At 28.3% G+C, this 57,671-nt stretch carries 56 protein-coding genes (1 of these 56 running past the window's edge); 15 read left to right on the top strand and 41 right to left on the bottom strand.

What is annotated here, in order from left to right; genetic code table 11:
• The 8 genes from cas3 to U8307_RS04520 all read right to left on the bottom strand — a co-directional run.
• Nucleotides 1–1,144: the 5' portion of a CRISPR-associated helicase Cas3' gene (gene cas3, locus U8307_RS04485; RefSeq protein WP_326910558.1), read on the bottom strand. 1,439 nt of this gene lie to the left of the window's left edge; the window shows 1,144 of its 2,583 coding nt (coding positions 1–1,144); it begins with the start codon at nucleotides 1,142–1,144; its stop codon lies beyond the left edge, outside the window.
• A gap of 19 nt (nucleotides 1,145–1,163) precedes the next feature.
• Entirely contained in the window at nucleotides 1,164–1,925 is a 762-nt protein-coding gene (gene cas5b, locus U8307_RS04490) for a type I-B CRISPR-associated protein Cas5b (RefSeq protein ID WP_326910560.1), read from the bottom strand.
• 2 nt (nucleotides 1,926–1,927) lie between these two features.
• On the bottom strand, nucleotides 1,928–2,893 hold the full coding sequence (locus U8307_RS04495; RefSeq protein WP_326911540.1) for a type I CRISPR-associated protein Cas7: 966 nt from the start codon (nucleotides 2,891–2,893) through the stop codon (nucleotides 1,928–1,930).
• Between the two features lie 7 nt (nucleotides 2,894–2,900).
• A complete protein-coding gene (locus U8307_RS04500; protein ID WP_326910562.1) occupies nucleotides 2,901–4,595 on the bottom strand; it encodes a type I-B CRISPR-associated protein Cas8b/Csh1 in 1,695 nt (564 codons plus the stop codon).
• Nucleotides 4,596–4,611: 16 nt separating this feature from the next.
• The gene (locus U8307_RS04505; RefSeq protein ID WP_326910564.1) at nucleotides 4,612–5,301 is read right to left on the bottom strand and encodes a CRISPR-associated endoribonuclease Cas6; all 690 of its coding nucleotides are present in this window, start codon (nucleotides 5,299–5,301) and stop codon (nucleotides 4,612–4,614) included.
• Between the two features lie 229 nt (nucleotides 5,302–5,530).
• On the bottom strand, nucleotides 5,531–6,190 hold the full coding sequence (locus tag U8307_RS04510; protein WP_326910566.1) for an HD domain-containing protein: 660 nt from the start codon (nucleotides 6,188–6,190) through the stop codon (nucleotides 5,531–5,533).
• A 19-nt stretch (nucleotides 6,191–6,209) separates the two neighbouring features.
• The gene (gene pgeF, locus U8307_RS04515) at nucleotides 6,210–7,013 is read right to left on the bottom strand and encodes a peptidoglycan editing factor PgeF (protein ID WP_326910567.1); all 804 of its coding nucleotides are present in this window, start codon (nucleotides 7,011–7,013) and stop codon (nucleotides 6,210–6,212) included.
• A 145-nt stretch (nucleotides 7,014–7,158) separates the two neighbouring features.
• The gene (locus tag U8307_RS04520; protein WP_326910568.1) at nucleotides 7,159–7,845 is read right to left on the bottom strand and encodes an RluA family pseudouridine synthase; all 687 of its coding nucleotides are present in this window, start codon (nucleotides 7,843–7,845) and stop codon (nucleotides 7,159–7,161) included.
• 209 nt (nucleotides 7,846–8,054) lie between these two features.
• Between U8307_RS04520 and pdxR the strand changes: the two genes are divergently transcribed.
• The gene (gene pdxR, locus U8307_RS04525) at nucleotides 8,055–9,425 is read left to right on the top strand and encodes a MocR-like pyridoxine biosynthesis transcription factor PdxR (RefSeq protein ID WP_326910569.1); all 1,371 of its coding nucleotides are present in this window, start codon (nucleotides 8,055–8,057) and stop codon (nucleotides 9,423–9,425) included.
• A 115-nt stretch (nucleotides 9,426–9,540) separates the two neighbouring features.
• Here the strand turns inward: pdxR and U8307_RS04530 are convergent, their stop codons facing one another.
• From U8307_RS04530 to trmB, 15 genes are all read right to left on the bottom strand, one after another.
• Nucleotides 9,541–12,231 carry a calcium-translocating P-type ATPase, SERCA-type gene (locus U8307_RS04530; protein ID WP_326910570.1) on the bottom strand — a complete coding sequence of 897 codons (2,691 nt, stop codon included), beginning with the start codon at nucleotides 12,229–12,231 and terminating at the stop codon, nucleotides 9,541–9,543.
• Nucleotides 12,232–12,322: 91 nt separating this feature from the next.
• The gene (locus tag U8307_RS04535; protein WP_326910571.1) at nucleotides 12,323–13,729 is read right to left on the bottom strand and encodes an NAD(P)/FAD-dependent oxidoreductase; all 1,407 of its coding nucleotides are present in this window, start codon (nucleotides 13,727–13,729) and stop codon (nucleotides 12,323–12,325) included.
• Nucleotides 13,730–13,846: 117 nt separating this feature from the next.
• Nucleotides 13,847–14,647: a M55 family metallopeptidase gene (locus tag U8307_RS04540; RefSeq protein ID WP_326910573.1), complete on the bottom strand. Its 801-nt coding sequence runs from the start codon at nucleotides 14,645–14,647 to the stop codon at nucleotides 13,847–13,849.
• A gap of 13 nt (nucleotides 14,648–14,660) precedes the next feature.
• Complete coding sequence (locus tag U8307_RS04545; protein WP_326910575.1) at nucleotides 14,661–15,740, bottom strand: M42 family metallopeptidase; 1,080 nt, start codon at nucleotides 15,738–15,740, stop codon at nucleotides 14,661–14,663.
• A gap of 117 nt (nucleotides 15,741–15,857) precedes the next feature.
• Nucleotides 15,858–16,835 carry an ABC transporter ATP-binding protein gene (locus U8307_RS04550; RefSeq protein WP_326910577.1) on the bottom strand — a complete coding sequence of 326 codons (978 nt, stop codon included), beginning with the start codon at nucleotides 16,833–16,835 and terminating at the stop codon, nucleotides 15,858–15,860.
• A complete protein-coding gene (locus tag U8307_RS04555; RefSeq protein WP_326910579.1) occupies nucleotides 16,835–17,836 on the bottom strand; it encodes an ABC transporter ATP-binding protein in 1,002 nt (333 codons plus the stop codon). Before U8307_RS04555 ends, U8307_RS04550 begins: the two co-directional genes overlap by 1 nt.
• Nucleotides 17,837–17,853: 17 nt before the next feature.
• On the bottom strand, nucleotides 17,854–18,720 hold the full coding sequence (locus U8307_RS04560; protein WP_326911542.1) for an ABC transporter permease subunit: 867 nt from the start codon (nucleotides 18,718–18,720) through the stop codon (nucleotides 17,854–17,856).
• Between the two features lie 27 nt (nucleotides 18,721–18,747).
• Nucleotides 18,748–19,668 carry an ABC transporter permease subunit gene (locus U8307_RS04565; RefSeq protein WP_326910581.1) on the bottom strand — a complete coding sequence of 307 codons (921 nt, stop codon included), beginning with the start codon at nucleotides 19,666–19,668 and terminating at the stop codon, nucleotides 18,748–18,750.
• 178 nt (nucleotides 19,669–19,846) lie between these two features.
• Nucleotides 19,847–21,448: a glutathione ABC transporter substrate-binding protein gene (locus U8307_RS04570; protein WP_326910583.1), complete on the bottom strand. Its 1,602-nt coding sequence runs from the start codon at nucleotides 21,446–21,448 to the stop codon at nucleotides 19,847–19,849.
• 431 nt (nucleotides 21,449–21,879) lie between these two features.
• Nucleotides 21,880–23,070, bottom strand: a complete 1,191-nt coding sequence (locus U8307_RS04575) for an efflux RND transporter periplasmic adaptor subunit (RefSeq protein ID WP_326910585.1) — start codon at nucleotides 23,068–23,070, stop codon at nucleotides 21,880–21,882.
• 22 nt (nucleotides 23,071–23,092) lie between these two features.
• Nucleotides 23,093–25,441, bottom strand: coding sequence for an ABC transporter permease (locus U8307_RS04580; protein ID WP_326910587.1), 2,349 nt, complete (start codon nucleotides 25,439–25,441; stop codon nucleotides 23,093–23,095).
• Nucleotides 25,441–26,151, bottom strand: coding sequence for an ABC transporter ATP-binding protein (locus U8307_RS04585; protein ID WP_326911543.1), 711 nt, complete (start codon nucleotides 26,149–26,151; stop codon nucleotides 25,441–25,443). The genes U8307_RS04580 and U8307_RS04585 overlap by 1 nt, the downstream gene beginning before the upstream one ends.
• 22 nt (nucleotides 26,152–26,173) lie before the next feature.
• A complete protein-coding gene (locus U8307_RS04590) occupies nucleotides 26,174–26,806 on the bottom strand; it encodes a TetR/AcrR family transcriptional regulator (protein WP_326910589.1) in 633 nt (210 codons plus the stop codon).
• 153 nt (nucleotides 26,807–26,959) lie between these two features.
• The gene (locus tag U8307_RS04595; RefSeq protein WP_326910591.1) at nucleotides 26,960–27,244 is read right to left on the bottom strand and encodes a DUF1294 domain-containing protein; all 285 of its coding nucleotides are present in this window, start codon (nucleotides 27,242–27,244) and stop codon (nucleotides 26,960–26,962) included.
• A gap of 8 nt (nucleotides 27,245–27,252) precedes the next feature.
• A complete protein-coding gene (gene trmB / locus U8307_RS04600) occupies nucleotides 27,253–27,894 on the bottom strand; it encodes a tRNA (guanosine(46)-N7)-methyltransferase TrmB (protein ID WP_326910592.1) in 642 nt (213 codons plus the stop codon).
• Between the two features lie 167 nt (nucleotides 27,895–28,061).
• Between trmB and U8307_RS04605 the strand changes: the two genes are divergently transcribed.
• The gene (locus tag U8307_RS04605; RefSeq protein WP_326910594.1) at nucleotides 28,062–28,598 is read left to right on the top strand and encodes a DUF2179 domain-containing protein; all 537 of its coding nucleotides are present in this window, start codon (nucleotides 28,062–28,064) and stop codon (nucleotides 28,596–28,598) included.
• A gap of 54 nt (nucleotides 28,599–28,652) precedes the next feature.
• On the opposite strand, the gene U8307_RS04610 is transcribed toward U8307_RS04605, so the two are convergent.
• Nucleotides 28,653–29,975, bottom strand: coding sequence for an aspartate kinase (locus U8307_RS04610; RefSeq protein WP_326910596.1), 1,323 nt, complete (start codon nucleotides 29,973–29,975; stop codon nucleotides 28,653–28,655).
• 394 nt (nucleotides 29,976–30,369) lie between these two features.
• Between U8307_RS04610 and U8307_RS04615 the strand changes: the two genes are divergently transcribed.
• Complete coding sequence (locus U8307_RS04615; RefSeq protein ID WP_326911545.1) at nucleotides 30,370–32,697, top strand: ATP-dependent Clp protease ATP-binding subunit; 2,328 nt, start codon at nucleotides 30,370–30,372, stop codon at nucleotides 32,695–32,697.
• A 44-nt stretch (nucleotides 32,698–32,741) separates the two neighbouring features.
• Here the strand turns inward: U8307_RS04615 and U8307_RS04620 are convergent, their stop codons facing one another.
• The 8 genes from U8307_RS04620 to U8307_RS04655 form a co-directional block, all read right to left on the bottom strand.
• On the bottom strand, nucleotides 32,742–33,584 hold the full coding sequence (locus U8307_RS04620; RefSeq protein WP_326910598.1) for a DegV family protein: 843 nt from the start codon (nucleotides 33,582–33,584) through the stop codon (nucleotides 32,742–32,744).
• Nucleotides 33,585–33,624: 40 nt separating this feature from the next.
• On the bottom strand, nucleotides 33,625–34,068 hold the full coding sequence (locus tag U8307_RS04625) for a MarR family winged helix-turn-helix transcriptional regulator (protein WP_326910599.1): 444 nt from the start codon (nucleotides 34,066–34,068) through the stop codon (nucleotides 33,625–33,627).
• A 79-nt stretch (nucleotides 34,069–34,147) separates the two neighbouring features.
• Complete coding sequence (locus tag U8307_RS04630; RefSeq protein ID WP_326910601.1) at nucleotides 34,148–34,741, bottom strand: DNA-3-methyladenine glycosylase; 594 nt, start codon at nucleotides 34,739–34,741, stop codon at nucleotides 34,148–34,150.
• 19 nt (nucleotides 34,742–34,760) lie between these two features.
• On the bottom strand, nucleotides 34,761–35,534 hold the full coding sequence (locus U8307_RS04635) for a TatD family hydrolase (protein WP_326910603.1): 774 nt from the start codon (nucleotides 35,532–35,534) through the stop codon (nucleotides 34,761–34,763).
• Nucleotides 35,524–36,081 carry a hypothetical protein gene (locus tag U8307_RS04640; protein ID WP_326910605.1) on the bottom strand — a complete coding sequence of 186 codons (558 nt, stop codon included), beginning with the start codon at nucleotides 36,079–36,081 and terminating at the stop codon, nucleotides 35,524–35,526. The genes U8307_RS04635 and U8307_RS04640 overlap by 11 nt, the downstream gene beginning before the upstream one ends.
• 320 nt (nucleotides 36,082–36,401) lie before the next feature.
• Nucleotides 36,402–36,941: a helix-turn-helix domain-containing protein gene (locus U8307_RS04645; protein WP_326910607.1), complete on the bottom strand. Its 540-nt coding sequence runs from the start codon at nucleotides 36,939–36,941 to the stop codon at nucleotides 36,402–36,404.
• 200 nt (nucleotides 36,942–37,141) lie between these two features.
• On the bottom strand, nucleotides 37,142–37,963 hold the full coding sequence (locus tag U8307_RS04650; RefSeq protein WP_326910609.1) for an ABC transporter permease: 822 nt from the start codon (nucleotides 37,961–37,963) through the stop codon (nucleotides 37,142–37,144).
• Nucleotides 37,950–38,708, bottom strand: a complete 759-nt coding sequence (locus U8307_RS04655; RefSeq protein ID WP_326910611.1) for an ABC transporter ATP-binding protein — start codon at nucleotides 38,706–38,708, stop codon at nucleotides 37,950–37,952. Before U8307_RS04655 ends, U8307_RS04650 begins: the two co-directional genes overlap by 14 nt.
• Before the next feature lie 172 nt (nucleotides 38,709–38,880).
• On the opposite strand from U8307_RS04655, the gene U8307_RS04660 reads away from it, so the two are divergent.
• Entirely contained in the window at nucleotides 38,881–39,009 is a 129-nt protein-coding gene (locus tag U8307_RS04660) for a hypothetical protein (RefSeq protein ID WP_326910613.1), read from the top strand.
• Nucleotides 39,010–39,072: 63 nt separating this feature from the next.
• Here the strand turns inward: U8307_RS04660 and U8307_RS04665 are convergent, their stop codons facing one another.
• The gene (locus tag U8307_RS04665) at nucleotides 39,073–39,513 is read right to left on the bottom strand and encodes a metal-dependent transcriptional regulator (RefSeq protein ID WP_326910616.1); all 441 of its coding nucleotides are present in this window, start codon (nucleotides 39,511–39,513) and stop codon (nucleotides 39,073–39,075) included.
• A 142-nt stretch (nucleotides 39,514–39,655) separates the two neighbouring features.
• On the opposite strand from U8307_RS04665, the gene U8307_RS04670 reads away from it, so the two are divergent.
• On the top strand, nucleotides 39,656–39,877 hold the full coding sequence (locus U8307_RS04670) for a FeoA family protein (RefSeq protein ID WP_326910618.1): 222 nt from the start codon (nucleotides 39,656–39,658) through the stop codon (nucleotides 39,875–39,877).
• A 14-nt stretch (nucleotides 39,878–39,891) separates the two neighbouring features.
• A complete protein-coding gene (locus U8307_RS04675; RefSeq protein ID WP_326910620.1) occupies nucleotides 39,892–41,166 on the top strand; it encodes a ferrous iron transporter B in 1,275 nt (424 codons plus the stop codon).
• Here the strand turns inward: U8307_RS04675 and U8307_RS04680 are convergent.
• The 3 genes from U8307_RS04680 to U8307_RS04690 form a co-directional block, all read right to left on the bottom strand.
• The gene (locus tag U8307_RS04680) at nucleotides 41,163–42,761 is read right to left on the bottom strand and encodes a recombinase family protein (protein WP_442985538.1); all 1,599 of its coding nucleotides are present in this window, start codon (nucleotides 42,759–42,761) and stop codon (nucleotides 41,163–41,165) included. The two genes, U8307_RS04675 and U8307_RS04680, sit on opposite strands and share 4 nt — an antisense overlap.
• A gap of 383 nt (nucleotides 42,762–43,144) precedes the next feature.
• The gene (locus U8307_RS04685; RefSeq protein WP_326910624.1) at nucleotides 43,145–43,576 is read right to left on the bottom strand and encodes a DUF5348 domain-containing protein; all 432 of its coding nucleotides are present in this window, start codon (nucleotides 43,574–43,576) and stop codon (nucleotides 43,145–43,147) included.
• A gap of 661 nt (nucleotides 43,577–44,237) precedes the next feature.
• Nucleotides 44,238–44,477, bottom strand: coding sequence for a helix-turn-helix domain-containing protein (locus U8307_RS04690; RefSeq protein WP_326910625.1), 240 nt, complete (start codon nucleotides 44,475–44,477; stop codon nucleotides 44,238–44,240).
• Between the two features lie 88 nt (nucleotides 44,478–44,565).
• On the opposite strand from U8307_RS04690, the gene U8307_RS04695 reads away from it, so the two are divergent.
• Nucleotides 44,566–44,805 (top strand): helix-turn-helix domain-containing protein, encoded by a 240-nt coding sequence (locus U8307_RS04695; protein ID WP_326910627.1) that lies wholly within the window; start codon nucleotides 44,566–44,568, stop codon nucleotides 44,803–44,805.
• A 900-nt stretch (nucleotides 44,806–45,705) separates the two neighbouring features.
• Here U8307_RS04695 and U8307_RS04700 read toward each other — a convergent pair.
• Nucleotides 45,706–45,927, bottom strand: coding sequence for a helix-turn-helix domain-containing protein (locus U8307_RS04700; RefSeq protein WP_326910629.1), 222 nt, complete (start codon nucleotides 45,925–45,927; stop codon nucleotides 45,706–45,708).
• 87 nt (nucleotides 45,928–46,014) lie between these two features.
• Here U8307_RS04700 and U8307_RS04705 point away from each other — a divergent pair, with 87 nt between their 5' ends.
• The 4 genes from U8307_RS04705 (at nucleotide 46,015) to U8307_RS04720 (ending at nucleotide 48,014) form a co-directional block, all read left to right on the top strand.
• Entirely contained in the window at nucleotides 46,015–46,437 is a 423-nt protein-coding gene (locus tag U8307_RS04705; RefSeq protein WP_326910631.1) for a helix-turn-helix domain-containing protein, read from the top strand.
• Between the two features lie 98 nt (nucleotides 46,438–46,535).
• Nucleotides 46,536–46,676, top strand: a complete 141-nt coding sequence (locus tag U8307_RS04710) for a hypothetical protein (protein ID WP_326910633.1) — start codon at nucleotides 46,536–46,538, stop codon at nucleotides 46,674–46,676.
• A gap of 247 nt (nucleotides 46,677–46,923) precedes the next feature.
• Nucleotides 46,924–47,847, top strand: coding sequence for a hypothetical protein (locus U8307_RS04715; protein WP_326910635.1), 924 nt, complete (start codon nucleotides 46,924–46,926; stop codon nucleotides 47,845–47,847).
• A gap of 23 nt (nucleotides 47,848–47,870) precedes the next feature.
• Complete coding sequence (locus U8307_RS04720; RefSeq protein WP_326910637.1) at nucleotides 47,871–48,014, top strand: hypothetical protein; 144 nt, start codon at nucleotides 47,871–47,873, stop codon at nucleotides 48,012–48,014.
• 2 nt (nucleotides 48,015–48,016) lie between these two features.
• On the opposite strand, the gene U8307_RS04725 is transcribed toward U8307_RS04720, so the two are convergent.
• From U8307_RS04725 to U8307_RS04740, 4 genes are all read right to left on the bottom strand, one after another.
• On the bottom strand, nucleotides 48,017–48,715 hold the full coding sequence (locus tag U8307_RS04725; protein ID WP_326910638.1) for a hypothetical protein: 699 nt from the start codon (nucleotides 48,713–48,715) through the stop codon (nucleotides 48,017–48,019).
• Nucleotides 48,716–49,320: 605 nt separating this feature from the next.
• A complete protein-coding gene (locus U8307_RS04730) occupies nucleotides 49,321–50,403 on the bottom strand; it encodes a DUF3644 domain-containing protein (RefSeq protein ID WP_326910640.1) in 1,083 nt (360 codons plus the stop codon).
• A 31-nt stretch (nucleotides 50,404–50,434) separates the two neighbouring features.
• Complete coding sequence (locus tag U8307_RS04735) at nucleotides 50,435–51,415, bottom strand: DUF4238 domain-containing protein (RefSeq protein ID WP_326910643.1); 981 nt, start codon at nucleotides 51,413–51,415, stop codon at nucleotides 50,435–50,437.
• A gap of 416 nt (nucleotides 51,416–51,831) precedes the next feature.
• Nucleotides 51,832–51,966 carry a hypothetical protein gene (locus U8307_RS04740; RefSeq protein ID WP_326910644.1) on the bottom strand — a complete coding sequence of 45 codons (135 nt, stop codon included), beginning with the start codon at nucleotides 51,964–51,966 and terminating at the stop codon, nucleotides 51,832–51,834.
• Nucleotides 51,967–52,351: 385 nt separating this feature from the next.
• Between U8307_RS04740 and U8307_RS04745 the strand changes: the two genes are divergently transcribed.
• From U8307_RS04745 to U8307_RS04760, 4 genes are all read left to right on the top strand, one after another.
• Nucleotides 52,352–52,543, top strand: coding sequence for a restriction endonuclease (locus U8307_RS04745; RefSeq protein WP_326910646.1), 192 nt, complete (start codon nucleotides 52,352–52,354; stop codon nucleotides 52,541–52,543).
• A 722-nt stretch (nucleotides 52,544–53,265) separates the two neighbouring features.
• Nucleotides 53,266–53,556, top strand: coding sequence for a winged helix-turn-helix transcriptional regulator (locus tag U8307_RS04750; protein ID WP_326910648.1), 291 nt, complete (start codon nucleotides 53,266–53,268; stop codon nucleotides 53,554–53,556).
• Between the two features lies 1 nt (nucleotide 53,557).
• Nucleotides 53,558–56,521 carry an N-6 DNA methylase gene (locus U8307_RS04755; protein WP_326910650.1) on the top strand — a complete coding sequence of 988 codons (2,964 nt, stop codon included), beginning with the start codon at nucleotides 53,558–53,560 and terminating at the stop codon, nucleotides 56,519–56,521.
• 6 nt (nucleotides 56,522–56,527) lie between these two features.
• Nucleotides 56,528–57,496 carry a hypothetical protein gene (locus tag U8307_RS04760; protein ID WP_326910652.1) on the top strand — a complete coding sequence of 323 codons (969 nt, stop codon included), beginning with the start codon at nucleotides 56,528–56,530 and terminating at the stop codon, nucleotides 57,494–57,496.
• Nucleotides 57,497–57,671: the final 175 nt, after the last annotated feature.

Below are 57,671 nucleotides of genomic sequence, written 5' to 3' on the forward strand. Positions count from 1 at the left end.
CAATACTCTCTTTTATTTCTTTAGAATCATCAAATGTGTCAATCAGAGAACGTTTTGTTTGTTCTACTAGAGTGTTAAAAGGAAAAACATAAAATATTTTATTTAAATTTATATTTTTATTAATTAATTTTAATGATAAATTAATTGCCATATTGGTTTTACCGCTGCCAGTTGGCGCTTCTAAAAAGTATATATCATTATCCAGATTATCCAACAAATTTTCTTCACTTTCCAAAAACATTTCTGTTCTAAGCTTATTGATATCATATTTATTATAGACATTGTCTATACCTAATGCCCTAGCTTTTTCGATTTTTTTATTTACTTTTGTTTCTTTAAATATCTTTATATATTTTTTTATATCATCAATAGTACCAAAATCATCAACTTCTTTATTATTTTGAAATTGAGATGTAGCATAGAAATCACAAGTCACTATCATTGAAAAAACGACTCTCGTATATAAGTACATGATTACAGAAATCCACTTTTCTTTTTTTCCCAAATCATTAACTATATCTAAAAGATTAATGCAATTTGTCATTCTTTGAATTGTTATAAAGTTATCATTTAAATAATTAATATATTCAGGCTTTTCATCATCTTTTAATACGTCTTTTAAATCTTTTATATACTTAATAATTTCATCTAAATATCCATGATGTTTGCTGATTGCATAACTGTTTATAACTAAGAATGAAAACAAAAGTAAAAAATGGTCATCATTAATTTCATTCTTTAAATTCCATAGTTTTATAGCATAATAATTAAAATAAATAACTGATGAAGTAAGAGAATGTTTTGAATTCCGTTTTTCTGATGTTTTGAAATCATTATTAGACAACCTTAGCGTTTGAAAATCTGGATTACTCTTTCCAAGATCATGGCAATACACAGCATTATAAAGAAGTTCTCTATAAAAATATCTTGCAGGTAAAATAGAGCCTTTAAATAAGTTTTGTTCAATATTTCCAAATATTAAGTCTAAATTTTTCTCTTTTATAATCTTATCTAAATAATACATGCATAGATTCATATGATTTTCTAACAACTCTTTATTATCTTTATCCACATGTGCATATAATTTATCCCTATTAGCAATGTTACTTTTATAATCAAACAGCACAACATTATCAAAGTACATTCTCTCACCTCCTTAAACCTTAAATGAATTGCAAATATTTTTCTTTAACATTATAAATTTTTTTGTCTGAATTTGGCTCTACTTTCATATTGGTGTGAATGAAAGGCTTTTTAATATATTGATTACTCGTTTTATCAAGTTCTACTGGCAGATATTCTTCATACTTCCACTTTGCACTTTCATCAAAGTCCTTATCAAATAACATATTTAAATCAAATTTTGCTATGTTGAAATCAGACTTTAAAAATAAGCTGTCTATTTTTTTAATTTTAGTTTTCTGTACTATTTGTATGTTGTCTTTTTCAATAATCTCAACATTCTTTATATTCGCATAATGATCATTTTTACCTAAGTATGGTATATATTCAAACCTCATATTTAAAAGTCTTTCTTTTATATCGTTAAATAATGAACCTTCATGTATTTGTATATATATCGTCCAATTTGGTTTTTCAAGCCATTGTTCTCTTACGTTAAGAATGCCACCATCTTTGTTAGCATATCCAACAGCATTGTTAAAAATTTGAATCTTTTTTGATATTAATCCCTTTTCATTGTTTGGTAAAATAGATATCTTTATATCTTTTAGTTTTTCATAAAACTCAGGATAATCATCAGTTTCGTCTTGAAAAGCATAGCCATTAAGACCTAACATTGCACCAATTATTCCTAATAAAGCTATCCTATGGATATTTCCATACGTAAAGTAATAATAAGTGTTTACGTCAGGTTTTTTAAAGAATGCTGTTTCACCGCTTAAATTAAATTTTAATATTTCCATAATTAAATACCTTTTTTAGTAAATATATTAAAATATTTTGCCCCTTCTATTTTACCTTCTATCTCTGTGGTATAAGGATTATAATATATTTCTATTGATTTTATCTTATCTTTTAAATCGTTTATTAAATTTTTAAAATTAAGTTTAACAGTCGATATGTTTTTTCCTTTTATAAATTCAACGAACTGTGTCATGTCTGGTAAATATAAATCCTTTTCAGTTTCGATAAATATACCCAATTCATTTTCACATCCAACTTTTGAATTTGTATTAAAAGACGTAGCTGCAACAAGTGATGCATATTTAAACTTATTATAATCTTCTTCACTATATCCATCAGTAGCCCCAAGATCTTCATACTCTTTATAAACCAATGGATTGATTGAAAATCCATAAAAATAGTGAGCTTCATTGCTAACTATTTTACTTCCTAAAGTTGATGAATTATCTTCTTGTTCTTCTTTTGTCACTTTATCCTTTTTATTTTTAGAATTTCTAAATGGTGATAAAATCTGCTGCTCTTCTACATTATGTCCATCATATTTATTAAAACCCTGAGTTATTTGTACAGCACCTGTTATTGATATATTGTTACCTTCTTCAGCAAAGGTTGCTCCAAAGTTCTTTACATCAATTGCTTTAAATAAGTTTTCCAAAACTTTTTTATTATCCTTTTTATCTTTTTTATCTTTTAATACCTTTTCATTAAATATCTGCTCATATCTTTCACTTAATGATTTAGGCCTAATTACAGTCCCCTGCTTTTCAGATTCATCAATTTTATACGATTTAATATATAATACATTTTCACCTTGATTATCCCACATTTTTTTAATGGGATATTTAAACGCCTTATCACTACCAAACACTTCTCCTGTAGAAATAGATTTTGGATATCCTGTAAAATCAGCATTCCAATTTGACATAATTGATTTTATCCCAAGTACTCCATATACTCTTTTATCCATCATTTTACTACTTTCCTCCTTCTTTTTCATAAATTATATTTTTACATAAAAAACCTGCTAACAATACATCATCATTTACTCTTTTATCTTTTGGTATATACCTTAAAATCATTCCATAAAGATTACTAAATTTCAATGACGAAAATTCTATTTTGTAATTGTATTTTTTATATAACCCCTTTATTCTTTGTAAAAGAATTTCATAATTGTTGCTATTAATAATTGGATTAATCAATGATTGTTGTCTTTTTGTTGATTGACTTTGAGACAATAAATAATAAACAACTTGTCCTACTGCAAAATAATATTCATCATCACTTATAATTGAACTTATCTCTTTTTTTCCTGCTTTTTGACGCAACCCTTCATATGCTACATCTAACCTTTCAGCCATCTTACTGTCACCTCCAAAATATTCTAAAATAGATTCTCTCAAATTTAATTGTTCTAATGCCTTGAAATCATAACCCTTATTAACAGAATTTTTTATTATTCTTAGTGAACTTTCTTTAAATAATGGTTTTACAGAATTTTCATATCCCTTATAAAACCAATTGAAATAAGCAGTCCTACTTTTAATAAGCTCTTCTTTAATAATACTATCATTCAATTTTATATCCTTAGCATCTGTAAAAAAATTACCAACTAAAAATTTACTGAAAAATAAAGTATTTATATATTCTTGTAATTCTTTAAATTTATAAACTTTACCATATGATAAAGTTCCTTTATTTGTGTTATTAATAGAGTCGACTGAAATAACTTGCTTAAGTTTGAAGTTTTTTAATAATGGTGTGTAAAAAGAAATGTTGTCAAAATCATGTATTTCTACTTCTTTTCCCTTTTTTAATCTTAAAAAATACCCACAAAAATTTTCATCTAATAATTCTGTGTTTCCTACAGGTTTTATTTTCTTGTCTACATAAATATTTGTATAACCTTTATTAGCTAAATTATAAAGATAATCAAAAAGTTTTTTTTGAAGTAATACCTCATCTTGAGAAATTAAATAAGGCGTCGTTATTTTTCTGTTTTTATTATCTAAATATGGCTTTTTAGGATTTAAACCTATATTATTATTTGGCATACCATATATAATATCATTAATTTTTATATTATAATCTTTGGAGTTGTAAATATTAGGAAGCATGTATCTTTTGTTTTCTCTATCATATTCTTCAATACTTGCTTCAAAAAATATTTTAATATAGTTCTTATCATCTTTAAAACCATATTTTTTTATTATATTAAATATATTATCCTTTATCCATGCTTTATACTTTTTTATTTTAGCTCCATCTGGTAAACCTATTTCTTTTTCAATAATAGAATATAGTTCTGTTTTTTTTGGATTCAATAGATTATTATAATAACCATCTATTATGTCATTGTTCAATTTTTCTTCTATTTTATCTTTCTTAATCCAAAATGAATAATAGTTATTACTATGGATTGTTTTGCTATTATCAATAGGCTTATTCATTTCCAATAGTTTACTAAGATAATCCATAACAACAAATTTCTCACTACTGACTTCATCATAATTTTTTTTATTAACTTCCAAAATATTTTCGTACTTTATAGCTCCATCATTACTAATAAGCACATATGTCCCATCATCTAATTTATGGTTATCTGTTATTAGTTCATCTCCTGATTCACGATACATGTTTAAAAACGCTTGCAATATATCTGCAATCAATTTATCACCTCCTCTATTATATAAATTTATAATTCGTATATCCGTAGCCTCTTGAATTCAGTTCAGATAATCCTGTGCCTAATGCAAAATAACTAAGCATCTGTGCAGTTTTATTATCTGCAACTTGTAATGATAATTTATCCCCTAACAATTTGATATTTTTTATTGGAATTGCAATTGGTTTATCATTTTCAAATTGAATATGATTAAATAATTCAAAATTTTCATCTAATTTTTCACCAAAGAATTCTTGATATTTTTTAATTAAATTTGTCCTTAAACGGTTTTCATATTCAGAAATAGTATATTTCCCCTTCCAATAGCCATCAAATTTCACAACACAAGGGGTAACACTATATATTTTATGAATATGTCTGTAAGGTAAAACTTTTGTTTGAACGGTTAAGGCTTTAATTTTATCGGTGTATTCGTTTGCAAGATATGTTTCAAAATACTTAACTAATCTGTCATCTACTGTTCTTATTAAGACAGTATATATTTTACCAGCCTTATATATTTTATCTTTCTCAAGAGGATAAAATGAATTAAATGTGTAAAATTTAAATTTTCTTTCTTTATGGAATTTTTTCATTTCTTCTGAATGAATAAAACTTTTATCAATTAATGCCGCAATGGTTTCAGACGATTTAACTGCTGAAATGTCTTCCATTAAATAAGCTTTTAACTTTAATTCGTATACTTTCATGATATCACCTCCTTTACAATAAGATTTTAGCCAATACATAAAATGTTGAAGTTCAATATTTCACAATAATTAATATTTTATCAATTTAAATACATCAAAATGTTAACATTAATTTATATTATATTATGATAATACCATATATGTAAAAATATGTCAATATATAAAACTAAAAAGTAGCAAGTTTAATATTTTCTTGCTACTTTTTAGTTTTATATATTTAGGTTTACAATTACAACAACTCTACCCCATTAATAACTAACTTAAACCTTAACTTTAAAAATTCTGCTGCTCTTCTGCATAAAAGCATTCTTCCTAGAAATATTTCAAAATAGTCCATTATCGTAAATGTAGTAGTATCAATCTTTAAGTCTATTACGATATACATACTTTTCTTATCTAATATAAGACTTGATGATTCAACTGAGTAATTTACTCTGTCATGTATGTCAAAATTTGAAATATCTTGATTTCTTACTCTAGAACGTCTTACATCACTTTTGTCTGCTAGAATCAAAGCTGCAGCTACTGCATTTACTGGAACTGCTGTAGCTTCATCGTGATTGCCAATAGCTGATATGACAGTTGCTATTTCTGATACATCCATACCCATTTTGTCTAAAATACGAAATGCCATAATTGCACCACTTTGAGCGTGATCCACTCTGTTTACAACATTTCCTATATCGTGCATATACCCTGCAATACTAGCAAGTTCTGATGTTCTTTGGTCATAATCAAGTTTTTTTAACAAATCTCTTGCTTGATTTGCTACCTTCTCTACATGTGCAAAAGAATGCTCTGTAAAACCTAATTCTACTAGTGATTCATCAGCTTTTTTTATATATGTTTGTATTTCTTTATTATTCTTTATATCTTCAAATGTTATCATGTATATATGTCCTTTCTTTTTATTTCATCATAATTAGACCTGCCATTAATCCTCGTTTACCCTGTTGACCTCTATGAGAGAAAAATAAATCATTATGACACTTAGTACATAGTTCAGAAATCTCTATATTTTCTTCTCTTAAACCTTTTTTTATCATTATATGCTTATTTATTTCCCACAAATCAAAATAATACTTTATACCTTTTTTAATCATAAATTCTTTGTACTTTATATCTTTTGAAAGAAAAATTTCCGCTACATCTTCATCAACTTCAAAACAACATTGACCTAATGATGGTCCAATTACTGATTGTATGTCCTCGGGATTTGAATTAAAATCTTTGATAAATTTTTCAACTATTAAACCTGTTATATTATCTACTGTACCTCTCCATCCTGCATGAACCATACCTATTACCTTTTTAATTGGATCATAAAGATATATTGGGGTACAATCCGCATGAAAAGACATTAATACGATGCCTTTATTATCGGTTATAAGTCCATCTATATCTTTATATTTCGCTTCGTCAAGGACATTAATAGTATCACTTTTAGTTACATATTTAATATTATTTGTATGAGTCTGAAAGGTTTTAATAAAACTATTTTTATTTAAATTTAGATTTTTTGTGAGTATCTCATAGTTTTTTGTTACATTTTCTCTATCGTCTCCTACGTTTAGACCAAGGTTCAATGAGGAAAAGCAGCCTTGGCTAACTCCTCCTAGTCTTGTTGTAAAGCAATGAAATAAGTCATCATACTTTTCTAGTGATGGAAATGTTACGTAATTGAAATCGTCTATTTTATTTAATTTGAACATATTGATTCCTTTCTGTTATTGGATATTAAGTGCGGGACGCATACAATGCGTCCCCTACGTTTTGGGGTCTTTGTGGTACGCATACAATGCGTCCCCTACGTTTTGGGGTCTTGCGGGACGCATGGAATGCGTCCCCTACGTTTCATTATGAATAATTAAATAGGGTAAAGGGGTAGAGGTTTGGCTTAGATGTATATTCTACATATAGTTTTGTTTTTGGATGCTTAAATCCGAATTTGTATGACCAAAGTGCAATATTTGTGAATTCTTTTTTCTTTACAAACACTTTATTATATTTATTGTCCCCCCAAATAGGCATGTTTGCATTTGATAGCTGAACTCTTATTTGATGATGTCTGCCTGTTAATAATTTTATTTTCATTAAAGTAAGAGGTCCATATTCTTCTGTAACAACCGTATCTATAACTCTATATTCGAGCGTGGCTAGTTTACCTACTTTATCATCTTTTGTTGTTACTTTAGACATATTAATAGTTTTTAATTTTTTCAAATAATCCTGTAACAAACCAGTTTTCTCTTCTGGGTTACTACACACAACTGCAAAGTATTCTTTATGTGTTTCTCTTTGTTGAACTTGCCTTGAAAGTTCTTTATTTGCAAATGGATTTTTTGAATATACTATGACTCCACCAACAGGTCTATCAAGCCTCTGAATTAGACCTAAATATGGATTTTCATTTTTTGTTTTTAAATAATTTATAGTTACTGACATTAAGTCTTCGTCATTTGTTTTATCGCTTTGGGAAGGTACTCCTTGAGGTTTTACTAGGCATAATATATGTTTATCTTCATATATAATATTTAATTCCATATTATCTCCATTTCAAATTACTATTTTACTCAAATTATAGCACAACAAAAAAATATTGTATATTAAAAATATGATGTTTACAAAGTTTTTACTTTAAAAATATATTACTATTTTGTTCCATTTTTCTTTAAGCTATGATAAAATATATGTAACCTTAAAATTTTAAAAAATCTATATGTTTAACAATGTCAGATTCAACGGAGGATTAAATGATTATTTCACCTATATTAGATAAAACAAGCAATAAGGCATTATATATTCAGCTTTATGAATACATTAAATCAGAAATAACTTTAGGTTTATTGAAACCTGACTCAAAACTTCCATCAATAAGAGAAGCTTCATCTTCTCTTAATCTAAGTAAAACAACTATTGAAAATGCTTATAGCCAGCTTGTAGCAGAAGGCTATATTGAAAACTTGCCTAAAAAGGGCTATTTTGTTTGCGACTTAAGTGAATATAGTTATGAAAATTTTACTGACAATCATAAAAAGACAGTATGTAAAACAGTTGATTTTAAATATTTAAATGATGGTGTTGACAATGGCAGCTTTGATATATCGTCATGGAAAAGAATATATAACAAGGTTATATCTGATAAAGCAACAGAAATATACACCAATGGCTCTTTTCAAGGTGAAAGTATATTGAGAGATGAAATAGCAAACTTCGTTAATACAATGCGTGGCGGAAATACAAGTCCGGATCAAGTTATAGTCGGTGCAGGTGTTCAGTATCTTCTAGGTGTTTTAATAGGAATAATAAAGGATAATCATAATTCTGTCGCAGTAGAAAACCCAGGTTATAAAAAAGCAGAATTTATTTTTGAAGATTACATGTTTGATGTTAAACATATAAATATAACTGATAATTCTTATCCTATTGATACTCTTAAAACAAGTGAAGCTAAGCTTGTTTATTTAAGCCCTTCTCATCAATATCCTTTAGGAACAATCATGCCTGTAAACAAACGAATGGAACTCCTTGATTGGGCATATAAAAATAGTGGTTTAATTATTGAGGATGATTATGATGCAATTATAAGATATGGTGGTATGCCTATACCTTGCTTGCAAGGTTTAGATAAACATAATTGTGTAATTTATCTAGGTTCTTTTTCTAAAGTACTTTTGCCTGCTTTACGTATAAGTTTCATGATTATACCAAAAAATTTATTACCAAAATACCATAACATAAAGAGTAAATATACTCAATCTACTTCTAAAATTGATCAAATTGTATTGGCTAATTTTATGAAGGAAGGATATATGCTCAAACATATAAGAAAAATAAAAAGAATATATAAAAAGAAAAATTTATTACTAACAAATAGTATTAAAGAAAAATATAGTGATAAAATAAACATAATAAATTCTGATTCTGGACTTCATATTGTATTTGAATCATTAATTAAGAAAAATGAAGGTGATTTGAATAAGGCTGCTACTGATAATCACATATTATTAAATATAATAGGTAAGGTTGAAAGTAAGACTTTGTTTTCTTTAAATTATAGTGGTATTTGTATGGAAGATATTTCGAGTTTTACTGATATGTTAGGGAAAGTGCTTTTTGAGTGATGCGGGACGCATGCAATGCGTCCCCTACATTTGGGTGATTTAAGATACATCTAAAGCCCCCATACGTTTGAGATGATATAGGGCGCATATAATGTCGCCCCAACGCCCAACGTTTCTATTTATTTTTGAATATCATTTTATATACTTCACCTGAAATTAGAGGGATAAATGCAAACATCAACACAATTTCCCAATCTTGGAATGTTAATGGTACTACATTAAATATATCGTTTAAAATAGGTAGATAAAGTACTAATACTGTTAATGCAAAGGAAACAAAAACTGCCTGAACCATCCTCTTGTTTGAAAATAATCCGATTTTAAACAATGAAAAAACTTGTGATCTTGAGGAAAAAGCTCTTAATAATTCTGCTGTAATTAAAGTGGCAAAGACAATTGACCTCGCATGTATCAAACCACTTCCAATACCATATCTAACCTGTGCCCAATAGTATGCAAAAAGAGATGCTGCTGCAATAGCCATTGCTTGAAACAATATTCCTCCATACATACCTTTATCAAGTATTGGTTCTTTTGTATCCCTAGGTGGATGATTCATTATACCTGGCTCAGCATTTTCTACTCCAAGAGCCATTGCTGGAAAACTGTCTGTTACTAAATTCAACCACAATAGTTGAATTGGCATTAGCGGTACTTCCCAACCAATAAGGATGCTTATAAACACAAGGAATATTTCGCCTATATTACAACTTAATAGGAAAAATACGAATTTCTTTATGTTGCTGAAAATTATTCTGCCTTCTTCAACGGCATTAACAATAGTTGCAAAATTATCATCAGTTAATATTACTTCCGCTGTGTTTTTCGCAACATCAGTGCCTGTTATTCCCATTGAAACTCCAATATCTGCCTTTTTTAAAGCCAATGCATCATTTACTCCATCTCCTGTCATAGAAGTAATATGTCCATTTTCCTTTAAGGCTGTTACAATTTTTACCTTATGTTCTGGAGAAACACGAGCATATACTTTTGTTTTCTTCACTACTTCTTTTAATTCATCTTCTGATAAGTTATCTAATTCTTCTCCCATCATAGCCTGGTCTTCAGATTCAGCCATGCCTAGATCTTTAGCAATTGCAAAAGCTGTTTCTTTGTAATCTCCGGTAATCATTACAGCTTCAATTCCTGCATCCTTGCATTCTTTGATTGCATCCTTTGCTTCTGGTCTGGCAGGGTCTATCATTCCTACAAGACCAACAAAAATCATATCAGTTTCAACAGTTTCTGGCGATATTTGCTGAGGTAATTCATCCCATACTTTATATGCTGCAGATAAAACCCTCAACGCAGATTTGGCAAACTTTATATTTACAGATAAAACTCTGTTCTTTAATTCTTTTGTGAAATCAACTATTTCTCCATTAAGTGCAATTTTTGTACATTTACTAATTACAATATCAGGTGCTCCTTTTGTAAAAGAAACTACTTTCCCTTTTATATAATTTTCATGGAATGTACTCATCATCTTTCTTGCTGAGTCGAAAGGTAGTTCTTCTACTCTTGGAAATGATTTGTTTAAATCATTTGTTGTTTTCCCTAATTTTCCGGCAAAAGTAACGATAGCTCCTTCTGTCGGATCTCCAACAATCTTAAATACGCCAGAAGAATTATCTAAATATGCATCATTTGAAAGGGCTCCTATAGATGCTAAATTATTGAGGTTATACAATGTGTTTATGTCAATTTCTTTTCCATCTAATTTAACTGCACCAACAGGCTCATATCCGCCACCCTCTATTTCTAATATTTTATCATCGACATACGCCTTAACAACTGTCATCTCGTTTTGTGTTAAGGTACCAGTTTTATCTGAGCATATTACTGATGTAGCTCCTAAAGTCTCTACTGCCAGCAATTTTTTTACTATTGCATTCCTATCAGCCATTCTGTTCATGCCAATTGCTAAAACTATGGTTACAATTGCAGGTAAGCCTTCAGGTATTGCTGCAACTGCCAAACTTATTGAAGTAAGCAACATTTCAAGCACTTCTCTTCCTTGAAGTAATCCAACACCAAAAACTACAATACATATTAAAATAGTTAAAGTTCCTAGAACTTTTCCTAATTGATTTAACTTTATTTGTAATGGTGTTTGTTCTTCTCCATAAGTTTGAATTTTTGTAGCTATATTACCAATTTCAGTATGATGACCAGTTTCAACAACTACACCTTTTCCTCTTCCATAAGTAACAATAGTACTGCTAAAACCCATATTATGTCTATCACCAATACCTGCAGAACCACCAATAATTGCTTTTGCATCTTTTTCTACGGGTACTGATTCTCCAGTAAGGGAAGCTTCTTCTATTTTTAAATTAGAACTTTCTATAAGTCTCAAATCAGCTGGTATTATATCTCCTGCTTCCAAAACTACAATATCTCCAGGCACAATTTCTGCGGCAGGAATTTCTGTTTGATTGCCATCCCTTATCACTTTTGCATTTGGTGCACTCATTTTTTGTAATGCTTCTACAGATTTTTCTGCCTTACCTTCTTGATAAATACCTAAAATTGCATTGATAAATACAATCGCTAAAATAACTATTGCATCTTCAGTTTCTCCTACAACTGCAGATATACCAGCTGCAGCTACAAGTATGATAATCAAAAAATCAGCAAATTGAGCAATGAGCTTTGTTAAAAAACTTTTCTTAGATTGTTCCTCTAATTCATTTCGGCCGTATTTCTGTAATCTTTGCTCAGCCTCCTGTGTTTTTAATCCATAGTTTTCATTAGTAAGTAATTCAGAAACTGTTTCTTTTTTACCTTTGTTATACCATTCCAAAATAAGCCTCCCGCGAACATAATTTTGATATAATTCTAATATTTTTAATTATTTCCTTATGTCCTTCCAAATCTGACTCATTTGATAATTATTATTTATTTCCTGATAATATTTGGCCCATTCGTACACCCATCAAAGATGCCATCATAAGACCTCTAGTCCAACCACTAGCATCACCTAAACAATAAAGATTTTTGATGCTTGTTTCAAAATTTAAACTCAAATCAACTTTGTTGCTATAAAATTTAACTTCAGGTCCATACAATAGAGTCTCTGCTCCTGCAAAACCTGGAACTACTGTATCTAATGCGCTAATAAAATTTAAAATATTAGTCATCGTTCTATAAGGCATAGCTGATGTTATATCTCCAGCTACTGCATCTGGAAGTGTCGGTGTTACATTTGAACGAGATAATTCTTTTTGCCAAGTTCTCTTTCCATCAAGTATATCTCCATATCTTTGAACTAAAATATTTCCATTTCCCAACATATTTAAAAGTTCTGATACCTTAACACCATATTTTATTGGTTCATTAAATGGGTGGCTAAAGTTATGAGAACATAAAATAGCTAAATTAGTATTATTCGATTTTTTATCTTTATATGAATGACCATTAACAACTGCCAAATCATTATCATAATTTTCTTGACTTACAAAGCCCCCTGGGTTCTGACAAAAAGTTCTTACCTTATCTTTAAATGGATGAGGATATCCAATTAACTTAGATTCATATAGGATGTTGTTAACCCTTTCCATTATTTCATTTCTTACTTCAACTCTAACTCCTATATCAACAGTTCCAGCTCTATGTGCAATATTATGATTAACACAAAGCGATTTAACCCAATCTGCACCCTTTCTTCCAGCTGATATAACAACATTGTCAGAAAGTATTTTTTCTTCTTTTTCATGTTTCAATGAATCTGTTATTACAACACCTTTAATCTCACCATCTTCTACTATTATATCAGTAGTTTGTGTTCCAAATCTTATTTCTATACCACGTTCAACTAAATAATCCTCTATTTTACCGTATATTTCCTGTGCCTTTTCTGTTCCCAAGTGTCTTATAGGACAATCAACTAGCTTTAGGCCTGCAGAAATTGCCTTTCTTCTAATTTCTTTAATTTCTTCCTTGCTTTCAAGCCCTTCAACCTTAGTATCTGCACCAAATTCAAGATATATTTTGTCAGTATATTCTATTAATTCCTGTGTGTAATCATAGCTTATTAACTCTGGTAAATCACCTCCTACTTCAGGACTAAGAGAAAGCTTACCATCAGAAAATGCTCCTGCTCCGGAAAATCCAGTTGTTATATTACAATAAGGCTTACAATTAACGCATTTTTTTGTTTTGTCCTTTGGACATCTCCTATTTTTTATAGTGTGACCTTGCTCTATTAATAGTATTTTTCTATCTGAATCTTTTCTTATTAATTCTAATGCAGTAAAAATCCCTGAGGGACCTGCTCCAACAATAATCAAATCGTATTTCACTCTTTTATCTCCTTCATTAAGTAAAGTAATATCGTACCTAATTATATTATTTTTTTATATATAATACAATATTGATTTTATAAAATATACTCTCACACCGTTTCTGCAAGATGGCGATTAATAAAGAACAAAGGCGTGAGCAGTTACTATATCCATAAAATTATTTGTAATCATTTTGATAGTATGGCTATCTACTACTTCCATTTTTGGATAAAACGACATTTTATATGCATTTTTATGATCTTTAAACTTAATTACATCTTCAAACTCAGTTGGTAGTTGAAGTAAATTTTGAGATAAATCTTTTTTTAGGGCTTTTTCTACATTACCTTTAATTAAGTCAATAACTTTTTTTGGAGATACATTTATCGTCGAACCACCTACACCAATTTTAGTTTCAACTGTTGTTATGTTTGGAACAAGTTTTTTAGCTGCATTACAAATACCTTGATCTCCTGAAATAAACAATATAGGCACTTTGTTCATAGATGCAATATAACTGTTTATCATAAATTCACTGGCATGATCTCCATTTATCTCAATGCTACTTGGATTCCCTGTGTTTGTATGAGATAGTGGACTAGTTGGCATACCAGCTCCTGAGTGATAACCAATAAACATAACTCCATCAAAAGTATCATCTAATCCATACATCATATTATACGGATGTCCGCTTTTACCTCTAATTAATGTTACACATTTGGGCATTTTCATTATATCAATATTCGTAGCTGAACCATGTCCATCTTTTACAACTATTTCATCTGCTCCTGCAGCTACCGCTCCATCAATTGCAGCTAAAACTTCAAGAGTCATTTGTTCAGCAAATTTAGCATATTCAGGTCTTTCCTTATGACATTCCACATTTAAGGTAGAACCTGCAACTCCTTCGATATCTGCACTTATAAAGATTTTCATAATATACCTTCCTTTATCTTTTGAATATTTTATTTAATGAATTATCATTAAGATTCTTAATTACTTCAACTGCTAAATCAACTGTCGAATTAATATCCTCTAATGCACAAAAGTTATAGTGAGTATGAACATACCTTGAAGGTATGCCTAATACAAGAACTGGTACAGCCTTATGAGCTAAATGTATTTTTCCAGCATTTGTACTTCCTCTTCTTCTAACTGCACTTTGATATTTTATCCCATTTTTATCTGCTAAATCTTTAGCATACGATATATATTCTGTATTACTTATGTAACTTTGGTCCATATGCCTAATTTGAACACCTTTTTTCAAAGCACATTGAGCCTGAAATTCATCGTAGTATAAGTCGTCTGCAGGGGACCCTTCAAAAACTATAGCTAAATCAGGTGCCACTACTTGACTTGTAATCTGAGCACCTCTCATGCCAACTTCTTCCTGAGAAGCAAATCCTCCTACTACATCAACTGCTAATGAATTGTTATCAAGGAGTGCTTTCATTGTTTCAATTATACATACACAACCAAGTCTATTGTCAAAAGCCTTCCCTAAAAGTGTACCATTTTTATCATTATATTGCAATGTAACATCAGGCATTACTGGATCTCCAACTTGAATACCAAAGTCCTCTACTACTTCATTTCTACTTGTAGCTCCTACATCTATATAAATAGATTCTAAATCAAGTTTATCGCTTGCCCTTTCTGCATCAGTCATAAAGTGAGGAGGTTTAGAAGTAATAACACCAGTGATGATTTCACCCTTAGTATTTTTAATTTTTACAGTATGAGCAGGAATGTTAGAGTTAATCCATCCTCCTACATTTAAAATACTCAAAAGACCTTTACTTGTTATATGTTGTACTATAAATCCTACTTCATCACTATGAGCATCAAGCATAACAATAGGTTTTTTTCCTGTATTATTTCTTAATTTTGCAAAAACATTATTCATGCTATCTGATTCAATATCAAATTCTGAACCATATTCTTTTATTACCTTCACTACATCATCTTCAAATCCCGAAGGACCAAAAGCGTTAGTTAAATCTCTTATTAAATTAATATCTACCATTTTATTTTCTCCTTTTCATTATTGTTGAGTGCGCATGCACAAAAAAATAAATACAATATATTTCATATTCAAATAGCTCAATACAAAATGACTATTGTAATGAGCTATTTGAATTGATTATTTTTTATTATATATGTGACAGTATACATAGTGGTTTTCAGATATAGTAGTTTTTACTGGAATTTCAGTCTTACAAATATCCATACACTTATTGCATCTTGTATGAAATTTGCAGCCTGAAGGAGGATTTAAAGCACTTGGTATGCTACCTTCAAGTATTATTCTATCTCTTTTAACGGTAGGATCTGGTATCGGAATTGCTGATAGCAAAGCCTGAGTATACGGATGCAGTGGATTTTCATATAACTCATTTTTATCTGCTACTTCAACAAAATTTCCTAAATACATTACGCCTATTCTATCACTTATATGTTCTACTACACTTAAATCATGTGCTATAAATACATAGGTTAAGTTTAAACGCTTCTTTAAATCATTTAATAAATTTAGCACTTGAGATTGTATTGATACATCGAGAGCTGAAACGGGTTCATCTGCTATGATAAGTTTAGGTTCAACTGCCAACGCTCTTGCAATACCAATTCTTTGCCTTTGACCACCACTAAATTCATGAGGGTATCTTGGAGCGTGATATGAATCAAGTCCAACTAGTTGAAGAAGACTTATGACCTTTTCGTCTATTTCTTTTTTCCCATGAGCCAAGTTATGAATTATTAAAGGTTCTGCAATAATTTCTCGAACTGACATCCTTGGATTCAACGAAGCATAGGGATCTTGAAAAACCATTTGTACATCTTTTCTTACATCTCTCATTTCTTTATTTGAGAGATTAGATACTTCTCTACCATTTATTTCGATTTGTCCTTCAGTTTTATTTACTAAGTTGCATATTAACTTACCTAATGTAGATTTTCCACATCCTGATTCACCTACTATTCCAAAAACTTCACCTTTATAAACATCAAAGGATATTCCATCTACAGATTTAACATTTTCTTTTTTATTACCTAATAAACCTTTATTAACAGGATAATATTTCTTTAAATTTTCAGTGTGTAATAACGCTTGTGACATTACTTATCACCTCCATATTCCTTTTTACATAGCCAGCAACGACTTTTTTGGCCATTTGTATAATTGAAGAAAGGAGGTTCTTCTTCACTGCATATGGGCATCGCATTTGCACACCTAGGTTCAAATTTACATCCTTTAGGCATATATTTTGGATTAGGTACATTTCCAGGTATTGAATCTAAAACCTTAACATGTTGTCCCAATTTAGGTATCGACTTAAGTAACCCTTTTGTATAAGGGTGCTTAGGATTTTTAAATATTGAAAGTACATCTCCACTTTCAACTACACGACCACAATACATCACCACTACCTCATCACAGATTTCAGCAATAACACCAAGATCATGTGTTATGAACAATACAGAAGTCCCTACAATTTTTTTAAGGTCATTCATAAGCTCAAGTATCTGAGCTTGTATTGTAACATCTAACGCAGTTGTAGGTTCGTCAGCAATAAGAACCTTTGGATTGCACACTAAAGCCATAGCAATCATAATTCTTTGCCTCATACCCCCTGAAAGTTGAAATGGATATTCATTTATAATTTTTTTTGCCCTTGGAATACTTATTTTTTCAAGCATATCTATAGTTCTATCAATTGCTTCTTTTTTGCTTACTTTGAAATGTTGAATTATTGCTTCTGATATTTGATCGCCTATTTTTAGAACAGGATTTAATGATGTCATTGGTTCTTGAAATATCATAGCAATTTCACTTCCACGAAGTTTTCTTTTTTCTTCTTCAGATATATTTAAAATATCTTTTCCATCTAAATGTATGCTGCCATCTACTACTTTTCCCTTTGTGCCCATTAATAAATTCATAACAGACAAGGCTGTTACACTTTTACCACTACCAGATTCACCTACAATGCCAAGAGTAGAACCCTTTTTTAAAGTAATATCAACTTTATCTACAGACTTGACAACTCCATTGTCAGTAAAAAAATAGGTATGTAGATTTTTTATATCCAATAATATATTAGATTCTTTATCATTCATAATATATCATCTCCTCTCTACTGTATCAATTTAGGGTCAAGCGCATCTCTTAATCCATCTCCAAGCAAATTAAAAGAAAGCACAGTTAAGAAAATTGCAAAACCTGGGAAAAATGTCATATGCCAGTTTAAACCTACGTAAGCTCTTCCTGTACTTAACTGAAGACCCCATTCTGGACTAGGTGCGGCAGCTCCCATTCCTAAAAAGCTTAAACTTGAAGCAGTTAATATAGATGAACCAATGTTCATTGTATAATACACAATTATATTAGACATAGCTCCTGGAAGAATATGTTTAATTAATATTCTCGCATCACTTGCTCCTAAATTCTTTGCCGCTTGAACATAAACTGATTCTTTTTGTGCAAGAGTGCTACTTCTAACAATTCTTGCAAATGATGGAGCACTAAATATTGCTACAGCAATAACTACATTAAATATACCAGGCCCTAGGATTGCCATAATTCCAATTGCTAATATAACACCTGGAAAAGCAAATAGTGTATCTGATATCCTCATAATTATGCTGTCAATAATACCTCCATAATATCCACTTAATAACCCTAAAATTGTTCCTACTATAGCTCCAACAGTAACAGAGGATAACCCAACTGCCAATGATATTCTTGCACCAAGAATAACCCTGCTAAATATATCCCTTCCAAATTCATCTGTACCAAACAAATGCTCTTTTGTAGGTCCTTGTAGAACGTTATTATAATCAAATTCATCTACTCCATAAGGGACAATCATTTCCCCAAAAATCGATAATATAACTAGAATCAATATAAACAATAACGCAACAATCGCTGTTTTTTGCCTTTTAAACTTCATTAAAAACTCTGCGAAAGGAGTTCTAATGTCTTGTTTTTCACTTTTTTCCATTTTTTCAGTCAAAGTTTTTCCTCCTTTCTATTGTAATTGTATCTCAGGATTTAAAGCCGCATAAATCAAATCTACCAACAAATTAATTAAAACAAAATGTAATGAAAAAATTAAAATCAATGATTGAATCATTGGATAATCTCTAAAATTTACTGAATCAATCAAAAGACTTCCTAATCCTGAATATGCAAATACTGATTCAGTAACAACTGACCCGCCTAACAAAAATCCAAACTGTAATCCAACTACTGTTACAACAGACATCATTGAATTTCTAAAAACATGTTTCCAAAGTACTTTATTTTCTTTTAAACCTTTTGCTCTAGCAGTTCTAATATAATCCTCTTTTAAAACTTCTATTATTGATGATCTTGTAAATCTTGCTATAATTGCAGCAACACTAGCCCCTAATGTTATTGAAGGCAGAATTAAATGTTTGATACTACCTGAACCAACTGTTGGAAGCAAATTTAATTTAACTGCAATAATATCTATTAAAATTAATCCTAACCAAAATGATGGTATTGATATACCAGATACAGCGAATGTCATACCTGCATAATCTTGCCATTTAGATCTGTTTTTGCCTGAGAATACTCCAATGAAAACGCCAAATAAAACAGACCAAAACAAACTTGCAACAGTTAATTTTACTGTGTTCATATATCGTAAACCAATTTCATATGATACTGGTCTTTTTGTTTTTAAGGAATCTCCCATATCTCCCTTTAATAAACCTAACATGTAATCCTTATATTGATCGATTACAGGTTTGTTTAAGCCAAGGGATTCTCTAATCATTTCTACATCTTCTAATGTTGCATCTGGTCCTGCTACTCTTCTTGCCGGATCGCCTGGTATAAATCTTACAAACATAAATACAAATATAGAAATTAAAATTATAGTTGGAATTACTGCTAAAAGTCTTTTAATAAAATAACGTAGCATTTTATTTCACCACCTTGTATACTTTATTACTGCTTAAATATTATAATCGAAATCCTACTAATATAGGACTTTATCACAACTACTCATAAATCAAGAAATAAAATATTGGTATAAAGTTTAAATAAATTATACCAATATTTTAAAGTTAAATTTAAATTATTTTACATATAAACTTTATCTATTGTACAACTCTTCCATTCGTTACGTCTAAAGACCCATCCGGAGTTGTAAGTATTCCACTTACATTATTTCTAGAAGCAAAAGATGTTTCATCAACAGTGAAAAATATCATTGGAGCATCTTCCCAAACAATTTTTTGTGCTTTAACATATGCTTCTTCTCTTTTTTCTGGATCTGCAGTAGCTAAAGCAGCTTGTATTTCTTTATCAAATTCCGGATTGCTATAGTATGCAATATTGTATGATACTGGTGGGAATGACTCTGAAGCTGCTAATGGTCTTAAACCCCAGTCAGCATCACCTGTTGAAGGTGACCATCCTATAAGATACATTTCAACTCCTACATCTTTACCAGGAGTTCCTTCTGCATATCCTGTAATATTTTGATCCAAAGTTCCAACTTCCATATTTTCAACATTTACTGTGATTCCAACTAATGATAATTGTTGTTTAATAAATTGACTTGCTTTTATGTTAGTTGTAGTGTTATTACTCCAAAGTTTTACTTCAAAACCATCTTCATATCCAGCTTCTTTTAATAAAGATTTAGCTTTTTCAACATCGTAATCATATGGTGTTTGAGCACTATAATACTGTACATTTGGAGCTATCAAAGAATCCATCGGTGCAGTAAAACCATTATATACTACGTTACTATAGGCCTCTTTATCAATAGCATAATTTAAGGCTTGTCTAACTTTTACATCATTAAAAGGTTCTTTTTCTGTATTTAAAGTGACATAACGTACTATTATTGATGGAATTGTTGTAACTGTAAGTTCGTCATTCGATCTTAAACTTTCAATTTGCTCTGTTGGAACAGGGAAAATGAAATCAGCATCTCCCGATTGAAGCATTGCTATTCTTGTACCATTTTCTACAACAGGTTTAAATGTAATTGAAGTAAACTCAGGCGCCCCACCCCAATAATCTTGATTAGCTGTTACTGTTAAATTTTCACCTGGTTTCCATTCCTTAAATACATATCTACCAGTACCTACAGGATGTTGAGATACTTCTTTTCCATATTCCTCAAGAGCTTTTGGACTTACCATTAAACCTGCTGGATGTGCTAATGTATTAATCATTGCACCAAATGGCTCACTTAAAGTAATTTTAATAGTATATTCATCTACTTTTTCATTTTTAGAGATAAGTTTAAATAAACTATTCCTCTTAAGTCCTTGAGTTTGATCAGCAAGCCTATCTAAATTAACAATAGCTGCATCTGCATTCCAATCAACTCCATCACTGAATTTTACACCTTCTCTTAATTTAATAGTAAATTCAGTAGCGTCATCATTAGCTGTATAGCTTTCAGCTAATAAAGGAATTACTTTCATATCTTTGTCAAATCCAAATAATCCTTCCATCATTGTTTTTTGTGCTGAACCTGATAATGTATCATTAGCATCAGCGGGATCCATTGTAATAAAATCAGCAGCAGTTGCTATAACTATATCTGTTTTAGCAGTTTTATTTGGTGTTTCTGTTTCTGAAGTGTTAGGTACTTCTGATGTTTCTTGAGGATTTGAACAACCAACCAGAACCATACCCATAATTAAAATTACACTTAAAAATGATAATAACTTTCTTTTCATAATTTAACCTGTCCTCTCTTTCGCTCAAATTACAAATTCATAATTTCTACTGAGCTTATTTTAGTTTTATTATAATGTGATTGAAGATATGGTCAATTATAAATCGACTATACAATATCTCTCAACAAATTTCTATAATTATAAGATAGTATGTTATTAAAGTCAATTACTTTTTTTCGTTTTTACGAATTTTATTGATAGTACGCAGGCTTATAGTTCGCATTTTTGTTTGCGGTAAAACGTTTATTTTATAACTGTTGTCTTTTGCCATGCCTTAAATTTCATCAATTATTGTGATTTCATAAATTATACAAATATTATGATTTGTACTTATATAGACATACACAAAGCAAAACACATTGTATGCATATTTATTCATACAATGTGTTTTTTATTCTTGATACATTTTAAACTACATCATCTTTAAATTATCAATATTCTATTAAAACAATATCATTTTCTTTTAATCCTGATATTACCTCTACATTTTTATCACCCTTAAGACCCGTTATAATTTCTGTTTCTATTTCTTCTGTTCCATTGATTAGTGTTACATATTCTTTATGAGATTTTTCATATACGGCATCTCTATCAATAAGTAGTACATTATTTTTTTCTTCTATTACTATTACAATATCTACATCTGTTCCAATTTTAAGATTGTTGTTTTCCTTTAAATCTGCTTCTATTCTTATTCGTTTTTGTTCAACACCAAGGTCAGAAACTTTAGATTGTGCCTTAGGATAAATTCTATTTACTATCAATTCTTCATCTATTTCATCACCATTCATTATTATAAATGGCATTTCATCAGTTATTTCATGTGCATCTTCTGCTAATATTTCTACATATATACCAAGATTACTTTCATCTTGTATCTCTACAACAGGCACTCCTGTTTGCGTCATACTACCTTGATGTACATTTAATTCAGTTACAACTCCATCAAATTCTGCTATAATTGAAGTTTGTTCTAAGTTCTTTTCCAATATTTTTATTTGTACCATAATTTCCTCAATTTGAGCTTCATATTGCCTTTTTACATTAGATGATACACCTTGCAAGATTTGGTCATAATTATTTTTTGCTTCTTGCAATTGATTTTCTAGTAGTAACACATTATTTTCTGCCTCTTCATAATCCACTTGACTTACTACATTATTTTCATATAAAGTCTTTATTTTATCAAAATTACTTCTTGCAAAATCTAAATTATTCTCTATTGTATTAATATTTAGCTTAATATTAGATACTTCTTGAAAATCTGCACCTTTAGCTGATTCGTTATATTCTGCTGTAATTGCTTCAACTTGCTTATTAGCTCTTTCGATTTCTAATTCAAAATTACTTTCATAAGTTAAAATCACATCACCTTTTTTAACTTTATCACCAACTTTAACATTAAGAACTTCCACCTTCTGACTCATATCTGAATAAAACGTATTAATTCTTTTAGAATAAACTGAACCTGTTTCTTCAATGGTTTTTTGAATAGTACCCAATCCTACAGTTGTTGTCTGTCCTTCATATGATTCCTTTTCTTTTGTAAATACTGATATTGCAATAACAAGTCCTAAAATTATAAATATTGCTATTATGAAATACTTTTTTTTAATCTTCATATAACCCTCCAAATTCTCTTTATTATGATATTCTATTTTTAAGTGCTTGCATAAAATCTAACTTGTTAATTTTCGTATAAGTCAAATATTGTGCCATAATCAAAAACACTATTGTTAAAAATATTGATATAATAACTCCACTAGCTGCAACAGGTTCATTCATTGTATATACGTCTGTAGAAAATGACTTGCCCATATAATCAATAAGCCATAAACCCAATGGTATACCTATAATGATTCCTATGAATGACATAATCATATTTTCCCTTATCAGCATATTGAAAATTTCATTTTTAGTAAATCCCATAACACGCAACGAGGAAAATTCTAAAGTTCTTTCATTTATACTCATTAGAGTCATGCTATATACAATTATGAATCCTAAAAGTCCAGAAAACACTACCATAAAACTCATAGAAACAGCAGTAATTGTAGTAAATTCTTCAAACATACCTTTCATATCTTCTTGGGACTGAATTGTATTAATGTTATTCATATCATCTAACTTTTTAGAAACATCATCATTTGAATTAAGATAGATACCGTTAATTATACCTTTATCCAAAAACCTACTGTTCATGTAATCCATGTTCATATATCCATTAATTCCTAAACTTTGTTTTACAATTCCTTTAACAGTTACATAACTGTCATCTTTATTGGGTAAGAAATTTTTTACGAATACTTCATCCCCAATATTAACATTTAAAGAATCTGCTAAATTTGAAGAAATTAGAATTCCTTCAGAGGGAATTTTTAAATCATTTCCTTTCAAATCTTGAAAACCATAAAATACAGAGTTATTTTGTAGTCCTATTATGTTAACAATTTTAGATTTCCTTCCATTTTCTATTTCAAATGGCAATTCAATTCTACCTTCCATATCCGTTACATTAACTTGTTTCGCAACTTCTTTTTTTACATTTTCATCTTGAAATCCTGTAAAGTTTATATTATATTCTACCTTCATAAATTCACTATAATGCCTGTTAAACATTATATCTATTATATCAATCATCCATATAGTCATAATTAACATGCCACAAGTAATCGCTACAGCTGCTCCAATAAAAGCAAACTTTTTCTTTTCTCTGAAAATATTTCTTAATACCATTTTCCAAGAAAAAGGTACATAATTCCAAATAAATTTCATATTTTCTATAATAATTCTTTTCCCCTTCTTGGGAGATTCTGGTTTCATAGATTCTGCTGGATTAATTTTTATTATTCCTCGAATTCCCCAGAATCCAGACATTATACAGAATAACAATGATAAAATAACCGAAGTTATAATACGATTATAATAAACTTTAATTGTAAGCATAGGAATATTAAAAAATACCAAATAATAGTTAGTCATTACACTGGATAAGGCAGTTCCTAATAATGACCCTATAAGTCCGCCTATAATTCCTATAGAAGCAGCATATTTTAAATAATGTATAATTATTTCACTGTTTGTAAATCCTAAGGCTTTTAAAATTCCTATAGAAGTTCTATCTTTTTTTACAATTCTTGAGAGCATAGAAGATAACATGATTCCAGCAAATACTAAAAATACTACAGGAATAGATTGAGACATCATTTCTAGCCCATCAATTTCCTGACTCATCATATTATTGCTTAATTGTTCATCTTTTTTTATTACTCTTTTTACTCCGTATTTCTCTAAATTGTCTTCTAGATAATCAACAGTTTGGTCTAAATTATCCATATCATTTATGTTTATAATTATTTCATTGTAATTTCCATTTGCACCATATATTTTTCTTAAATAATCTTCTTCTATAAATACTATTCCAAAACTTTCAGGATCCGGAAGTAAAGTTTGCTCATTTTCCATAATATAAACATATTCTGAGCTAGATGCAATTGCAGATACATTAAATGTATACTCCCTACCATTTATCTGAAGTTTCACTTTATCTCCCAAGTTAATATTTCTAGCTGTTGCAAATTGCTCAATTACAATTATGTCCTTTTCTGATAATTCTCTTTTACCTGATTTAACAAACAACTTATTTAACTTATTTTCATTTTTATTTACAGAAACAGCTCTTATATTTACTTTTTCATCATCGTCTTCAGTGATAAATGATGTATCAAAAACAAGCCTTGCTTCAGCTTCTTTTATATCAGATTCCCCTATTAAACTACTCTCAAGTTTTTCAGGAATACTGACAGCAGTTACAAAAATATCTGAAAAATTTGTTTCTTCATAATATTCATTTAGTGAGTCCTTCAAATTAAGTGCGGAATTATTTACAGCTGTAAATACAAATAAACCAGTTATAACTATAGCTAAAACTGCTATATATTGACCTTTAGTACTTCTTATCATTCTGAAAAGTCTTTTATCAAGCTTTTTCATTACCACTCAATCCTTTCAGGTGAAATAGGGTCATCATTCACTACAACTTCTGTGATTTTTCCGCTTCGCATTTTTATAACTCTATCTGCCATTTCTGCAATAGAAGAATTATGAGTTATAACTATTATTGTATTCTTATATTTTATATTTACATCCTTTAGAACTTTTAGAATTGATATACCTGTTTCGAAATCTAATGCGCCAGTTGGTTCATCACATAATAATATTTGAGGGTTTTTAGCAACTGCCCTTGCTATTGCAACTCTCTGTTGTTCTCCACCGCTCATTTGTGAAGGAAAATGATCTATTCTATCTCCTAACCCTACAGAAGACATAACTTCTTCAATATCAATTGAATCTTCGCCAATTTCTGTTGCTAGCTCTACATTTTCTCTAGCTGTTAAAGTAGCCATAAGATTATAAAATTGAAATACAAAACCTATTTTATTTCTTCGATATTTCGTTAGTCCTTTATCATTCATATCTGTCAACAACTCATCATTGAAATATACTTTACCACTAGAAGGTGTATCCATTCCGCCAATTATATTTAATAAGGTGCTTTTTCCAGACCCACTAGGTCCTAATATAACAATAAACTCACCTTTACATACTTCAAAACTTGCATCTTCTAAAGCTTTTACTGTTACTTCTCCCATTTGATAATATTTGCTTAAATTTTCAACTTTTAAAACTATTTTGCTCATTATGTTCACCCCCACATCAATTTTATTAGCCATCTTTTTGCTCATTTAATATTCCATACATAACAATTTTCATTAACTTTATATATTCTTCTTTCATCTCTTCATAATACATTTTAAAGTTAGCAGTATCATCTGTTAAATATGGTGTGAATTTCAATTCAATTATATTAGTAATTGCTGTTATAATAGAAATAACATTATTAACATCAATATCTCTTTTCAATGACAGATTTTTGATAATTTCAGCCATAATATTATAACCTATCTCCTTTAATTCGGAATATCTTTTGTCAAGTTCTGATTTTAGTTTTGGAGGAGAGTTATAAAAACTTTTTATTACTAACTTATAATGCAAAGGATTCTTTATGAAAAAATTATATTTATTCTCCATCAATTTCATAAGTATTGTTATCAAATCAGTATCTTGCAAATCAATCTTATTGTAATTAAATAATAAATCATCTAATATATCATCCACACATTCATTTATAGTTGTCATGTAAAGTTTTTCTTTAGTACCAAAATAATGAAATATCAATCCTTTAGATACATCAGCTTTTATACTAATACTATCTGTACTTGCTTTTTCAAATCCATGTTCAGAAAATTCTTCAAGACTAGCTATAAGTATTCTTTCTTTTTTTGATTTGTCCAACATTATTAGTATCCTTTCATTTACTTTTATTTACATCATTGACTAGTAAGTCAATATTATATATTATATTGACTAATTAGTCAATATATGAATAATTTTGTTTGAATTGAAAATAAAAAGGAGTTAAGGACCTCTATATTATCCTTAACTCTAACCTTAAACTCCACTCCCAATACTACAAATCTGATATATAATAAAGATATTGAATATTAAAGCTACTCCCGTAATAATAACAAATTTGAGTTTCTTAGTTTTGTGATGAAACAGAAACATTGCAACGATACTTCCAAAAGAGCCTCCAAAAAATTGAGTTAAATGCAGAGTCCTTTCCTTAATTCTCCATCTATCTTTTTTTGCTTTCCATTTATCTATATAAAATAATACAAAAGATATTACATTTATAAAAATCAAATACATTAAAATATATTTTATATAATCCATAATTTCCCCTAATTCTTTAATTTAGCAATAAGTTTATTTATAGGTCTACCTTCATTAACAAATCGCTCCTCATATTCAGTCATAATATTATTTTGACAATAAGTACTATTATGTAAATCCCTCGTTACTAAAATCAAATCCCAGTTATCTTCTTTAAATTGTTTTATTGAATATTCAAATAAATCATTATTATCTGTTTTCATATGAATCTCTCCACTGTCTGTTAGTACCATTTTATAAACATAAAGAAAATTTCTATGCGTCATCCTTCTTTTATAATGAGATGGTTTCGGCCAAGGGTCGGAAAAATTTAAATAAATTCTTTCTATTGATTTAGGATTAAATACTTCCTTTATAATATCACCATTGGAATAAACTATATAATAATTATCAGGATCATTTTCATAAACAGATTTAGCACATCTGTATGCTACTTTTACGCTTTTTTCAAATCCAATATAATTTATTTCTGGATTTTGTAGTGCATTATCTCTTAAGAATTTTCCTTTACCGCACCCTAATTCAATGTATATTGGATTATTATTATTAAATAAATCATTTAGTTTATAATTTCTTTTTTCTGGTTCAGTAATTGCTTTGCTGTGCTGTTGTAAATACTCATACTGGCCAGGTACATATCTCAATCTCATAATTGCTCCTCTAACATTATGATTAAATTCTACATTATTTCAGTCTTTTAAACAATAGAAATTTTAATATTTATTATAATATTATTATCTATTGCTTTTACTTAAAAAAAATAGTAATATACTAATAAATTAAATAAAAATTTTAAAAAATATTGAGGTGGTGAACAATGGATTTTATCTTAAACTTATCTGGACCCGCTTTGTATGTAGTTATTTTTTGTGCAAAAATAGTAGAAGTAACAATCTCAACTATTAGATTAGTATATATAAATAAGGGAGAAAAGATAATAGGAGCAATCCTTGGGTTTGTTGAAATATTAATATGGTTAATTGTAGTAAGTTCTGTTTTAACAAATATTGCAGAAGACCCAATAAAAGTATTTATCTATGCAGCAGCCTTTGCACTTGGCAATTATATCGGAGTTACAATAGAATCTAAAATAGCTGTTGGGCTAGCTTCTATACAAGTTGTAATAAATGAAGGTACTGGAGAAGTATTAGCTGATATTCTTAGAGAACAGGGATTTGGTGTAACAATAATAGAAGGAAAAGGTAAAAATAACAGTAAAAAGAATTTACTATTTATTCAATTAAAGAGAAAAAGAATACCCGAAGCTATTAATTTAATAAAGAAATATAATCCAAAAGCATATATTACTGTAAATGATATTAAATCAATGATGGGTGGTTTCGTAAAAAAATAATAGTAATTGTAAATAGCTGTCTCAAAAATTTATGAGACAGCTATTTTATTTATCTTATTGAACAAAGGCATTATAAATTGCTTTAATAGCTAATTCAAAGTCTCTATCTTCTACTCCAACAATAATATTAATTTCACTTGACCCTTGGTCTATCATACGAATATTAATTTTATTATTTCCTAATGCTGAAAACAACCTAGCTGAAATACCAGGTCTAGAAGCCATATTAATTCCTACAGTGGTAATAAGACTTAAGTTTTTAAAAACATTTACTGTTTCAGTATTGCATTTTGTTTTTATTTCTTCAACAATTTCATGATCTATTTTATCTACACTATCTGATGGAAGTACAATTGAAAAACTGTCTATTCCAGAAGGAACATGATCTATGCTTATTTTTCGATTTTCAAATACTTCTAAAGCTTTTTTAATTGTCCCAACTTCGTTTGCCATATGTTCCTTATGAACATAAAACAAAGAAAAGTTCTTTTTCCCCGCTATTCCTGTAATAATATGATCAGTTTCATAATTTCCATCTATCTGGTCATTTCCTATAATGATAGTCCCTGAATTATTTGGATCATTAGTATTCTTAATATTTATAGGTATACCTGCTTGTCTAACTGGAAATATAGCTTCATCGTGTAATACTGAAGCTCCCATATATGAAAGTTCTCTAAGTTCCTGATAAGTTATCTTTTTTATTTGTTTAGGGTTTTTTATAATTCTAGGATCTGCCATTAAAAAACCTGACACGTCTGTCCAATTTTCATACATATCAGCATTTATAGCACTTGAAATAAGTGCTCCCGTTATATCTGATCCACCTCTTGAAAAAGTCTTTATACTTCCATCTGGATATGATCCATAAAATCCTGGGATAATAACTTTTTTTGAACCTTTCAAAATATGACTTATTTTTTCATTTGTTTTTTCTTTATTTAAAGTACCGTCGTAATTAAAAAAAATTAAATCTTTTGCATCTATAAAATCACATTTCAAATAATCTGATAATAATAATGCACTTAAATATTCACCTCTACTAACAATATAATCTTCTTCACATTTATTGTTTAAATTCTCTCTTATAATTTTAAATTCATTTTTCAAATCAACAGACAATTTTAATTCATCATTTATTGTCTGAAACCTTTCTTCAATAATATTAAAAACAGGATCATAGGGTACTGAATATTTTACATGGGCTTGCGTCAAATATAACAAGTCAGTAATTTTATTATCTTCTTTAAACCTTTTCCCTGGGGCTGATACTACAACATATTTTCTTTCATCATTACTTTTAACTATATCATGTACTTTTTTAAACTGAAATGCATCAGCTAAAGAAGTACCACCAAATTTTGCAACCTTGACCATTTGCTCCTCCTGTTTGTATAATAACTTTTATACAATACCATAGCTTAAAAAAAATGTCAACATATTTAATACGTTTGTATTCTATGCGCAAACATTATTCTGGTATTGTAAAAAAACTGGGTTTAAATAATGGAAAAAGATTGTCCCAGTTTTATTAAATTTATGTCACAAAGATATTTTTTAATGATTTTTTAAGAAAGATGTATTATAATCAACTATCGTATATATAAATTAAATAGTTAATCTTATAGTTGACGATTAAAAAAACAGAAAAAAATTTTAGGAAATAAAAGCTTTGTAAGGTTTAAATATTAAAAACTATATTAATAAATAATGAAATTATTAATGGAAACTCTATAATAGGACATATTAAATATCAGTATGGGAGATGAAAATTATGTTATGTTCAGTATGCAAGAAAAACATTGCAGTAATATATGTTAACAAAGTACAAGAAGGTAAAATGCAAACAATGGGCTTGTGTATTCCTTGCGCAAAAAAACAAGGCATTGCCCCTATGGAACAAATTATGAAACAAAGTGGTATGAATCCAGAGGATTTCGAAAATATAAACAATCAACTTTCAGAAGTAATGGGTGATTTAGATTTAGATAAATTGTCACAAAATATCGAAGGTGAAGATAAAGAAAATATGAATTCCATTATGAACTTAATGAACTCCGCATTTTCAGGCCTTACAAATTCTAATAATAAAGATTTCCAACCTGAGGAAGAGGAGCAAGAAGATATTAAAGTTCCTAATGGAAAGTTTAGCTATGGAACAAAATTAAAGGAAAAGGTCAAGCGCAAAAAATTAAAATATCTTGATACTTATGGAACCAATTTAACAGAACAAGCAAGATACGGTGACTTAGACAGAATAATAGGAAGAAATAGAGAAATAGATAGAGTTGTCCAAATTTTAAACAGACGTTCAAAAAACAATCCTGTTTTAATAGGAGAACCTGGTGTTGGTAAAACTGCTATTGCAGAAGGTTTAGCTGTTAGAATTGCTGACAAACAAGTACCAGTTAAGTTATTTAAAACAGAAATTTACCTGCTTGATTTAACTGCTGTAGTTGCAGGAACTCAATTTAGAGGCCAGTTTGAATCTAGAATGAAGGCAATTATTGATGAAGCGAAAAAGGCAGGAAATATTATTATTGTAATAGATGAATTACACAACATTGTGGGAGCTGGAGAGGCAGAAGGTGGTGCAATGAATGCCGCTAACATTTTAAAACCAGCCCTTGCTAGAGGTGAGGTTCAAATAATAGGAGCTACAACCCTTGAAGAATATAGAAAACATATTGAAAAAGACACAGCATTAGAAAGAAGATTCCAGCCTGTTATTGTAGATGAGCCATCAATAGAGGACTCAATCGAAATTCTTAAGGGAATTAAGGACTATTATGAAAATTATCATAGAGTTAAAATAACAGATGAAGTAATTAATCAAGCTGTTTTCATGTCAGAAAGATATATTACAGATAGATTTCTTCCCGATAAAGCTATTGATGTTTTAGATGAAGCCGGCTCAAGAGCTAACTTAAAAAACAAAGGATTGGTCGAACTTGAAGCTTTGAAAACTGAAATAACAAAAATCAGAGAAGAAAAGGAAAAGGCTGCAGAAGAAGATGATTATGAAAGAGCAGCCGAACTAAAGGTAAATGAAATACGTGTTGATACAAAAATTAGAGAATTATCTAAGGAATGTGATAATGTTTATTTAACAGTAGAAGATATTGCTTATGTTATTGAAGCATGGACAAAAATACCAGTACAAAGAATCAATGAAGCAGAAGCTGAAAAGTTAATTCAATTAGAAAATAGGCTTCACAAGAGAGTTATTGGACAACATCAAGCTGTTACCAGCTTATCTAGAGCTATAAGAAGAAATCGCTCTGGTTTTAAGAAAAAAAAGAAACCTTCATCATTTATATTTGTTGGACCTACAGGTGTTGGTAAAACTGAGCTTGCTCGAACTTTAGCTTTTGAGCTGTTTGAAAGTGAAGATGCTATGATTAGACTTGATATGTCTGAATATATGGAAAAACATACTGTTTCAAAATTAATAGGAGCGCCTCCCGGATATGTTGGTTTCGATCAAGCTGGATTTTTAACAGAAAAAATACGAAGAAAACCATATTCAGTAATACTATTAGATGAAATTGAAAAGGCTCATGAAGATGTATTTAATATACTTCTTCAAATCCTTGAAGATGGAAGACTTACTGATAACCAAGGTAGAACTGTTAATTTTGAAAATACTGTTATAATTATGACATCAAATGCAGGTAGCAACATTAAAAGTAATAAAATAGGATTTGATAATAAAGAATACGAAGCTATGGAATCAAAGGTTAAAGATGCATTAAAGCAAACTTTTAGACCTGAATTTCTGAATCGTATAGATGATATAATAGTATTTAGTAAATTATCAAAAGAAGAATTAAGTAGTATTATAGAATTAATGCTTAAAGAAGTTTATGATGAAGGAATGGAAAAGAAAATTACTATAAACGTAACTGAGAAAATGAAAAATTTCATTTTAGAGAAGGGTTATGATTCAAAATACGGTGCGAGACCTTTAAGACGGTCTATTCAAAAATACGTTGAAGATGAAATATCAGAAGCTTATTTAAAAAATATTATAAAAGAAAATAGTATAGTAACAGTAACTGTAAATGACTCAGAAAAAACTGAACTAATTGTTGAATAAACAAACTATAGGGGATGCATGCATCCCCTATTATTGTCTATATACTACTTATTAACAAATCCAATTCCAAGAACACCAGGACCTGCGTGAGTACCTATTACCGGACCTATCTCTTGCTCAATAATATTTTTAATCTTATATTTATTTTCAATAGCTTCTCTTAATACCTTAAGCTGTTCTATGTTACGACCATGAAATAAGAGAATTGTTTTATCAGATAAATCAAAGTTATTCTCTTCAATCCACTTGTCAAACCACCTTATTGTTTTGTTATTCCCTCTAATCTTATCAATAACATTTATCTTCCCTTCTTTTATCCTAATAATTGGCTTTATGTTTAAAATCGAGCCAACAACAGCTTGACCTTTTGAAAGTCTTCCGCCTTTTTCAAGATATTTGAGAGTATCTAATACCGCAACTGCTTCAACTTTATCTTTTAAAACTTCCAAAGTTTCAACAATTTCTTGAATATTCTTATTTTGATTAACTAATTCTATGGCTTCTAAAATAAGAGCAAACGATCCAAGAGTAACACTTCTTGAGTCAATTAAATGAATTTTATCTCCACCTATCATATCTTTTGCTATTCTTGCAGATTCATATGTACCACTAAATTCTGAAGCTAAAAATAATCCTATTATTTCATCCCCTTGTAACAATATCTCACTAAATGTTTCAACAAATGTTCCTGGAGAAACTTGAGATGTAGTAGGAAGTTTTTCTGATTTACTTAGTAACTCAAAAAATTCATCTGATTTTATTTCGATTTTATCTAAATAAGATTTATCTTCAAAATTAACTGTTAGCGGTACCATTATCAAATTATATTTGTCAATTATCTCTGGTGTTACATCTGATGTGCTATCTATTATTATTCTAATACCCATATATACCTCACTATATTATTCTTAATCAAAACTTTAGACTTTAAAATTTATATTTCTTTTTAAAGAAGTTATCAATATTAGTTAAAGTCTCTATTAAAACTTCCTCTTCATGTTTATCCAATTCTTCCAATGCGCTTAATACTAAATCTTTATGAAAGTCTTCATGTGATTTAAATGCTTTAATACCCTTTTCATTAAGTTTAATTTTAACTACACGTCTATCTTCATCAGAGCGGTGTCTTTCAACATAACCCTTTTTTACAAGATTATCTACTGCAGTAGTAAGGGTGCCTGATGTTACTCTTAAATCCTTGGCAGTATCTGACATAGTTCGATCCTTATCAACGCCTATACTCTCGATTACATGCATTTCAGAAATTGACAAATTTTTAAATTCACCTCTGCGTAAGCATTTTTCTTCAATGTCCAATATATTAGCAAAAAGTCTTACAAGTATTTCATTCAACGTTTCATGACTACTCATTAAACCACCTCATTTACTTTGATAATCAAATTATATTTGCAAACATACATTTTGTCAAGTACTTTATACTCATATATATTTATAATAATTTAATTGTATATCTCCATAAAAAGTCTTTTGCTTCTTCTGCATAATCAATATTTATACGTTTACTTTTTTCTACTAAAAAATTAGTATATTCATCATCTAATAAGTATATTTCTTCTTTAGTTAAATCAACACCGTTATCTTCCTTTGATATATCCAAAGCAATACAAAGCTTTCCTGGTCCATTTGATAAGTTTTTTAGTTGCTGTTTACTAATTTCGTTTAATGATTTATTGTATCGATTATTGCACATTAATCCAATGTTTTCAACTGGTTCTGCAGCTCTAATGAGAACTGCACTACAAACACCCTCGCCTTCAGTAACAAAATTTAAACAATAATACATACCATAAATAAGATATACGTATGTGTAACCCGGAGGTCCATACATAATTTTTGTACGTTTAGTTATTTTACCCCCATAACCATGACTAGCCTTATCTATTGCCCCTATATATGCCTCTGTTTCCGTAATACGAGCTTTAATAATGTTACCGTCATATTGTCTAACTAAAACTTTCCCAATCAATTCTTGTGCTACAATCCGCGCATCTCTATTATAAAAATTTCTATTCAACTTATACATAACTATTCCTGTTTCTTTATTATAATTTAAATAACTTTTTAAAATTTTCTTTTGTTTGTTCTGCTACTACCTCAACAGGAAGATTTTTTATTATTGCAATTTCTTCAGCTACATATTTTACATATGAGGGCTCATTTCTTTTTCCTCTATAAGGTACTGGAGTCAAATATGGAGAATCTGTTTCTATTAGCAAATATTCTAAAGGTATTTCCTTTGCAACTAATTTTGGTGTTTTTGCCTTTTTAAATGTAACAGGTCCACCAAGGGATATCATAAAACCTAGTTTAATAAATTCTTTTGCCATTTCAACACTACTAGAAAAGCAATGTATAATTCCTCTTGTACCATCATAATGTTCTTCATTAATGATTCTATAAACATCTTCATGAGCATCTCTATCATGGACAATATAAGGTAAGTCTACATCTTTAGCAAGTTTTATTTGTTCTCTAAACCATTTTTTTTGAACTTCTCTATCAGAATTATCATAGTAATAGTCTAAACCGATTTCCCCTATTCCCACTACTTTTTCATTCTTTGTATACTCTTTAAAAATTTCAATAGTTTCGTATGTCATATATTTAGAATCATGTGGATGACACCCTATGGCAGCATATATATTTTTATATTTATTTGCTATATTAACTGCATTTTTAGAGGACTTCAAGTCTGCTCCTGGGTTTAATACTAAATCTATTCCATTATTTTTTAATGAATTTATTAACTCATCTCTGTCATCATTAAATCTATCGTCATCAAGATGAGCATGACTATCTACATATTTAATTTCCACTTTTTTTATCCTTCTTACTCTTTTTTTTATTGCTTCTATATTCTTTTACTGTATATTTAAACTTAGCTAATTCATCATCATCCTTCTTAAACAATAAATCTACATTAATTTCTCTATTCATATTCAAATGTAATACCTTTACCTTAACCCTACCCTTTGCATCAGGTTTCAAATAATTAACACTTTTTATGTTTTCCCATCGAATTAATGTCGTTCTTTTGTATATGCCTAATGTTGTAACGCGTGTTTTCTTTGTTAATGGAACATATAAAACTATTAACATAATTGGCAAAACAACCATAAACATTGAGTCAGTTCCATTAAAACTTTTTGTTTTGAACATTTGAAATAATATTACACCAGAAGAAAATATCATAAAAGCAAGTAATAAACGACTTGCTAATCTCATTGTTTTATCATCTTCATTTAAAAAGTACAATATTTCAATATTTTCTTTTTCATATTGTCTATTGTTTTTAAAATTTGTATATATTAGAAAACCACAAAGTACTAAAATAATGGGATATAAAATTGTTGAAACATTCATAATTTAGGTCCTTTCACTTTTAAATTTCTGTAAATTTTATCATATTTTTGCTAGTAGTTCAACTATAACAAAATAATTGAAGGCAATCCTTAATATTTATTACAATTTAAATTATCTCATAAAGGTTATATTTTTACAAGAATAAACATAATAACTTTTTACAAACATGTCTATGTAATACTAAAAGCGCGGGACGCATAAAATGCGTCCCCTACAGTGTAGAATATTAGTTTTAAAATAACTTATACCAGAATTTTTATTTAAATGTAGGGTATGCATTTTATGCATACCGCAAGACGTGTGTATGTTGCATTATATACTTAAAAACTAGGAGGAACCATCGCCCAAATAGAAATTGATTTATCTATACCATTATTTAAAAACCTATGAGGTATCGTACTATCAAGGTAGATACTGTCTCCCTCTTTTAAACTGTATACGTTTTCACCTGATAAAATATTTAATGATCCCTTAATGACAACTCCACATTCCTCACCTTCATGACATATTAGTTCATCGCAATTTGAGTCATTTGGTTCAATTTCTATCCAAATTAGTTCAATTGATTTCTTTAAATCTGGACTTAGAAGTTCATATATTCTACTCGAATTATTCATCAATATTTTTTTTCTTTCTTCCTTGCGAACAACTTTATTAGTTTCTCCATATTCATTAAAAAAATAATTCATTGTTACATTTAAAGCTTTAGAAATCTTCCATAAGGAGGCAACTGAAGGACCAGTTATATCTCTCTCTATTTGACTTATTAAACCTTTACTTAAACCTGATTTCTCTGAAAGTTGTTCTATACTCATTTTATATTTTTGTCTTAGAGATCTAATCTTTTCACCTAATTCCATAATTTAACACCTTCCTCACTTATGTTGTTTTCTATCTCTTTTAAATAAAAAATTATAAAAGGAGTTGCTTCGCAACGCCGCTAGGGTGACCTATGTCCCCCTTCGACGTAAAAATGCTTTAATAACTTATTATATTATACTATGATGAAAACGATTTTTCAACAAATAAAATAAGGATGTATATACACCCTCATTTTATATTAATATTTTATAACTTTCTTCTCTAACCACGCTGCAAAAAAATACATTATAGCTGCAATAACTGCTAATATAAAAACCCCCATCATTACTAGATCCAGCTTAAATGTTTGACTACCATAAAGAATCAAATAACCAATTCCTGCTTTAGATACAAGAAATTCTCCAACAATAACTCCAATCCAAGATAAACCTATGTTCACCTTTACTACGCTTAGAATATTAGGAAGATTTGAAGGTACAATAACCTTATTTAATATCTGAAACTTATTTGCTCCTAATGTTTTAAGCAATACAATTTTATCATTTTCCACATTTGTAAAACCAGTATATAAAGTCATTATTGTTACTATTACAGAAATCGACGCTGCTGTAACTACTATTCCTGAAAAACCCATACCAGCCCATAATATAATAATTGGTGCTAGGGCAGTCTTTGGTAAACTATTTAAAATAACTAAATATGGATCCATAATTCTTGCTAATTTTTCAAACCACCACAATAATATTGCAACTAAAAAACCAATTATTGTTCCAACTAAAAAACCCACTAATGTTTCTGTAGTAGATACATATAAATGCTTAAAGAGACTTCCATCTTCTATAAACCTCAATATCAACTCTTTAATAGCTCCTGGACTGCTTGTTAAAAACGTATCAACCAAATTATTTCTAGCAGAAAACTCCCAAAGTGATATAAATATTATAAATATTAATATTTGAGTAATCCTAATTAACTTATTCTCTCTTTTTATTGATTTAATAAATTCTTGTTGCTCTTTTGATATATTAACTACTTCTTTGTTATCTTTATATTTTTCCATCTGCATCTAAATCCCTCCATATCTGTCTGAAGTATTCTCCAAATGCTAATGTGTTTCTGCATTTCATAGGAGTTCTATCCCCATCGCATTCATTAAAATCTATTGTATATTCTTTTTTTATTTTCGCAGGTCTTTCAGTAAACACTATTACTCTGTCAGAAATGCTAACTGCCTCTGGAACATCATGTGTAACCATAATTGCAGTAATCTTTTCTTTTCTTAGTATTTGCCCAACTTCATTACCAATTGACAGTCTAGTTTGATAGTCCAATGCAGAGAAAGGTTCATCTAGTAGCAACAAATCAGGTTCAATCGCTAACGTCCGTACTAAAGCAGCTCTTTGTCTCATACCACCAGAAAGTTGGCTTGGATAATGATCTCTAAAATTGTACAAACCATATTTTTTTAACATTTCCATAACCTTATTCTTATTTTCTTCATTATCTTTTCCTTTAATTTCTAAACCAAGAAGACAGTTTTTATATATATTTCTCCATTCATATAATTGATCTTTCTGAAACATAAAGCCAATACTATCAGTATTAATTTTAATTTCTCCTTCTGAAGGCTTCTCTAATCCAGCTATTAAGGATAGCACAGTTGATTTACCAGAACCAGATGGTCCTACTATAGACACAATTTCTCCTTTTCCTACTTTAAATGAAATGTTCTCAATTGCCTTTGTCTCGTTATTTATAGTATGAAATCTTTTAGAGATATTTTTCAGTTCGCATACATACTCCATATTTTACCTCCGTTAGACAATATAATTGAAATCTATACATTATCTTATTCAAGATATATTAATAAGTTAATGATAAAATAAATTTTAAAAACAAGAAAATAATTTATAATTTGTAAAAATAAATAATATATTTTTATAATAGTGAAAAACTATAATTAAGGAAGGTGAAATCATGTTTAAAAATTTACTTAATAAACTTAAGATGAAAAATAGTCAAGTGCAAAATCCTGGAAATGTTTATATCCCTGATGAATTAGAAGTTGAAGAAAGAAAAGAAGATGTTGACGCCAACGAAAAATAAGCAAATAAAGAACTAGACTACAATCTAGTTCAAATATAGCAAATAAATTAAATAAAGGGGGAATTAATTATTTTTTATATATTCTGGACAATTATTAAGAAAAGTAGTTAAATTACTTATTCGCTCTAAGGTATCAGCACTAATAGCATGTTCTATTTTTTCAGTTTCTTCTAATAAATTATCTTTAACTCCTATTAATTGTAAAAAATTATATACAGTCTTATGCCTAAATAATAAGTACTCCCCTATTTCATTTCCAATCTTAGTTAACTTTATCTGACCATATTTTTCATAATAAACATAACCAGATTTAGAAAGCCTTTTAACCATTTTAGTAGTAGAAGGAGGCTGTACATGCAATGACTCTGATAAATCACTAGCTCTTACCACATCTTTTTCTAGTGATAATCTATAAATCATTTCTATATAATCTTCCATAGATGGTGAAAGTACTTCTTGATTTTTTATCCTATATCCTCTAAATGTATAAAAATCCTTATCCATAAAACCATCCTAATTTTATTTTAGTGTGTCAAAATACTTTTTAATTCATAATATAGATAATAAAGTTAGCTTAGGCTAAAATTATTACTCTTAAATAAATAATATGCTAATTCAAATAAAATATGTCAAGGAGTGGATAACTATGAAAATACTCACAGATGCAAATATTGGTCAAATCGTAAAAGTAGATAAAAATGATGCTAAAGATTCATTAAAAGAAAGATTACTTGCCCTTGGTTTAACTAAAGGTGCTGATATAGAAGTTTTAAGAAAAGGTCCTAAAGATAATCTTACAGTCTATAAAATCAGAGGTGCTATGATAGCACTTAGAAAGGAAGAATCAAACTATATTGAAATAGTTTAGAAAGAGGTGATATCTTGGGACTTACAGCACAATCAATCAAAAAGGAAGCAATGGAAGATATTTATAAAATAAGTAAAAGTGATAATCAACATGTTATAGCTTTAGCTGGAAATCCAAATACAGGTAAAAGTACTGTTTTTAATTATTTAACAGGCCTTAAACAACATACAGGAAATTGGCCTGGAAAAACTGTAGTTACTGCTAGAGGAGAATACCAATATAATAACGAAGATTACATTATGGTAGACTTACCAGGATCTTATTCCTTATTTACTTCTTCTAAAGATGAAGAAGTAGCTAGAGATTTCACATGTTCTGGAAACTATGATGCAATCGTAGTTGTAGCTGATGCAACTTGTTTAGAAAGAAATTTAAATTTAGTATTTCAGATAATGGAACTTTCTCCAAAAGTAATATTATGTATAAACCTAATAGACGAAGCAAGAAATAAAAATATTTCATTAAAAAAAGATGATCTTGAAAAAGAACTTGGCATACCTATAGTATTAACAGCTGCAAGAAGTGGTGAAGGAATGGAGGATTTAAAAAGAGTTATTGAAGATATAGCAGTTAATAATATAGAATATAAGCCAAATATAATAAGATATGATAATGAAATTGAAAATAAGTTAGAAGAAATTATACCTGTTTTAAAAGAAATGAATATATCCAACTTAAGATGGAATGGACTACGTTTAATAGACAGTGAACCATGTATTTTCTCATCTCAATCTGATAAACACTTAACAAAAAATCAAGCTGATGAATTAATTAATAAATTTAATCTTAATGAAAACAAATATATAATTAGAGAAAAAATATCAGAAATAAATTATAATTATGCAAATAATTTAAAGCAAAAATATGTAATCGAAGATTACAAAAAAAACAACAGAGATAAAAAAATAGATGATATCATTACATCAAAGCGTTTTGGTATACCAATTATGCTAGGGTTATTGGGATTAATATTTTGGATTACGATTCAAGGGGCAAATATTCCTTCCCAAATAATAAGTAATATATTATTCAAAATTCAAGATTATTTATCAGGATTGTTTATAGAATTAAGAGTTCCTGAATTCATAAGGGGAATATTTATAGATGGAATGTACAGAACTCTCGCCTGGGTAGTATCAGTTATGCTGCCTCCAATGGCAATTTTCTTTCCATTATTTACTTTATTAGAGGATTTAGGATATTTACCAAGAGTAGCTTTTAATTTAGACCATCTCTTTAAAAAAGCTTGTGCTCACGGAAAACAGAGTTTGAGTATGTGTATGGGTTAATTTATGCTATTTTTATTTTCTTCTATATTACCGATAAATCTGTAATAAATTTTAATGCTTTGTTTTTTGACTTTTCCTTTATCAGTCTTTTCATAATGCCCTTGACCTATTTCTATATAATCAATTACCTTGTATAATAATTCAGGAGTCAATTCTTTTATTTCAGTATAATCTTGAATTAATTCAAAAAACTTAGCATATGCTTCTTTTTGACTATCTTCTTTTAATCTTTCTATATTTTCTAGCTCTTCAATTTTATTTAATATATTATGCTGTTGTTGTTCATATGAATTTAATAAGTTGCTAAAACGCGAATCACTAATTTTTCCTGTAACATTATCTTCATATAGTCTTTGAATTATACTATCAATTTCTTTGATTCTAAGTCTATACTCTTCTAGCATTTTTATATTTTTCTTTAAGTTACTATCTTTACTTAAATCATTTTCGTCCTGTAACTCTTTTAATATAGACTTTTTCTCATTTTCTGTCAAGCAAATATGTTTTTTAAGTTCATTTAGCACTATATCATATAATGTCTCATAATCAATGAAATGATTACTACATTCTTTACTTCCATACAACTTATATCCACCGCATACTAAATTTGCTACTGCACCTTTTTTTCTGGTTCCAGCAGTAGACATGTTTTTCCCACAATCTGCACATTTAGCTATACCAGAAAATATATTTTTAAAATTTGATTTTCTCTTATTTGTACGTGCTATTGTTCGTTGTCTTACGATATCGTAAGTTTCCTGGGTAATAATAGGTTCATGCGTATTCTTAACAATTATCCATTCTTCAGGTGGATTTATAATAGTAGCATTACTCTTTAATGATACTTTCCTTGTTTTACCTTGAGCAGTATGTCCTAAATAAACAATATTTTTAAGCATTTTTGCTACAGTAACAGAAATCCATTCTTTCCGCTTAGAATACTTATCAATATCTAAATATGGTCTAGTAGAGCATCTATACATTGCAGGAGTCATAATTCCTTTTTCGTTTAAATATTTTGCTATATCAGTAGGTTTATGTCCCATTTCAGCCATCTCAAACATTTCTTTAACAACTGATGCAGCTTCCTCGTCAATTATTAGATGACCATTATTATTAGGATCCTTTTTATATCCATAAGGAGCAAAATTCCCAATATAACTTCCCTCTTTCATTTTCGTTTGAAATGCAGAACGAATTTTTTTCGAAGTATCTCTTGCATACATTTCATTTAATACGTTCTTAAATGGAACGATATCATTATATATGCTTTCAGAATCATAACCATCATTAATTGCAATATACCTTACCCCATGTTCAGGAAAATATATTTCAGTAAATTGACCTGTAGTAATATAATCTCTACCTAAACGAGATAAATCTTTAGTAATAACCAAATTAACTTTTTTGTCTTCTATATCCCGAATCATTCTTAAAAATGCAGGACGTTCAAAACTTGTGCCACTATAACCATCATCGATATATTCATCATAAACTTCAAATTTATTTTCCTTAGCATAAGAAGAAAGCATCTTCTTTTGAGTTGAGATGCTTGAACTTTCACTTAAGCCTTCATCGTCTTTCGACAATCTCATGTATAAAGCTGCTTTATAATTTGTAGGTTGGAGCTTCAAGTGTATCTATTCCCTCCCTCTTCTTGAAAACCTACAATCAACTCAATTTCTTGAGTCAATTGTAGCAAATGTATTAATTTTATTCAAGATATATGTTTACTTTTGGTAGCCAGTAATTCTTTTATTAACTCCTTTACAGTTTTCTCCTCATTATATATACTAGTGATTTTATAAATATTCTCCTGGTTCTTGTTGTTTTTAGTCTTCTTGATATTTACACTAGACATGATATCACCTCTCTATTATGTATATTCCCTTCAAAAAATTATTATTACTTAACAGACTATATTAATTTAAACTTTAATCTTATCATCAAAAAATATTTCTTTTTTCAGAAAGCATTGTTACATTTGTCTTTTCCTAACTCTCATTCCCTTATATAAAGTAGGATTATTAACTCCATAAAAATAGTATTCATTTACAAAAGAATTAGTTCCAATATTTCTTCCCTCAATTCTACCAATAATCCACTCGTCATTATTTATATCATAAATTTCTATAGAAGTACCACATCCAAATAAAAAGCTATCCGTTCCATCATTATATGATATGTAAAATTTTTCTGTTGTTGAATCAAAAGATAATATTCCTTCTTTAACAGGAGCATTTAAATAATATAAATCTTCAATAAAGTCCTCTATCTTAGCAACAAAAGAATCTAAAGCATTATTAACTCGATCTTCTTCAACATTATCAATCATTAATAAGCATTTGTTCTTTAATTCATCTGCTTGATTAATCACTTCATCAATCTCAATAAAAGCTTTTTTACTCACAATTGACCTCCTCCCTATGTTCTATGTTTTACAAACTTATATACTTAACACCCATTACTTATGTTATTACTAAAAAAACCTTACATGAAATAACTTCTGTATGGTTTTTTGCTGTTCTATTTTCTTGAATTAACATCAAATTTATATATTAAATACTATATTTTAATACATAAATCTAATGCTAATAATATTTTAGACGCTTTTGCAAAAAGCTCATGGATAACAACTATCCCTCTCCATAATTATGGCGAGCCACCATCCATACGATCAGTTAGGACTTGGCGAAAGTATCATTATACCTATATATAGGTCTTGGCATTACCCTTTAGCTTCAGATAATTATAGATTAACTTAATCGCTTAGATAATTCTTCATGGCGAGTTATCTATATTTGCTTTCCTTTGCAGGCTATATATAGAACGTATCTAAAATATAATATTATAGGATTTCTTATTTATGCTATTAAATATGTACGATTTTAGAAAGAGCCTTTTTCAATGTTCTTAATTACCTTCTTGCTTACTGAAAAAGAAAAAAGGTTTAACTTAACTGCAATAACGTAGCTATAAAATAACGGGGGTAATATTTTATATATATTGCAGCTAAATTAACTAAATCTTATCATTTAACCTGTGTTCCAATGGAACATAAGTAATGTAATTTACTTTTTGTTATTGAATAAATTAGCTTTTTCTGTTAAAATGTTTTCATCAGGGACTTGTTGCAGCAAATCCCTGTGAGAAAGGTTAAATAGGTTTTCTAATTTGACAAGAACTTCATAGGATGGCTTAATTTTGCCAGTTTCAAGATATTGCACAGTTTGTTTTGTTGTATCTATTTTTTCTGCTACAAACGCTTGTGTCCAATGTCTGTTTATTCGTTCATGTCTTATCCTTAGCATATTAAATATCCTTTCTCTATTTAGTCAATTACAACTTGACTATAGCTATATTATAGTCAAGCACAACTTGATTGTCAAGAGGTAATTTATGTTTGATAGAAGTATTTTTTCAAAACGATTAATTGAACTAAGAACTAAGAATAATATTATGGCAAAAGACATTGCTTTAGATATTGGAATATCAAAACAAGCCTTTAGCCAATATGAAAAACAAATATCTACTCCTTCAGCTAATATACTAATAGCTATAGCTGAATATTTTAATGTGTCTCTTGATTATCTTACTGGTCGCACTGATGAACCGTTCAATCCAAATGTTAAAAAATAAGAAGGTGATATAATGGATACTGGTGAAGCAATTGCACGATATTTTTTAAAATTTATAATATGGATAGTAAAATATTTACTTACATTTACCGGTCTCATTATTCCGTTGACTATTTATTTTTTTGATGGTTTTGATGATTCTATAGACCTTAGTTTTATAATTTATATATTATCTTTTATACTTGCTTTTTACGTTTTTATTAAAAACTTATATAATTTTTTCAAATTCAAATAACGACCTTTTTCAGCTAATATACCAATAGCTATAACTGATTATTTTAATTTCTCTCTTGATTATCTAACTGGTCATATTGATGAACCAATTAACCCCAACTTTAAATAATAAACAAAAATAACATTTTATCCTTGACCAGTGTAATATCAAATGATAAAATGTTATTAAAGAAAAGGAACTGCCGAATAAACGGTTAGCTCCCAGAATGGTTTAAAATCAACCGAAGTCCTGGAAGACATAAGCGGTTGATTTTTTTATACCCCAGGTTTCCCCTTTATGTATAAAAATTACTTCAGCTTGTCCTTCGACACGGCAATAATCGATACAATTAATGCTCCGAATGTAAATATACATATCAAAGCTTCATATGTAACCACATTATCACCTCCCTGTTAAGGGAGCTAACCGCCTATCCGTTATGGCAATTCCTGTGTCAAATTTTATCATTTTTGCACAGGTTTTTCAATTATAATTTAATTTTCAAACTTCATCAGATTAGTCTATAATAAAACCTAATGTATGTTTCTTTTTATTTCTATGAAGTAAAGACTTTTTACCTCAAGGTGTTTCCAAGCTATTCAAGGCTTTTTTTACTTAATTAACTTATGTTCCACTGGAACACAAGTAATATTATCTACTTATAGTATATTAACTATTGAATAATTCCTATAATTTTGATAAAATGTTTTCATCAGGGACTTGTTGCAGCAAATCCCTGTGAGAAAGGTTAAATAGGTTTTCTAATTTGACAAGAACTTCATAGGATGGTCTTCTTTTTAATGTTTCTATATTGGAATATGCTGATTTTGTTATACCTATTTTTTCAGCTACAAATTCCTGAGACCATTCATATTCTAATCTTTTTTTCTTAATTCTTGTTGAATTCATATTATTACCCTTTCTTTCGCCGGTATTCTAATTGAATACCTATGTATATTATAGTATTCTACATGAATACTGTCAAGAGGTTTTTATATGAAATATGAAATTTTTTCTCTTAGGCTTAAACAATTGAGATTATCAAACAATTTAACATTATTACAACTTGGTAATAATGTTGGCTCAACTAAAGCTACTATTAGCAATTTAGAAAATGGAAATAAAAAACCCAGTCTTGAGCTAATTCTTACCTTAGCTGAATATTTTAATGTGTCTCTTGATTATCTTACTGGAAGATCAGACAGCTCGAATATTACTACTGTTAATGACGATAATAAGAATCTAACAAAAAAAGAAATAGAATTACTTCAGTATTTTAAACTTTTAAATAAATATGAAAAAAATCTTATTATAGGTAAGATGTCTGAAATGATTTATAATAAGAATGTTGACGATAATCAAGTAGAATTGTCTAAAGAACTTGTAAATATAGAATTGAAAGATAAACTAAATAATTGAAAACTTAATATAATGTAATATATGGCATTTTTATTCAATATGTCCTATCATTGTACGATATCTATTATATATCAATAATAGGTGGGGGCATATTTGATATGACAGAAAAAGAATTAGAGTTATTAGAAATGTTTAGAATGTTAAACAAATGCGAGCAGAATATTATAAGTGGAAAAGTAAGTGAGCTTGTTTTAAATAAAAAAAAAGGAAGCTCAATTTTTTTAGAGATAAGGAAGTAAAATATATTCCAATTATTTTTATATTTATTTATTGATTGGTATACAAAATAATTACTGAATTTACTCTTAAATACAGCTGTAAAAAGTAAATTATAAAAAGAAATTTATAATGGGATTATATTACACCCGAGGAAACACGACAATTAAATAAATAAAAATTGGATTACAATCCCATATCAATAATTTGATGTGGGATTTTTTATATAGATGTAATGCAAAATTTGTTGATAAAGGGGATGTTAAACATATGGATATTATCGAATTTAGTGATAATGATGATACTATATTCTGTCTTACAATAGACTATTTTAATAACTTAGAAAATCCATCTAAATTATTTTTATCAATATCTAATATTATTAATGCATTAAAATTAACTGATGAAACATTAATCTCATCTTTTGATGTATCCTATGAACCTTCATTTATTCTTAGCAATATAGAAAACGGTTCAATTAAAATTTTTATACTACAAACACTTAAAAACATACCAGATGATGCTTTGATAGATTTAAATTTCAAAAGAATAATTGGTTCTTTTTTAGTTAAAGGGAAGAGAAATCTTATAAAGATAATGGAAAAGGACGTTTTAGATGATAGTAATGAAATAGAAAAAATAAAAACGACATTATATGAAGAGGCAAAAAAATTAAATATTTCCCAGATAAATAATTATAATTATATAGATAATTCTAAAATTATATTTAATATAAATAATTTAAGTAATAATGTAAAACAGTTGCCAGAAAAAAGTAATGTATATTATAGCTCTTGGGATCCGAATTTAAAAAAGGAATATAAGTCTAAAATCAATAAAAACTTTAAAATAAGTGAAGAATTGTTAAATTCAGTAAATAGCGAACGTATTGAAACTAATATAAATACAATGATAGTTAAAATTAAACAGCCAGATTATGTCTCAAATGCCATGTGGACGTTTAAATATAATAATTCATTAATTAGTGCAAAATTTGAAGATAAAGTTTGGTTAAACAAATTTCAAAATCGTCAAATCGATGTGAAACCGAAGGACGCGTTACTTGTGTCTATGAAAATTACAAATTATTTTGATAAAAATAATTTCTCGCACGATACAAAGTATGCTATTTTAGAAGTTATAAAAGTAATACAATATAATCAAGCTAATCAAATTTCAATTGATGATTTATAAAAATACAAATTAAGGAGAAAAGTATGAATAATCAAAAACCACAAAATGATTCAAATAACCAATCACCTAAAAAACCTACACCTAGTGATAGAGAAAACTTTGAAAAAGGTAAAGGAAGTACAGCACCAAAATTTAAAACACCTACTTCTCCTCCCCCCAAACAGTAGGATTAATTCTTAGCAGAAGCAATTCTTTTATTTATATCTTCTAAAATTGCTTCTGCGTTATATGCTCTTACTAATACATCAGAATATAAATCATAAAATTCTTTTTTACTCTTTATAAGGTTTTTGTCCACAAAATCATTATCCTCTAAGTATTCCTTTACATCACTTGTTAATTCAAATATAATACTCTTTTTATTTTTACCCTTTGGAGATATCATTTTTATAAATCCCTGTGTTATTCTAATTCCACTTTTATCTATTGTAAAAATATGCTTTGATATATCGAATTCCGAATTATAAAAAATATAATTCCATAAATCAGTATATGTTGTATATTCCCTATCTTTTTTGTTATTTAATAAATTATTATATATAAATACAAGAAAACTCCAAACGTACCTTTTAAATGCTGCAATGATAAAACACATTCCAAATGTTAGCATGAAATATTTTATAAAAAATTCTATTGAATGCATATTATAAATTAATTCAGTAAATGTGTTAATGTTTATTTTGAAAATAAATTTTAACACTAATAAATTAATTACTAGAATTATAAAACTAAGTAAAAAAGATTTTGTAATAGAATCTTGACTACTTTCTTCATCATTTCTTGGTTCTTCAATCCAATCAGATATTATATTCATAAAAAATCCAGGGCCTAAAAATAAGAAAGTCGACAAAATAGTTCCTGATTCCATCTAATAACCACCTCATAATCATTGTACCATAAAATGTTAATTGTCTCAACAATTGAGGTGGATATCTTATAAAAATATTATTTTAAATAAAATTTAATTTCTTTATTAATGTCTAAATATTCTTCAGAAATCACTAGTTTTTTGTTGGATTTATTAAATCTTCGATTCGTTTTAAAATGAATTTTGCTACTTCGGGCTTCTGAGGAAGAAGAAGTGCTGAGTATGTATTTATGAACTTAGGATCATTATCATTTACATCTTCACGATATCCATTCAGAAATATATAGTAAGATATCTGATTATAGTACATTCCTTGTATATCTGTATAATATTTTGCTTCAAATATAATTGAGTATCCCCTTCACCATAATAGTAATCTGGCATAAAATAATGATTACTATTAGCAAGATTTGATCGAAACAAAGGTTTAGAGAATTCAATATGCTTTGATTTCTTTACATCAAAAATAAACGGCAAACCGAGTCCATTAGACTACAGAAGAAGTTAGGGGTTAGTTATTTGATGTCCAGTAAAACATTATGCTAGCCTAAAACATGAGATTAGTTGTAGCCTTCCACATATTTATGATGATTAACCTACAATTATTACTCGTATTCTTTAATATTAAGTGTTTTGTTAGCATGTACCAATCCACTTAATATATCTAACTTTATCTTTTCGTTAATAAATAAATTCACTAAAAAATCTACCCATTTATCAGTATAAAGATAATCATCATGTGCCTCATCATAATAACAATAATTAGTGTTCGTATCGAATGGATCCTCAGCATTACCTACAGGACGTACATTGAATAACTTCCAACAATATGTATGATGAGGATTTGATTTGAATTCAGTTACACCTTTTTTATTTACTAATTCAGATACAATTGATGGTCGATATCTACCTGTATTTACACCTTCTTTTTTAACTACCTTATCCTTTACAATTGCCGTTAGTTTTTGGACTTCATCTTGTTCTTCAGAAGTTAAAGAATCCCACTTAATAAATTCGACTGAAAGGTCATTTCTACTTCCACTAGCAACTTTTGGTATCGCAATAAATTTTACAGAATACTCTTGGCTATTAAACACATCCTCAGATAATTCTGAACGATACTTATTAATGTATTCTACTAAACTCTTAACTTCTTTTGATAAAAGATTTTTTTGTGCTTGTTTTTGTTCTTTAGTCATAACTCGGGAAAATTGCAAAGAAAAAGCTAAATTTTCATTAATACTATAATCGTCTCCAAAAAAGTTCACTAATATATTTTCATAGTTGTATAGCAAAGCTTGACATTCGCCAAAAATTAGGGTATCGAGCGTTTCTTTTTCAATATGTCTATGTTCTATTTTATTTCTTAACTTTATAAAAAATTTTAAATTATCAGTTTCTGCTTGAGATAAGTTGCCATACTTTTTAATACATTCAAATAGGTCCCATGCTTTTCTTTCACCATTTATCCTTATATAGTTACCTCTCTTATCTTTATAGAAGTATTTACTTCCAATTGTATTGTTAAAATGTGCATGAAATAATCGAGTCCAAGCCATTATCATTAACGAAATATAGTTTTCAACCCTAAAAGTAGTTCTAGGCTTGTTATATATTTCAACAGCTAACAAAGCACTATCAATAGAACTTTCAAGAATTGTTTTAGTTTTTCCTTTTCTTAAACTCATATTCATTCCTCCAATGTAAGACAGTTCTCTATTACTTATCAAACTTTATATAAAAACGATTAGCATTCTCTCTGATGTATTTGTTCACTCGTCGCATCATATTGGCAGGCATATCCGCACGCGTATATCTATAAGTTTCTCCTCGATACAAAGCCACTAATAACTCTGGTGTTAAAGGAAAATATAGACCATTGAAATTACCTTTGTAAAACTTATTATCTATAATTGTAAAAGCAGGATTATCTGACGTCATAAATTGCTTATTACCTGTTGCCCTATAAAAAACCATATGTAATTTCATCATCAAATTTTGTTCTTTTAATATCAAAGATTCACTCTTATGTTGCTGATATTGTCTAACAGATTTTAGAAAATATGCTTCTGTAAATTCATCAATCATTTTGTTGTACTCATTATCTGTCATATTTTGTTTTACGAAACTCAGAAGTGAATCAATTAAGACTCTATATTCTTCCTTTTTACTAACATTTCTAGATTTTTGAGAAGCAATAAATGTAATAATTTTCTGCCCATCTTCAAGCTTTAGATTATGAGATTTGTCATCCATAGCTTTTACTATTTTACTACGAAGATAATTCCATTCGCCTTCAATTTCATGCCAACCTTTTTCAATATCTATAATTCTTTTTTTCTCTATCATAGTTTGAATACATTCTTTATCTACAACACTACCATCTTTTGATTTTACTATCCATTCATCATACCTAAAATAATTCATTGATATCTCAAAAATGTCTTCTAATACTTTATTATCAAGAATAATGTCATATTTTAAAAGATCTCCAAATATCTCCACTCTATTATCTTCTGACAATACAAGTACATCATCTGATTTCAAAGTATAAAAATCATTTTGACCTAGGATTTCTTTAGTTGGTTTATAAAAATTTTTTCCTATATCCTTCATAAATACATGTACTCGTTGATTATCATTCTCCCATCCTTCAAGATATGTGCGAGGAACGTAATGCTGAAATTTATATTCTGCCATCATTGTATCCTTTCTTTGTATTAAGTAATACTATATATTAAACATAATGTAAAATCAAAATTTATATTCTTGTTTTACACCGTTTTAAAAAATTATCGTTTTAATTTGGTTAGCAAGATCTGTCAGGCATTCATAAATACTCTTTTTTGCATCTACATAATTTAGATTGAACGCTTTTATCGTCAATCCTTTTAATAGATCATCATCATTTAAATCATATTCTTCTAGAAACTGACCTAATCAGTAATGAGCAAGACAATTAAGAAATCTCTTATTACATAAAGAATCATTTAATACCAGTTCGTAGTCCGTATTTGCATTACACTCTTTCACGAATTTACACAAATAATAGTACTGTAAATAGGCAAACCTAAACTTTTGAACAATCTCTTCTGTAAAGAAATTTTCAACGAACACTATTCATAGTTTATATTACACAGCATAGAAAACAAAATGAATTCATCAAAAGGATTTATCTTTATCGTAGACTTTTTATTAAAATGAAAGTCATCATAAATAACTGTTAGAACATGACTATATTGATATGGCATTACAGTGTCTCCACAATAAACTCATTAGTTTCTTCCCAATAAATCACATAGAATCACTTTAATTGCATTGTTATTTTCTACATTATAACATAAATATTTCCAATTTAACATAAAAATTGATTTAATATAAAAATTGATTTAATATAAAAAAGCTAGAGTATATAACCCTAGCCTTCCTGACATTAATTATATTATTCTAACCTTAATTATAAGGCTTATATATCATATGCTTGTTTTAATTTTGTGTTACATATTAATGTCTATAAAGAGAAATAAAGAATTTAATCGCGTTATATTTTTGCTAATTTTTTTATCAATATTAAGCATACCTAAGCATGTTTGGACAAATGTATTATTTACTTCATTAATTATTGTAGAATTAACTATGATTATAATCTTAGGTTATCTTTGGTTTCAAAGATTTATAATAAAAAACAAAGATATATGTTCGGAAATGAATATAATTGACCATATGAAAGGTACAGAATTTGAATTTTATGTTAGAGATTTATATATTAAACTAGGATATAAAGCGTATACAACCCCTACAAATAATGATTTTGGAGCAAATGTATAGTTACTAATAAAGAATTACAAGCATTAATTAAAAACGCATCTCTGTCAACTAATATAAAATTATATAAATTTATAAATTTTATAAAAGAATCTTAATTAATTTACATAATCTGAATTTTATGACATTGTTTGTTTTATTTACAATATTAATCTTAATTCGTATATTGAAATAAGCAATTTTAATATTTAAAACTATTATAACTTCTACATTTACTTATGAAAAAATTGTTACTAATAATAAAATAATCTTTAAATATAAAACCTTGCGCTGCTAAATAAAAATTTGTAGTATCATTAAGTATTTTTTCCTCTTAAAATATGGTAGTTCAATATTTTCATAGACATGCTTCTCGGCAAAATATAATATCTAAATATCTTTCATATAAAAAAGCTATACCTTTTCATTTACTTTTATTTTTAACTAAAAACACATAAAAAATGTACCAATAGACATATTTCTGTTTTATAATACAATGCTTTTAATATACTGTCTCAAAAGCTTCACCCCCTACTGTTTTTTAACCTACTTTATATACTTTTAGAGCAGTATTTTACGCATATAAAAATTTTAATGTTGATAATATAAAAATGTATCGAAATATCATAAATTAAAATACTGATTTTTTATATTTTAAAAGTATTGTATTATTAATGATTAAATATTATAATTAAAAAGTTGAAATTATTGAAATTTATTTCTAAAGTTATCAATATTGTAAAGGAGTGAGAAATATAAATAAAAAATTGATTGATTTTTTTACAAATGACAAGTTTAAAGTATTGGTAGTATTAAATAAACATCAAATACAAGTTCAAGAAGCTACATTTAGTCCGTTAACGCAACAAGAAATTTCTGAAATATTGCATTATAGTAAAGCAAAGATTAATCAAATTATAAATGAATTGATAGATAATGAATTTATTGAATTTTATAACAATACAAAAGGTAGGTATGTAATAACAAAAAAAGCAATAGACATATTAAAAATATTTAATGACGAGGAGATTGTTTAAAATGCTAGATGTTAAAGATATTAAATTTCCAATGTACAAGGGGCTTGAATCCCAATTCGAACATAATGTATATAAATATTTGGAAGAAACAATAGGTAGTTATGGATATAGTGTGAAAATTAAAAAAACAGAATATCCAAATGTTGATAATGCATTAACTAAAGGCGGTAAATTAAAATGTGATGCATACATTTTCAATAATGAAGATAAAAAAGATTATTCAAATAATTTAATTGCTCTGTTTGAATTAGAAAGCAATGAACCTACTTCAAAATTAGAAGATGGAATTAAACAAATGCATTCTTATTGTAACTTATTAAATACTAGGTATCTAGCTGGTACATATAAAACTATGAATAAGGTAATAAAAGCAATTGTATATGATGGACAATCTTTATGTGTTTGGGATTACAACATAGAAACAAAAGATATTAATCCGCTTATTGGCAATCCTTCTACGTTTGCCGGTGAAGAAATGAACAATAGTATTAAATTAAGATTTTTAGACTATTTTGCTCCTATTGAAAAAAGAAAAGATGAAACTTCTGAATCTAAAACAATTAATGATATAAAGGATCATTTAAGAGCAAATAGATTATTACAAGCAAATAAGTCTTTTCTAATGACTATTTTAGCTGCAATATACGGGAAGAAAAAAGATGATAATTTTGAGAGTGCCTTAAGTAAATTAGAAGCTGATATTGCAGATAATGAATCATCTGGCATCTTGAGGGAATGGAGGGCTTTTGAACCAAAAATAGATTATAATAGACCTAATTCAGCTACTAAAGCCGCTATTAATGAAAAATTATATGCTGATGCTAAAACATTATGGTATCTATCACAAAATAAAAATATGGATCTATACGGATTCATATATGAAGAGTTAGCAGAAGAGAAAAGTAAGCAAGATGAGGGAGAATACTATACTTCTAGACATATAATAGCCCCTATCATTTCATCAGTGCTTCAAAAATATGCATTTCCACAATGGAAAATAGAAAAGGGAACTCCAAAAAATAAAGTAATAAAAACATTATTAAACAAGAAAATAATAGACCCATTTTGTGGTAGTGGGGGATTTTTATATGAGCTTTTAAGATTTCTGAAAATTAAGTATCAGTGTTCTGATTCTGATGTTAATAGAGTAGCAAATACCTCACTATTTGGTTTTGATAAAAATGATATAATGTCTGCTTTTTTAAATATGTATCTTATAGGAGATGGAGCCACAAAACTATGCCAAGTTACATCAACAATAAACTGGCAAAATATGTGGAATTATGAAATTGTGGATGGTAGAGCATTATTAATAGATAATAAAGATAAGTTAGAAAAAAATATTACTAATAATAAGTCTACTTTTAAATATCTATTAAATTCATTAATTAATTGGTCAAAAATAGCTGATACATTTAAAATAAATATTGAATTAGATACTTTAGACGATTTTTATAAATATATTATGGATAATGAGAAAATAACAGAAGATGAATTTTTTTATAAGCTAATCGAATACAAAAAAGAAGGCGAGTGTGTCTTAAAATATCTATATGATTTATTTATAAAATGCTCACAAGATAAAACTAATTGCCCTTCCTTTTTAAATTTTAAAAATAATTTAGGTAATACAGATTTATTAATTACTAATATACCATATGGTTCTATTGATGATGCGAGGCTTACAACAAAAGAAAAAGGTACATTAGAATCATTATCGTTAAAACAATGTATAGATATGTTAACACCTTCAACTTTTAGAAATGCAACATATAATGAAATAACAAATCGTTATGAAGATGATGTAAATGGAAAACCAAAGTCAAATTTTGATGGAGGAATTGCAACTATAATATTACCAAACGGAATTTTTGAAAGTGAAACTAATAAGGAACTAAGAGATTATTTGTTTTCAAGATGTAACATATTATCTGTTATAAAGTTGCCAACTTTAACATTTGCTCCTTATGCTTCAATTCAAACCTTTGTTATTACTATACAAAAAAAATCACCATTTGAATATAGTTCGACAAATCAAGGAAAAAATTGCTTTTTCTATATAGTTGACAATGATGGCAAGGCAAATTCTAAAACCCGATTTGATACTGAGTTGATAGGTACAAGCCCTATAACAATAAAAGATAATAGTAATAACGAAATAAATACTATAATACATGAGTATTTACATGATGATTTCGCTATAAATATCGAGCAGTATCCTGAAGGTTATATGTCAAAGTTAGAAAGAGCATGGATTTACGGCCATACATTTAGTAAAACAGATATTTGGAATCAAAAAAGATATAATGAAAAATGGAATGGGAAGGAATGGGAAAAAATTACAGATACCTCTAAGAAGTGGTGTTTTTCTAAATTAGTTGAAAAGACCTTTGAAAAACAAATTGAAAAGGAAAATAAACCCACTTTAAAATTATTTCAAAACTGTATAAAAAATATTGAAGATTTTTCTACATTTGATATTGAACAACAAAAAAAGTTGGCTTTTAAAACACTAAAAAGAAGCCTGATAGATGATATTACTTCAGCGAAAGTGTATGTTTCAAAAAATGGTAAAGAAACTATTAAATTTCTTCCTGAAAAAATTAGTAATATAAAATTTATTAGAAATATATTAAAAGATAATTACACAGTATTGACAAAAGGTCAATCTACATCAGATAAAGGTGAAAAAATTATAGAATTAGATTTAGACAAAACATATGATTTATTTGAAAATCTAGATTTAGCCTTATTTCCTAAAACGATTAATGAAATAGAGGTATTTCTAAATAATATAGAGGAAATTGTAATTGTTGAAAATGAAGTATCTTTTTTTATAAAGGAAACTTATAAGCAATATACATTAATTCCAGAAAATTATTTGGATAAAAAAGAAGAATTTATGTCCATAGAAGATGTAGTGTCTAATATTAGGAGATTACGAAATATGATGAGGGAGTCGTAAAATATTATGATATTAAAAAAATTGTTAAAAAGCTATATTCCTAGAGGAGAATTAATAACAAACGAAGATATCTATAATGGATATGGTTCTATTCCAGTTTATTCAGCTACCACAACAGGTGCTGTTGGGTATTATAGAAAATCTAACTATATTACAACACCTTACACTATGTTAGTGTCAAATAATGGAAATGCAGGTTTTGTCTCTCTTCTTCCAGATAACAAAAAAATTTGGTTCGGATCTGATTGTGGTATTCTGGAACTTGAAGACTGGGTGTATCAAAAATATAATAAAGAGATTATTGCTGTCTGGTTACAAGATTTTTTTATAAAAAATAGACATGTTAATGGAACGCAGCCTAAATTTTCTTTATCTAGATGTATAAATAAAGACGTTGACTTAAACGCACTTGACAATCTAAAAAACATCGATTTTTCTGAAGTTGATTTAGATGATTGCGTTTATGAAAGTGTCAAGAAATATTACAATGAGCTTAATGACTCAAATACAAAAAATACTATAAAATTAAAAAATTTCATTAATGGTTATATAGAAAGGGGAAAAAGGCTCGTAATTGGAAGGGACTTATATACCAACTACGGAAATATTAAGGTCATATCTTCAACTACAACTGGTCCTATGGGCTATTATACTAGAAGTAATTATGAATTAAAACCAAATGATTTTTTATATACTATAGATGGTGCAAATGCAGGTTATGTCTTATTATTTTCTCCACAATCGATATTTATTACTGATCATGCAGGGGTGATTTCTGTTAAAGATGAATACAATGAAAAGTATGGGAAAGTTGCAATAGCATTATTATTACAAGATTATTTTGTAAAAAAAGCTAGCAAAGGAACACAACCAACCTTTTTATTAAAAAATAATTTAGAGTTAGAGTTAGATTTGAATAGATTACATGTCTTATCAAAAATGAAATTAGATAAATATGTAATTCCTACCACATAGCATCAATAAAATAAATGCTTTATATTATATATATATCTTTATAAAGAAAAAGGTACTGCCTAACTTATTAAGCAGTACCTTTTAGTACTTAATAGTATTATCGTATTGTTAGTAAAATGTTAGTCTATTTTTATTGTTTATGACTATATTCATCAAGTGAGGCATTGGTATTTGC

It is taken from the genome of Sedimentibacter sp. MB31-C6 (assembly GCF_035934735.1).
In the GTDB taxonomy this organism is placed as follows: domain Bacteria; phylum Bacillota; class Clostridia; order Tissierellales; family Sedimentibacteraceae; genus Sedimentibacter.

Excerpts from the sequence above, each read along its gene's own strand:
- cas5b (WP_326910560.1), bottom strand. The coding sequence starts at position 1,925 with ATGGAAATATTAAAATTTAATTTAAGCGGTGAAACAGCATTCTTTAAA.
- U8307_RS04495 (WP_326911540.1), bottom strand. The coding sequence starts at position 2,893 with ATGGATAAAAGAGTATATGGAGTACTTGGGATAAAATCAATTATGTCA.
- U8307_RS04505 (WP_326910564.1), bottom strand. The coding sequence starts at position 5,301 with ATGAAAGTATACGAATTAAAGTTAAAAGCTTATTTAATGGAAGACATT.
- U8307_RS04510 (WP_326910566.1), bottom strand. The coding sequence starts at position 6,190 with ATGATAACATTTGAAGATATAAAGAATAATAAAGAAATACAAACATAT.
- pgeF (WP_326910567.1), bottom strand. The coding sequence starts at position 7,013 with ATGTTCAAATTAAATAAAATAGACGATTTCAATTACGTAACATTTCCA.
- U8307_RS04520 (WP_326910568.1), bottom strand. The coding sequence starts at position 7,845 with ATGGAATTAAATATTATATATGAAGATAAACATATATTATGCCTAGTA.
- pdxR (WP_326910569.1), top strand. The coding sequence starts at position 8,055 with ATGATTATTTCACCTATATTAGATAAAACAAGCAATAAGGCATTATAT.
- U8307_RS04540 (WP_326910573.1), bottom strand. The coding sequence starts at position 14,647 with ATGAAAATCTTTATAAGTGCAGATATCGAAGGAGTTGCAGGTTCTACC.
- U8307_RS04545 (WP_326910575.1), bottom strand. The coding sequence starts at position 15,740 with ATGGTAGATATTAATTTAATAAGAGATTTAACTAACGCTTTTGGTCCT.
- U8307_RS04550 (WP_326910577.1), bottom strand. The coding sequence starts at position 16,835 with ATGTCACAAGCGTTATTACACACTGAAAATTTAAAGAAATATTATCCT.
- U8307_RS04555 (WP_326910579.1), bottom strand. The coding sequence starts at position 17,836 with ATGAATGATAAAGAATCTAATATATTATTGGATATAAAAAATCTACAT.
- U8307_RS04560 (WP_326911542.1), bottom strand. The coding sequence starts at position 18,720 with ATGGAAAAAAGTGAAAAACAAGACATTAGAACTCCTTTCGCAGAGTTT.
- U8307_RS04565 (WP_326910581.1), bottom strand. The coding sequence starts at position 19,668 with ATGCTACGTTATTTTATTAAAAGACTTTTAGCAGTAATTCCAACTATA.
- U8307_RS04570 (WP_326910583.1), bottom strand. The coding sequence starts at position 21,448 with ATGAAAAGAAAGTTATTATCATTTTTAAGTGTAATTTTAATTATGGGT.
- U8307_RS04575 (WP_326910585.1), bottom strand. The coding sequence starts at position 23,070 with ATGAAGATTAAAAAAAAGTATTTCATAATAGCAATATTTATAATTTTA.
- U8307_RS04580 (WP_326910587.1), bottom strand. The coding sequence starts at position 25,441 with ATGAAAAAGCTTGATAAAAGACTTTTCAGAATGATAAGAAGTACTAAA.
- U8307_RS04590 (WP_326910589.1), bottom strand. The coding sequence starts at position 26,806 with ATGTTGGACAAATCAAAAAAAGAAAGAATACTTATAGCTAGTCTTGAA.
- U8307_RS04595 (WP_326910591.1), bottom strand. The coding sequence starts at position 27,244 with ATGGATTATATAAAATATATTTTAATGTATTTGATTTTTATAAATGTA.
- trmB (WP_326910592.1), bottom strand. The coding sequence starts at position 27,894 with ATGAGATTGAGATATGTACCTGGCCAGTATGAGTATTTACAACAGCAC.
- U8307_RS04605 (WP_326910594.1), top strand. The coding sequence starts at position 28,062 with ATGGATTTTATCTTAAACTTATCTGGACCCGCTTTGTATGTAGTTATT.
- U8307_RS04610 (WP_326910596.1), bottom strand. The coding sequence starts at position 29,975 with ATGGTCAAGGTTGCAAAATTTGGTGGTACTTCTTTAGCTGATGCATTT.
- U8307_RS04620 (WP_326910598.1), bottom strand. The coding sequence starts at position 33,584 with ATGGGTATTAGAATAATAATAGATAGCACATCAGATGTAACACCAGAG.
- U8307_RS04625 (WP_326910599.1), bottom strand. The coding sequence starts at position 34,068 with ATGAGTAGTCATGAAACGTTGAATGAAATACTTGTAAGACTTTTTGCT.
- U8307_RS04630 (WP_326910601.1), bottom strand. The coding sequence starts at position 34,741 with ATGTATAAGTTGAATAGAAATTTTTATAATAGAGATGCGCGGATTGTA.
- U8307_RS04640 (WP_326910605.1), bottom strand. The coding sequence starts at position 36,081 with ATGAATGTTTCAACAATTTTATATCCCATTATTTTAGTACTTTGTGGT.
- U8307_RS04645 (WP_326910607.1), bottom strand. The coding sequence starts at position 36,941 with ATGGAATTAGGTGAAAAGATTAGATCTCTAAGACAAAAATATAAAATG.
- U8307_RS04650 (WP_326910609.1), bottom strand. The coding sequence starts at position 37,963 with ATGGAAAAATATAAAGATAACAAAGAAGTAGTTAATATATCAAAAGAG.
- U8307_RS04655 (WP_326910611.1), bottom strand. The coding sequence starts at position 38,708 with ATGGAGTATGTATGCGAACTGAAAAATATCTCTAAAAGATTTCATACT.
- U8307_RS04660 (WP_326910613.1), top strand. The coding sequence starts at position 38,881 with ATGTTTAAAAATTTACTTAATAAACTTAAGATGAAAAATAGTCAAGTG.
- U8307_RS04665 (WP_326910616.1), bottom strand. The coding sequence starts at position 39,513 with ATGGATAAGGATTTTTATACATTTAGAGGATATAGGATAAAAAATCAA.
- U8307_RS04670 (WP_326910618.1), top strand. The coding sequence starts at position 39,656 with ATGAAAATACTCACAGATGCAAATATTGGTCAAATCGTAAAAGTAGAT.
- U8307_RS04680 (WP_442985538.1), bottom strand. The coding sequence starts at position 42,761 with ATGAGATTGTCGAAAGACGATGAAGGCTTAAGTGAAAGTTCAAGCATC.
- U8307_RS04690 (WP_326910625.1), bottom strand. The coding sequence starts at position 44,477 with ATGCTAAGGATAAGACATGAACGAATAAACAGACATTGGACACAAGCG.
- U8307_RS04695 (WP_326910627.1), top strand. The coding sequence starts at position 44,566 with ATGTTTGATAGAAGTATTTTTTCAAAACGATTAATTGAACTAAGAACT.
- U8307_RS04700 (WP_326910629.1), bottom strand. The coding sequence starts at position 45,927 with ATGAATTCAACAAGAATTAAGAAAAAAAGATTAGAATATGAATGGTCT.
- U8307_RS04705 (WP_326910631.1), top strand. The coding sequence starts at position 46,015 with ATGAAATATGAAATTTTTTCTCTTAGGCTTAAACAATTGAGATTATCA.
- U8307_RS04710 (WP_326910633.1), top strand. The coding sequence starts at position 46,536 with ATGACAGAAAAAGAATTAGAGTTATTAGAAATGTTTAGAATGTTAAAC.
- U8307_RS04715 (WP_326910635.1), top strand. The coding sequence starts at position 46,924 with ATGGATATTATCGAATTTAGTGATAATGATGATACTATATTCTGTCTT.
- U8307_RS04720 (WP_326910637.1), top strand. The coding sequence starts at position 47,871 with ATGAATAATCAAAAACCACAAAATGATTCAAATAACCAATCACCTAAA.
- U8307_RS04725 (WP_326910638.1), bottom strand. The coding sequence starts at position 48,715 with ATGGAATCAGGAACTATTTTGTCGACTTTCTTATTTTTAGGCCCTGGA.
- U8307_RS04730 (WP_326910640.1), bottom strand. The coding sequence starts at position 50,403 with ATGAGTTTAAGAAAAGGAAAAACTAAAACAATTCTTGAAAGTTCTATT.
- U8307_RS04735 (WP_326910643.1), bottom strand. The coding sequence starts at position 51,415 with ATGGCAGAATATAAATTTCAGCATTACGTTCCTCGCACATATCTTGAA.
- U8307_RS04740 (WP_326910644.1), bottom strand. The coding sequence starts at position 51,966 with ATGCCATATCAATATAGTCATGTTCTAACAGTTATTTATGATGACTTT.
- U8307_RS04745 (WP_326910646.1), top strand. The coding sequence starts at position 52,352 with ATGATTATAATCTTAGGTTATCTTTGGTTTCAAAGATTTATAATAAAA.
- U8307_RS04755 (WP_326910650.1), top strand. The coding sequence starts at position 53,558 with ATGCTAGATGTTAAAGATATTAAATTTCCAATGTACAAGGGGCTTGAA.
- U8307_RS04760 (WP_326910652.1), top strand. The coding sequence starts at position 56,528 with ATGATATTAAAAAAATTGTTAAAAAGCTATATTCCTAGAGGAGAATTA.